We start from the raw sequence: 57,420 nt of genomic DNA on the forward strand, positions 1-57,420 counted from the left end.
CCTTATTTCAATTTGGTCAGCTAAAAGCGGGGCAAACGGCACTGATCCATGCGGGAGCCAGTGGTGTCGGTGGGGCGGCAATTCAAATGGCAAAACGCGCGGGTGCTCAAGTGGTGATCACTGCAGGCAGCGATGAAAAGTGCGAACATGCCAAGCAGCTTGGCGCAGACCATACCATTAATTATAAAACTACCGACTTTGTAGAGTATTTCAAAGCCAATAATTTACAGGCCAATACCATTGTTGATCCTGTCTCAGGACGCTATTTAAATAAAAATGCTGCCGTTGCAGCAATGGATTGTCAAATTGTGATGTTAGCCTTTTTAGATGCGCGCTTTGCTGAGGTTGACTTTGCAAGGCTGCTTAGCAAACGTATTTCCTTTCATGCATCAACCTTGCGTAACCGTTCAATTGAATTTAAACGTGATTTAAAAGAGCAGTTTATATCGCGCTTTTATGATGACTTGGTCAACGGGCTGTTCGATTGCAATATCTATAAAACCTTAAATTGGCAAGAGGCCAATGAGGCTCACCGTATTTTAGATAACAACGAAAACTCGGGAAAAGTGGTGATGTTAGTTGAATAACATCAATTTGCCCATATTATTGGTTTTATTAGTAGTTAAAAGTAAAGGTGAATATGAACCCTATTATTGCAATGCTCAAAGAGCACAATGTAAGTGACGAAAAAGTGCGTGAGCTGTTTCAAGCGTTTATGGAAAACCCAATGATGGCAATGGGTCTGGTTCAACAGTTAGGTATTCCACCAGAAAAGCTTCAACAGCTGATGGCATTAGTGATGACACAGCCACACCTTATTAAAGAAGCAGCTGAATCAGTAGGTATCAGTGATGATGAAGTTGAGCAGGCCAAAGCGCAGTTCAAAAATCAGCAGTCATAAAATTAAATGATACGAATATAAAAAAGGTTAGTTCTTTGGCTAACCTTTTTTGTTGGTCCTATTTATACGAAAACACATCGTCCAGTTTTTTATCAAACAATTGAGCAATCTTAAAAGCCACCTCGAGCGACGGTGAGTATTTACCTTTTTCAATTGCTACTATGGTTTGCCTTGAAACCCCAACAGCCTCTGCCAATGCTTGCTGCGTCATTTCATTATGATGAAATCGAAGTTCCCGAATGGTATTACTGAGCTGTTTTGTCATCTAGCTGTCTCTTCGATATAAATACGCTTTGCTGGCAATAGTAATAATTTCACTGACTAAAAAACCAATAATAAGAAAGTGCATAATATTATATAGATCTGAGACCTCAGGTAACAGCATGCGTCCAGATACGCGCTCAATTTGCGTCGCTAAAAATACACATATTAAGATAGTTGCAGAGCAGAACCAGTGACCAAGCTTGGTGCTTTTTAGGTCAATGAGCTTATCACGCTCATCATCCCCTAAGTCTGCTTCTTTGTGTTTAATACCAGCAAGTACAGATTGCATAATTATCTCTAGGATCACCGCAACTACGACAACCCTATAAAAATAAGACACCATGGTCTCTTGGCTAAGGGCACCCGCGGCTTGTAGTGAATTAATACCTAACAGGTAATAGCTTAACAGGCCTATGGTTACCACCAAGGTGCCCCAAATTGTCATTTCTTTGTAGCTCATTTTCTTCCACTCTATGTAAAAAATATTTGACTTGATGTTAAGTAAACTACTCATTGCTTGCTGTGTCAAATATTTTTAACATCATGTATGGTATTTTTATCATTGACGCATTTCGTTACATTTAGTTAAGAACTAATTTGTTCCGCTCAGACTCCTAATGACACAAACAATAAATAAGGAACGAACATGAACTGGCTTTTAAAAGTATGGAAAAATAACCGCTCATTGATTTTATTTATCTGCTTGATGAGTGTGTTTAGAAGTGCAGTGGCTGATTGGTATGAAGTGCCAACAGGTTCTATGAATCCGACCATCGTTGAAGGGGACCGTATTTTAACGGATAAAATGGCTTATGATCTGCGTGTACCATTTAGTCATATTTCGCTAATGCGTACTGATGAGCCAAAAGCCGGCGATATTATTGTATTTGATTCTAAGGCTGCAAATAATCGCTTAATAAAGCGTGTTATTGGCGTGCCGGGAGATACAGTGACTTTAGTCGATAATAAATTGATCATTAACGGTAAAGCGCTTGATTATTTATTAGCTGATGACAAGCAACAGCAGCAAACACTCATTGAAAATCTTGCCGGTGTTCAGCACGCTATTCAGGTATCAAAAACGCCCTCGGTGATGCAGCATTTTGCACCTGTCGTAATTCCAAAGGATATGTATCTAGCGATGGGTGATAACCGAGACCACAGTGCAGACTCGCGAGTGATTGGGCTAGTGCCTCGCAGTGAGTTATTAGGTAAAGCTAAAAGAGTTATAGTGTCACTCGATTATGATGACTATTACTTACCTCGAAAAGAACGGCTTTTACATGATTTATACTTAGCACCCTAGATAAAAATCGTACAAAAATTGGCAGTTTAGCGTTTTGTGTTTCAATATTAATGACATAAAAATAATAAGCCAAAAGGTAAAGTATGATAAATGATAAGTTTGCGAGATTAATTCGATCTTTTTTGTTACTCGTCTTTTCAATTAGCCTCATTGCATGTGGTTCGAGCTCAGAAAACGAATCTACAAAAGTTGATGACACTAACAGCTCAACACCGGGTACAGGTGTTGAGCTTGTCGATAATAGTGGTAGTGCTGACTATCATATTATTATTTATGGCAATAGCCATAGTGCTAGGATAGGGGATTTGCTTGAACAGCTTATTTCCAGTGAGTTAACCAACGCTCAAGTTTCAACGCTTACTGTCAGTGGTCGCTTTTTAGATGAAATAGTGAACACATCGGGCAATGTTGAAAAGCTACAACAAGCCAATTGGAGCCATGCTATTTTTCAAGGTCAAAAGTATTCTCAGTCTGGCTCTGTTAATTATTCTACAAATGAGGCTGAGCGATTAATTGCCAGTGCAAAAGAGCTGAAAATAACGCCTATTTTGTTTCCTGAGCATCCTCAGCAAGGCGACAGCAAAGAGGGGGAGCTTGTCTATCAATTGCATTTGTCGATTAGCGAAAAAGAGACAAGCTGTGTTGCACCAATCGGCTTAGTTTGGGACAAAGCAATCGCCGCATTACCGGAGCTTAATTTTTACAGTGCAGATGGTAATCATGCATCAAACGCAGGGCACTTACTGACCGCGATGACTTTTTATGAAGTTATAACAGGTGAGCTTGCAGATACCCTAGCTTACAATGCTGCTTTTGCGATTACCGAACAGCAACACCAGCAGTTTGGGCAAATAATTACACAAGTGCTTGCTGAATATCCTGCATGCCCCAGCTCTTAAGCTAACAACATTAATCTAAAGCATTCATTAAATACAAAAAAACCGTTGTGTCTGAAACACAACGGTTCTTTATATTAACTAGCAATTGTGTAATTACATTACACGCATGCCAGGCTCTGAGCCTTCATCAGGGTTAAGAATATAAATTTCTTTTCCGCCAGGGCCTGCTGCTAATACCATGCCTTCAGACATACCAAAACGCATCTTACGAGGCTTAAGGTTTGCTACCATTACCGTTAGCTTGCCTTCGATGTCTTCTGGTGCATACGCCGATTTAATACCTGCGAATACTTGGCGCGTTTCGCCACCTAAATCTAAAGTTAGTTTTAATAACTTATCTGCGCCTTCAACGTGTTCTGCTTTAGCAATTTTTGCTACGCGTAAATCAACTTTCGCAAAATCATCAAATTCGATTTCTGGGCTGATAGGTTCTTTTGCGAGTGGGCTGTTTGGATCAATCTTGTCTTTTTCAGCAACTAGACTTTCTTTTGACTCTTCAATCATTTTGTTTACTTTATCCATTTCAACACGTTGCATTAACGGTTTGAACTTATTAATTGCGTGACCAACCAGCGCTGTTTGCGCGCCTTGCCATGTTAAACCGTCGTTTAAGAAGGCTTCAACGTTTGCAGCCATACCAGGTAGAACAGGTTTTAAGTAGGTGATAAGTACACGGAACATATTTAAACCAAGTGAGCATACATCGTGTGCTTCTTGTTGTTTTGTTTCGTCTTTAATTAACACCCATGGCGCTTTAGCGTCGATGAATTGGTTTGCTTTATCAGCAAGGGCCATGATTTCACGAATTGCACGGCTGTAATCACGGTTTTCGTAGTGATTTGCAATGCTTGCAGCAGCTGCTTGGAACTCACCTAATAGCGCTTCGTCCATTACGGTGTCGCTAAGCTTGCCGTCAAACTTCTTGGTGATGAAGCTTGCACAACGACTTGCAATATTAACCACTTTACCTACTAAGTCTGAGTTTACACGTAGTGCAAAGTCTTCAAGGTTTAAATCAAGGTCAGTAATGCCGTTGTTTAGTTTTGCTGCGTAGTAATAACGAAGATACTCAGGATCTAGGTTATCAAGGTAAGTGCGCGCCTTAACAAAAGTGCCTTTTGATTTAGACATCTTCGCGCCATTCACAGTTACAAAACCATGGGCAAATACATTTGTTGGCTTTCTGAATTTTGCGCCATCTAACATTGCAGGCCAGAATAAGCTGTGGAAATAGATGATATCTTTACCAATAAAGTGGTAAAGCTCTGCATCTGAGTCTTCGCTCCAGAATGCATCAAAATCAATCCCTTTTTTATCACACAGGTTTTTAAAGCTTGCCATGTAGCCGATTGGTGCATCGAGCCACACGTAGAAATATTTACCCGGTGCACCAGGGATTTCAAAACCAAAGTAAGGTGCGTCACGGCTGATATCCCACTGCTGTAGGCCATCTGCAAACCATTCATCAAGCTTGTTCGCCATTTCTTGTTGAATCGTGCCTGAGTGTAACCACTCTTTAAGCATGTCTTCAAAAGCAGGTAGGTCGAAGAAGTAATGCTCAGAATCTTTTAAAATTGGCTCAGCACCCGACATTACAGAGCGTGGGTTAATAAGCTCAGTTGGGCTGTAAGTTGCACCACAAGAATCACAGCTGTCACCGTTTTGATCTTCTGACTTACACGTTGGGCAAGTACCTGTTACAAAGCGATCAGGCAAGAAGATACCTTTCTCTGGGTCGAAAAGTTGAGAAATAGTATGCTTTTTAATGTGACCTGCTTCATTTAAACGGTTGTAGATTAACTCGCTGAAATGACGGTTTTCTTCACTGTGCGTGCTGTGATAGTTATCAAACTCAATGTTGAAATCAGCAAAGTCACGTTGACGTTCAACACTCACGTTTATAACCATCTCTTCTGGCGAGATCCCTTGCTTTTGCGCATTAAGCATAATTGGTGTGCCGTGAGCATCATCCGCGCAAACGTAATAGGTTTCATGACCTTGTTGTTTTTGGAAACGCGCCCAAATATCAGTTTGGATATATTCTAGTAAATGACCTAAGTGAGTCGGGCCATTGGCATAAGGTAATGCGCTAGTAATCAGGATCTTTCGCTGTGCCATAATCATTCCGAGTTGAGATTAGTTCGATGCAAATATGCTCGAATATCATTATTTAATTCATTGTGAGTTGCTTATATGCAACCTAAAGCAATGATATTATCTAATTGTCTGGTTTTAATGCCTTGAATGTTACATAATTCCGCAGCACTTTTCATCAAAGAAACGCTAATTTATTGCTATGTTTGGACTGTCAAAACTATTCTCAAGTAAATCGGCTGAAAAAGCACCTATCATTGCTGCCTTAGCCGCTTATCGTAGTAGCGCATTTGCCATTGGTATTGAGCAAGATTGGCTCGAAGAGCTTAATCAAAACAGCGATAAAAGCTGGCAAGTAAAACTAAGCCTCCCTTTTGCAGGCTTGGGCGAAATCAACGACATTGAAAAATTTGTCGCCGATAAACTATCAGTGCCTGTGTCAATTAGCGCTAAAGTGAAATTACCAAGCACATTTAGTTTTAAGCAAATCAAACATATTGTGCTCGTTGCTTCAGGAAAGGGGGGCGTTGGAAAGTCAACCACAGCGGTGAATCTTGCCTCGGCTTTAGAGCAAGAGGGTGCCAAAGTGGGTATTCTCGATGCCGATATTTATGGCCCATCTATTCCACTGCTTCTTGGCCTACAAGGGGCTGAGCCGAAAACAGCCGATAATAAAAACTTACTTCCTTTTGAGGCGCATAACCTCAAAGCGCAATCGATTGGCTTTTTAGTACCAAGCGATGATGCAACCGTTTGGCGCGGACCAATGGCATCAGGTGCACTTAATCAATTAATGAACGAAACCGCTTGGGGAGAGCTTGATTATCTCATCGTTGATATGCCTCCAGGCACAGGTGATATTCAATTAACCATGAGCCAAAAAGTGCCAGCCAGTGGTGCGGTGATCATCACCACGCCTCAAGATTTAGCCCTAGCCGATGCACAAAAGGGCATTGCCATGTTCAATAAAGTGAACGTGCCTGTGCTTGGCTTAATTGAAAACATGAGCTACTTCTTATGTGGTCATTGTGGTGAGCCTAATCATGTATTTGGTAAAGATGGTGCCGTAAAATTAGCACATCGTCATGGTGTGCCTGTGCTGGCAAATATTCCGCTGGCCATTGAAATTCGCGAGAGCTCAGAGCAGGGCGATTTAATTGCCAAAGACAACGCTGCTCAAATAAGCGAAACCTACAAAACCGCTGCCCGTGTACTTGCCAGTAGCTTGTATTATCAACAGGCGCACACAAGCGCAGTTGAAATAGTCATTACTGAAGATTGATTGTTGCAAAGATTTTGTTAATAGGTTTTTCTTATTAACAAAATCTTGGATGGTTCTTTATCATTAACTTTGCTCTTAACCCCCTTTTTTAGCCGTATATAGCCTACATTTTCGTTAAACATGTCCAAAAAACAAAATCGCCACAAATGTTAATATTTTATTGACGTTTTAATAACCTTATCATAGTCTAATGAAAGCGCTTACATTTACGGGCTTTTTATTTACCTTTAAATGTAAGCGCTTACAATTGACTGGTTAGAATAATATTCATATAAATCAGTTGAGTACTAACAAACACATAATGTTAGGGTTCAATGCAATGAACAGATTTAAAACACACTTAACACAACTTACAATGGCGCTTTCAGTAGCGACATTAGCTGGCTGCGGCGGCTCTGCCACAGATACGAAAATTGATACTGTCAACCCAACTGAGCCTGTTTCAGACTGGGTGATGGTTTGGGAAGATAATTTTGATGGCGATGCTATCGATGACAAAAAATGGAGTTTCGAAATAAACTGTGCGGGTGGCGGTAATAACGAAAAACAATGTTATACCGACAGTGAAGAAAACGCCTTTATTGCAGACGGTATTCTTAATATCGTTGCGTTACCTGCGGAAGAAGGGGCTGATAAGCCTTATACCTCTGCGCGTATTAATACTCGTTACAAAGCTGATTTTAAATATGGTCGCTTTGAAGTACGCGCAAAGCTGCCTAGTGGGCAAGGTTCTTGGCCTGCGTTTTGGATGATGCCTACCGATGAAGTTTATGGTGGATGGCCTCGTTCTGGTGAAATTGACATTGTTGAGTCGGTTAACTTGAAAGTTCCAACCGAAGATGGTGTCGAGTCCAATATTTACGGCACGCTTCACTATGGTAAAGAGTGGCCAAATAATGATAGCAGTGGTAAAGCTTATGCATTTGACCAAGGGTCGAACCCTGCTGATGACTTTCATACTTATGCTATTGAGTGGCAAGAGGGTGAAATTCGCTGGTACGTTGATGACTACCTATACGCGACACAGCGCAAGTCAGAGCTACTTTACAATGCAAATGGTGAAGCGCTGGCTCTAAAACATAAAGGTTGGTATACAGAGTACTTTGACCAAACAACTGGTGAGTTAAAAACGTTTTGGGATGAATCTCCTTATGACCAAGAGTTTTATTTAATTCTTAACTTCGCAGTTGGCGGTGATTGGCCTGAAAACGTTAATGCAACCGGTATTGATGCTAGTGCATTCGAAAATGGTCAGGCATTTGAAGTTGACTATGTTCGTGTTTATGAATGTGCGCAAGACCCTGATACAGGTAAAGGTTGTGAAACAGTCCGCCCAGGTTATGACAACTTAGACGATGCACTTGTGCAAGGCAAAGCTCCAGCTCCAACACCACTAAGTGATGGCACTGTTACGCCGCTGACTATTTTTGATAGCAGCTTTAACCCTAACTGGCCTGCATGGGACTGTTGTGGTGGCACAACGCCAGGGTTAGTTGAAGATGCAGACCGTGGTAATGTAGTTGAATTTAGTGTGGGTGCAGAGCCTACAGTAAATGGCTTTATTAGCCGTGATGCCTTTATTACCGATGAAAATGGTGAAGCCTCTCCTTTTGATGCTAGTGCAATGCTAGAAGACGGCTATGTAACGTTTGATATGCAAGTGACTTCGCTGCCTGCCACACCAGATGCACCTTGGTTATTTAAAATCGAAAGTGACGAAGGCGCGACAGCCGTTGAGCTTAACCTAAGTGCTAGCACTGAAGGTGTTAGCCCAGTTGCTGGTGAATGGCAAACATATACCTTCCCACTGCAAACATTAGCTGACGCAGGTTTAAATGTATCGCTAATTGATGTAATCATGATTTTCCCTGCATGGGGTCAAGGTGAGGGTGCTGTTTACCGTGTTGATAATGTTGAAATTACCAATGGCGGCACAACAACATTACCTTCATTAACTTTATTCACTGATGAAACTAATCTTGATTGGCCGCTATGGGATTGTTGTGGTGGTTCAACACCTGTTGAAGTAGTCGACGACGAAGAACATGGTGTTACTGCTGAGTTCTCTATTGGTGCAACTCCTACGGTAATGGGCTTTATTAACCGTACTTCATCTGGTGGCAGTGGTACGCAGTTTGACGCATCAGCATTGGTTGATGACGGCATGCTGCAGTTTGAGATGAAGATCACCTCTTTATCATCAACACCAGATGCGCCTTGGCTATTAAAAGTTGAGTCTAATGAAGGTGCAACAGCAGTAGAAGTTAACCTTAACACAAGCTCAGAAGGTGTTGACCCTGTTGCTGGTGAATGGCAAACATACACGTTCCCAATCAGTACGTTATTAAACGCAGGTTTAGATGTAAGTGCTATTGATGTAATCATGATTTTCCCTGCATGGGGTCAAGGTGAAGGTGCAGTTTACCGTGTCGACAATGCTCGCATTTATGCACCAGAGCAAGAATCGGCAGCATCAGAGCTGACGCTGTTTGCCGAAAACGTGGCTGATCAGTGGAGCATTTGGGATTGTTGTGCTGGCAGCACGCCAACAGTCGAAACTGACGATGAAACTCATGGCTCTGTGGCAGAATTTCAAATTGGTTCTACCGCTACGGTAATGGGCTTTTTAGCTGATGATGGCGTGAGCTTTGATGCATCGCACTTATTATCTGAAGGTGTGGTTCGTTTTGAGATGAAAATTGTTTCAAATGCCAGTAACCAAGATGCACAGTGGTTATTCAAGATTGAATCAAACGATGCAGGTCAAGCTGTGGAGCTTGCATTAAGTGCAAGTCAAGAAGGTGTCGAGCCGGTGGTTGGTGAGTGGCAAACGTATACTTATACACTTGCTGACTTACTAAGTGCAGGTCTTGATATTAGTGCAATCGACGTTGTTATGGTGTTCCCGTCATGGGGGATGGGTGAAGGTGCGGTTTACCGTATTGATAATGCAGTTATTGCAAAGCCGTAATTAACATTGGCAACAAGTGATGGGTGCTGATTACAGCACCCAGTATCCATGACAACATATTGCAAAAGCAGGTATATCATGAAAAGCACAAAATTTATTAAAACACCTCTTGCAGCGTCAGTTGCGATGATTTTAACCGCAGGGCTAGGCACTATGTCGGCTTATGCACAGGATGAGCAAGAGAAAGCTGATAACGATATTGAAGTTATCGAAATTAAAGGTATTCGTGGCAGTATGATCCGCGCCATGGATATGAAACGTGATGCAACAGGTGTTGTAGATGCGATTTCAGCAGAAGAGATGGGTAAATTCCCAGATACTAACTTAGCTGAATCATTACAACGTATTACCGGTGTATCAGTGAGTCGTTCTAACGGCGAAGGTAGCGAAATTACGGTACGTGGTTTTGGTCCTGAGTTTAACCTCGTAATGCTGAATGGCCGTCAAATGCCAGGCACGGGTTATACGCGTTCATACGCCCTTGAGAATATTGCCGCTGATGGTGTCAGTGCACTTGAAGTAGCAAAATCAGGGCAAGCAGATGTACCCAGTGGTGGTCTCGGTGCTACGGTAAATATTATTACTACGCGCCCATTAAATAGCCCAGGCGAGAAATTTAGCTCGTCTATTAAGGCTATTCACGATTCATCTAATGAGGCCGGTGATGATGTAACGCCAGAGTTTTCTGCAATGTACAGCAATACTTATGCTGATAATACATTTGGTTTTGCGGCATCATTCTCACATCAAGAACGTGATTTTCAACAGCAAAACGCCAATATTCAAGGTTGGCAAGCCAATGTTGATTTACCGACCCTTGATGAAGCTGACTACATTGACTCTCGTGCAGTCGATAGCGAAGGCAACCGTGTCGGTAATCATTTCTTTCCGAAAGACATGAACTACAGCATTGCTGATGTTGAACGTGAGCGCACTAATGGCCAAGTAACTTTACAGTACTCGCCAATTGAAAGCTTCACTGCAACGGTTGATTACACGGCGAGTCGTGCAATCACCGGTGTGAATACCGTGGGTTGGGGTATTTGGAATGAGTTTGGCAGTAACATTAACAGCTATGAGCTTGATGAAAATGGTACAGCGATTTATGCCGATATCAGTGGTAATGATGGTTCATTTACAGCAAGCCGTGGCACCACAGAAGTAAAAGCACGTTCAATTGGTTTAAACCTAGAGTGGCAAATTAACGACCAGTGGGAAGTTGAGTTCGATTATCATGATTCGAAAAACGAAACAGATAACGGCGCAGATGATGGCTTAGGTTCTGATGGTCAAATCATTCTTGGCTCAGATCAGTTACAGAGCAAAGTATATGATTACCGCACTGGTGAAGTTCCGCATGCCTACGTTAATTGGAATAATGGTACGACGGTACTTGATCCAAGTGAGATTGATTCAAACTTCAGTCAGTTTATTTACTCGCCAGGTGAGTCTAATGTTGAGCAAGCTCAGCTTCATGCAACTTGGTTTAATGAAAGCTTTGAAATTCCACTTGTTAAAGTGAAATTCGGTGCTGCCAATACTAAGCAAACTATGGGCGGTTTTACTGCATGGAGTGGCTTACGTGGCGGCCCTGGTTTTAACCCATCATTCACCGAAATCTTCCCTGATGGCATGTTCACTTATAATGATACAGGCGACATGCTAGATCAATTCTCTGGTGGTGGTAGTGCCCTTGAACCAAATTACTATTACACCTATAGCTTTGAAGAAGCGTTAGCGCGTCAACTTGCTTATTTGAATGAAGACTTATTGGGCGATAATCAATACTCAATTGATCCATTCTTTGATGGTATCGACAGTGAAAGCTACGTAGAAGAGAAAACGCAAAGCTTCTATGTGAATAGCTTATGGGAATTTGAATTATCTGATTACTTTGTTCAAATCAACGCAGGTCTTCGTTATGAAGAAACGGATGTGACCAGTACGGTTCGTCAACGTGTTGAAAGCCAAGTTAACTGGGTGAGTGCATCTGAGTGGATCATGCAGTACGAAACTGGCGGTACAGATAACTTTTATCAAGAAGAAGGTAACTATGATATCTGGTTGCCGAACATCGACGTAAAAGTTGAAATTACAGACGAGCTTGTTGGTCGTGTTTCATGGGGTAAAACCATGGCACGTGCGCCGCTGGGTAATTTGGCTGGTGGCCGTAGCTTAACGGGTAGCCCGAAACCAGGTTCGCGTACAGGTAGCCAAGGTAATACTGATCTGTTGCCATTTGAATCAACTAACCTCGATTTATCACTTGAGTACTACTACGGCGAAGGTAGCTATGCTTCGGTTGGTTACTTCAAAAAAGACGTAGATAACTTTATTCAAACGCAAATAACTGAAACAACCATTGATGGTTTATACGATATCTTAAATGGTCCTCGTTACCTTGAAGCTGTGGCATCTGTAGAAGCTCGTGGTGAGCAAGCTACAAGTGACGCTGTGTTCAATGAAATGCTGGCATTAGGTTATGGTAATGCGGATGGTGCCATTGAACCAACGAGTTCAGATCCACTGATGGTATGGAATATTTCTCAACCACAAAACACGGATAGTAAATCAGTTGATGGCTTTGAACTTGCTGTTCAACACTTATTTGGTGAAAGCGGCTTTGGTTTAGGGGTTAATGCTACGTTTGTTGATGGTGATGTTGAATTTGATGTAGCAAGTTTGACTCAACAAGCTCCTTTATCTGGCTTAAGTGACTCAGCTAACTTCCAAGCTTTTTACGATAAAGATGGTTTATCTGTGAAAGTGACTTACGCATGGCGTGACTCTTACTTAATTGGTGTTGGTCAAGCACAAGGCTCATCTGATGCGCCGCCACAATTTGGCGATACATATGGTCAGTGGGACTTGAGTGTTAACTACGACATTAACGAAAACACGACTGTTTTCTTTGAAGGTATAAACCTTAACAACGAAACTGAGCGTGGCTATGGCCGTTACGAAGATCAGTTCTTATTTGCTCGTCAATATGGACCACGTTACACAATCGGTGCCCGTTATAGCTTTTAATATGTGATCTCAAAAGGAACAAAAGCCGCTCGTTGAGCGGCTTTTTATTATCTATTTTAATTAATTAATAATTATTGAAGCAACGCACAGTTGATTTGTGTAATATATGCCTCATTAAGTCCACTATAATTAGCTTTTCGTAGACGCAAAAGGTTTGTGTTTTTTGTTAAAGTTATCGTTTTTTCCAACTTTAAATCAAATGTTTAAGTTGTTTAGGTAGAATAATAAATGAGATTATCAGATACCCATATTCAGCAATATATTGACGAAGGCCGCATTGTTATAGAGCCAGCACCAAGTAATGAAATGATCTCGGGTGTCACGGTTGACCTGCGTTTGGGCAATAAGTTTCGTGTTTTCCAAGATCATACTGCTGCGTATGTTGATTTAAGTGGCCCTAAAGATCAGCTTAATAAGGCAATGGAATCAATCATGAGTGATGAAATTGTGCTTGATGAAGAAGAAGCTTTTTTCCTTCATCCAGGTGAATTAGCATTGGCTATTACTCATGAAAAAGTTACTTTACCAGCAGATATTGTTGGTTGGTTAGATGGTCGCTCGTCGTTAGCACGCCTTGGTTTGATGGTACATGTAACAGCGCATCGTATTGATCCAGGTTGGTCGGGTAATATCGTTTTAGAGTTTTATAACTCAGGCAAGCTGCCACTTGCGCTTCGTCCAATGATGAAAATTGGTGCCATGAGTTTTGAAACCATGACAAGCCCAGCACAGAACCCTTATAACACGCGTAAAGATGCTAAATATAAAGATCAAAATACGGCAGTAGCAAGCCGCATTAGTGACGATAATAAATAATCCTTCAACATGTGGTCTTTGGGCCACATATCATTATTTGTTAAACTTTTTACTTATTTGCATTCTCATAAATTGGCAATTTAAGCGTATTCATCCCATACTTTTAGCTGGTGTTTAAAGCACGGAGCTAAAATGCACTTTATTGGCAAGCTGATCCATCAGGTTATAAAAATTTTGCTCGTTTTACTGGGCTGCGTATTGCTTCATAGTGCCAGTATTAATGCTGCAAGCAATAACTTACCGGTATGGGTACTTGATTCAGAACAGCCTTTAGCCAAACTTAGTCAGACCCTCGAAGTATCACTGCAAAATGCTGAGCCTTTAAATGCTTCAGAAAACAATACGGTTCGCCTCGCAGCACAAACCTCTTATTGGTTAATTATCGATTTACAGCAATTGCCTGAAAATAAAAACTATGTTGTTTATCTTAGTGAGCCTAACTTAACGTGGGCAAAGTTTTATCTGTTAGATGAAAATTATCAGTTCACCAATGATCAGCGGCTTGCTTCTCTAGAAAGTTTATCGAATGTGAGACCTCATTGGTTAATAGAGCACAGCCAAGGAGCTCGCTGGGCGCTAGTTAACTTCGTCCACAAAAGATCGCTAACATTAGAATTAGGTGTCGAAACAGCAAAAAGTTTTGAAGTTGACTTACATCAAACTATTTTGAGTTACGGTGCGATTTTAGGGGTGCTGATTTTGTGTATGTTTGTTTGTGGTGTTTACTTTTTTGTATCGCATCGAACAAAATACTTAGTCCTAAATGCCTATTTTATATTGGTCACCATTGGATTTTTAATCGATAACGGATTAATAAATTATCTAATTGGTGGTTTTAATTGGGAATCTAAATGGCCTGTTAATGAGTTCGCATTATGTTTTGTGAGCTATTTTTTATATCATTTTTTAGCGATCCATACCTATACAGCAAAGTTTAAAAAGGTCTGGCAAGCAATGATGCTGTGTTTATTCAGTGCAGCTTTATTGTCATCACTATTGCCTCATTTTAATCGTCAGTGGTTATTTATAGTCAGCTGTTTGGGCTTTTTGTGCTTTGCCTCTGTAATATTTTATAGTTTGATTAAGCGTAAGGGTAATCGTACTCATCTGCGTATTTTTATGCTTCTAATTATTGTTATTCAGGTGTTAAGTCTGTTTTTATGGAATGGATTTGGTATTGGCTACCATGGAATTCATAACACCATTTTATTGCTCACATCATTGGCGATCTGCTCCGTACTGTTATTAAAAGACCGTCAGCAAATTTCAGCATTTAGTTATTCGATGCTGCACGATGCGGATACGAAGCTACCAAATAAACAATTTTTACTCGCGCAAATGATGAAAAAAGTGTCGCAAAAGCAACATTTTTCAGTTTTATTATTTAAACCTCATGTACTCTCAAATGCACGTTCTACCTTTGGGTTTGAGCAAGCTAATATTTGTATCAATGAAAAATTAAGTATATTAAACATTCAGATGCAGACCATGAATACATTAAAGTTGGAAGTTCAAGCCACCAGAAGCACATGGCTTGCTCATATTGACGATAGTACATTTGGGTGTTTGATCTTGGGCGAACTAGAATTAAGTCATATTGAGCAATTTGCCTGCATGATCCATGGTGTGTTTGAAGAGGGCTTTACTCATGAAGAAATTAACTTAGTCGATCGTGTTGATATTGGTGTTGCTTATTACCCGATGCATGGCAATACCGCGAAACAAATATTGCAATGTGCAATACAAGCAATGACTGAAAAGCGCCTACAAGGTGAACGTTGGCGTATGTTCGACTCAGAAAGTGCGCGGCTTTCTGAACAAAGGTTATCCATTGCGGCAGCACTTAAAATTGCGATTGATGAAAATCAGCTAAGTTTGCACTTTCAACCGCAGATATGTTTGAAAACGGGCAAAGTAGTTGGCGGTGAAGCATTACTGCGCTGGACACATCCAATTTTTGGTATTGTCAGTCCTGAGATATTTATTCCAATTGCAGAGTCAGCAGGGGTGATCAATCAGCTAACAGAGTGGGTCGTTGAAAAGGGGGTTGAATGGCAAGCGAAGTTTTGCAAACTGATACCCGATCATGTTATTTCCATCAATATTTCTGCAAAGGATTTATTAAATAAAAATTTACCTGTGCTGCTAATTACCATTTTAAATGAGCAAAATGTGGCGGCTGAATCAGTGATGTTAGAGCTCACTGAATCAGCGACCTTAGAAGAAAGTAAAAAAATTAAAGCCACGCTTGATGATTACCGTTTAATAGGTCTAAAACTCGCTATTGATGATTTCGGTACAGGCTACTCATCACTTGCCTATTTAAGCCAACTTGGTTTTGATGAAGTCAAAATAGATAAACAATTTGTGTTAAATCTGCCGTTTTCGGTTAATGATCAAAGTATCTGTAAGGCAACCTGTGATATCGCCACTACTTTAGGTGCACATGTTGTTGCTGAGGGTATTGAAGATGAGCAAAGCCTCGCTATGTTACAAAGCTATGGTTGCCAGTTTGGACAGGGATATTATTTTTCAAAACCCCTTGCTGCAGATGATTATTTAGACTGGATAAGCGAGGTACAAAAACTTGACCTTAATCTTGATGCAACAGCGAACCTAGCTGATTAAAATATTTAAGCAAGGCTTCAAAACAATTCATCGTATGCTGCTCATCCGGGTAGATTAAGCCACTTTTCGATAAGCCACTCACTAAAAAGCTATTTTTGATGTTAGGGTGGACGCTAATACACTTTTCAAAACAGCGGGCAGCTAGTTCCTCTGGCATACTCATATAAAGTTGCTTTACTTGCTTATCAAAAGCGATAGATTGTTTTACGAATTCATTTGGATTTTTACCAGAGTTATCTAAAAATACCTGATGATAAAACTCATTTAAGCGTTGATTAAGTGGATGACTCAAGTCTGGTGACTGTTCTAGCCACAGCGCCGAACAGAATTGCATGCTCTTTCTGCCGCTAAATAAATGCTGACAAATATGATGGTCAAAAGCATGAAACCATTCATGGGCGAGTGCGCCACCGCCTGCATTTTTAGCCAGCGCAAGGGTTTGGCTGTGAGCATTATAATGAGCCTGCACACTTTTTTGTCCGCCATGACCAAAAGCAAAATTGAGTTTCCCTCTAAGGCCAATTGCCGTTGGCGGTAAAGTCAGTATTTGCGCAAGATCGGCTAAAGCATCGTAAATTAAATTCGCCGCTAATAGCCGTTCTTGCTTATTAACCCAATTACCAACCACCATAGTGCGAAAACCAAAGGTGTCGCGAATATCGTCAAAATCGACCTGATCATCAAAGCGATAATCGGGTCCTTGGCGATGAAAACCTACGCTTAGTCGTTTTGATACACGCATTAGAGATAGCGTGCCTTAACATCATCCGGCATATGCTGGGTTTGCTTATCGACCAGTGCTGCTAATAATCTGTATAGTGGTGTTACATCAATGCCTTCAATTAATTTAAGGCTATGAGCTACAGCTTCTAAAGTTGATAAACTATCTGCTCGAGGTGCTTTACGGATGACGTATTTGTTTTGTGGTATGTGCTTAAAACTCACCGTTTGAAATGCGCGGAGGCTAGGGGTTAATTGCAGCATTTTGTAGGCTTTTTTCCATGTACCATCAATTACGATTAAATGGCTCAAGGACTGTTTGAAAGCATCTGTAGTGGCAGTGTGCTCATCTAGACTTAAGGCATCCTCAGTAGGGTAAAGAACCGCTGTTGTTGCTTTTGGCAATGTTGCAAGCTGTAAAAAGTCTTGCTCTGACTCACCAGCGATGATCTGGCAATTTTCTAAACCTAAATTCAGTAAATTGGCCGTATTTTTAGTGACTTTTTCCTCACTTGGGTGGCGTAATATAATGATTTTTAGTTTATTATTGATTATGCTTATTGAATCACATAAACAGGTTTTAATTGAAAAGCCACAATGTGAGCATAATTCTCTAGCCATAGATACTCTTGTATACATTTGAAGTCTCTTTAGTATACATGAGCTAGAGCTGTAATTTTGCATTTTTAAAGCAGACAGCTAAAATTGCGATTTAAATATTTGGTTTTATTAAGGGATAAAGATGACGACTATCACTATCGATGAAAGTGCGCTTGAAGGAATGGAGTCGCTACTGGGTGATCAATTTGCTGACACGCTTTCTTTTTGTTGCAGCGAGTTTCAAAGGTTAGGCTCTGAAGTGCACGCTAATCTTGGTTCAGACAACGAAGCTGCAGCGCGTCATGCCCATAGCTTAAAATCAAATGCTGCCCAATTTGGAGCCCAAAGTCTATCTGAGCTCGCTCAAACAATTGAGCATGCACTCAATGAAGGGAATGCTGATATAGCACAGCAAAATAGTGCAAGTATCGATCAGCAAGTTTCTGGCTCTGTAGAAAAATTACAAGCTTGGTTCGCTACTCGCTAAAAACTTGAATTTATTTCAGTTATAACCGCAAAAATCCTCTGGCGTGGTGGCCTCTTACTGGGTTAGTCTTAAGGCTAATTAGTAGAGGTAACCATGTCACAAATCAAAAAGAGTCACAAACTAGACGGTGTCTGTTATGACATACGTGGGCCTGTGCTTGCACAAGCTCGAAAAATGGAAGACGAAGGGCAAAAAGTATTAAAGCTAAACATTGGTAATCCAGCTGCCTTTGGCTTTGATATGCCTGAAGATATGCACAAAGATATCATTCGTAACTTATATTCAGCCCAAGGCTACTGTGACTCTAAAGGCCTCTACTCAGCCCGTGTGGCAGTCTATCAGCACTATCAGCAACGCGGCTTATATAACCTTGATGTCGATAATATTTATATCGGCAATGGTGTCAGCGAACTCATTCAAATGACCACGCAAGCACTACTTGATAATGACGATGAAGTGCTTATTCCTGCACCTGATTATCCGCTATGGACTGCATCGGTTAAATTAGCAGGGGGTAACCCTGTGCATTATCTATGTGATGAAGAACAAGATTGGTTTCCTGATATTGCTGATATTAAATCGAAGATCACCTCAAAGACCAAAGCATTGGTGCTTATTAACCCAAATAACCCAACCGGTGCGGTGTATAGCGATGATCTGTTGATGGAACTGATCAACATTGCTCGCGAGCATAAATTATTGTTATTGAGCGATGAAATTTACGAGAAAATCTTGTACGACGGTGTCAGCCACAGCTCAATTGGCGCACTGTGTGATGATGTACCAATTATCACTTTTAATGGCCTAGCAAAAACGTACCGCGCTGCGGGATTGCGAATGGGCTGGATGGTGCTAAGCGGTCGCACTAGCATGATGGACGATTTGAGCCGTGGCCTAGATATGCTGGCATCAATGCGCTTATGTGCCAATGTACCAGCACAATATGCTATTCAACAAGCTTTAGGTGGTGTGCAGTCAATCGATAACCTGATAAACCCAGGTGGTCGGCTTTACGTTCAGCGTGATATTGCATGGCGTGGTTTAAATGCCATTGATGGTATTAGCTGTAAAAAGCCTAAAGGGGCGCTTTACGCATTTGCGAAAGTAGATACCGCGCACTTTAATATTAAAGATGATGAACGCATGATTTTAGATTTACTCAAAGCGGAGAAAATCTTATTAGTGCATGGTCGCGCTTTTAACTGGCCTGATCCTGATCATTTTAGATTGGTGTTTTTACCAAACAAAGATGATTTAACAGAAGCCATGAGTAAGATGCAGCGATTTTTCGCTGATTATCGACAAAGCTAAAGAAAGCGAGCCGAGGCTCGCTTTCTTAATACGCTTTATCAACACGCACCGTGTTATCATTGAGGTACACCAAGCGTACTTTATCACCTTGGCTAAACAGCATTTGGTTGTCTTTATCTTGCACAACCATAAATTGTTCGCCGCTTTCTACTTTGATCATTAATTCAACAAGTTGATATTGTATTACGCGACTGTTTTGCTGACGGTTGTGAGCAACAGAGCCACCAATCATCGAACCTAAAATGGTTGCTACAGTACGGCCACTACCGCCACCAAACTGATTACCGATAACACCGCCAATAAGTGCACCGCCAAAGGTTTCCCAGCCATTGGTTCTGTCTTTGACCAGTTCTTGTTCAGTAATGGCTCGTACTGACTGTACTGAGCCAAACAACACCTGTTGTACTGGTACTGCTTTGTTACGCTGGTAGTCAGCATAACTAGGCGAGCTCAGTAATAAACAGCTTGCTAAGATTGCTACTAGGTATTTCATAAACCCTCCTGGCTACCAGCCAAAGGTTGATTTCTCACGTGTTTTACGGATTTCAGTTTCATCAGCCCACTCAACTAGGCCGCTTTTTAAATCCATTAAACGCATAGTGAATTTGTAATACACATCAGCCTTGTCAGCATTTGATTTAACAATGCTCGATAAGTTGCCGTATAACATATATTGCGCACCAACTTGCTGGCCAAAAGCAATAGCGGTATTTGGGTTTACAAGTGGGTCAACATTTTGGAAATTAAGTTGCTCACGCACAGCCTCAACACGGGTCATATCAACAAAGCGGAACTTACCACTGCGTAGTAACTGTGTTGAGATTGAATCGGTAATTGATTCAGTATCAATGTGCTCGCTCGTTTTGTTTTTAATACGCTCAACAAACACGACTGGGCGAGTATTTGCTGTCATGGTGCCAACCACAGGTGAAGCAAGTAACGAGTCTGTCATTTGGCTTGCTACTTTTTGTAGATCTGTTGAACCAAAATTGATGTCTGTGGTTTCAACAGCTTGCGCATCACCATAGCTAACAACGGCCTTATTAGCACAGCCAGATAGTAACAAAGCGCTTGTCATTGCAACGGCCGCAGCCGATTTAACAGAAAGTAATTTCATTGTAGTATCCTTAATCTTCAAATTCTTGTGCTTCTGTTGACACTTCACGCACTGCAAGCGAGAAGGTGACAGCATTTGCTGTCGGGGCTAGGCCCGGTAATTGAGTTTTAGCAAATCCAAATAAAGTAATGGGTTGCCAAGGTGAGTGGTTGCCGCGAATAACAAAGCCATCAGCGTCATACCAAGTAAATTGGTATTGTAAATATTGAGATTTTTTATACTGGCTTGCCAGTGTCACAACCACATCAGTTAAGCCGTTCGTTTGGCGTGTTTTTACATCTGTAATGGCTAATTTCTTGCCAAGTTCAGGGTTATTAACAATCAGTTGTTGGTTATACTGTTGTGATGCCTGCTCAACCCCAATGCCAGAAGTGGTAGGGCGTGAGGAGCAAGCCGCAACAAGTAAAATGGTTAATAGTGGCACTAAGTATTTCATCATTGCTCCTAGAGTTGTACAACGTGTGTGTCGTAGTAGTTATTTATGGAGGTTAGAAAAATCAAGGTTAACCCTTGCTTACCAACCGTAAAAGTTATTTTGCCATGCCCTGGCACAGTTAAAGTGTGCTGACCTGTGGGCATTGGGTGCTGAGCAATGCTAAGTTGGCTTGGTAAAGTCAACCAGCTTCGTGTATCAGCTTGCTCAGATGCAACGTTATAAATGTTGGCTAAAATGTTACCAACATCGCCGCCACTTCTTGCTAACTCTGCACGTACCTTTTCTTTTGCTACCAGACGCATTACTTGTCGGGTTATTCTGCCAGCACTTTGATCCTTTAATGTCTTCGCCGCTAGTGCTTCGAGCCTAACAATAGGGGTTAACATTATGCTTTCACCACCGATATTCACAGTGTTATCACCGCCAGCATAAGGTGTATCGCGATAAACTGGCATGGCAACACTATAAAAGCGTGCATCGCCACGCGAAGTATAAATAGGTAACCGTAAATTAAACTCTTGCCTTGCTGGTATTAAACCTTGCTCTGCAATTACAATTACTTGGCCTGTGTTTGCTTGAGCTTGCTTTAATTTGCCAAAGCGTTTGCTAAATTCTTCAAAGTCCTGATCAAAACCTTGTTTTTTGGCAAGGCGTAACACTGCTTGCTGTAAGTAGCTATTCTCACTGTTTATTTCGAGCGCTTTCTTATAGTCGATATAGGCATCATCAAATTGTTTATCTGCCTCATAAAGTACGGCCGATAAATAAAACGTAAAAGCATTTTGAAAGCCATTTTTGACATTACCAATTAACTCGGCCATATCAGGGTAGCCTTCGGCTGCCTTTTCTGCTTGTTCATCAAGTGCGGCTTGATTATCTTTTAGTGCATCTTCTTGCACTTTATTAGCGCGTCTGACTTCAACTAATGCAGATTCAATTTGCTTATCAAATACATAACTCAATGCTTTGTAGCTATGCAGCATGGTCATTTCATAGGCTGCCGGCTCATAACCAATTACAGAGTCATTGGTTAATAATGAGTTTGTTTGCTCAAGGCCTGCACTTAGCTGTACTTTGGCTGCTTGACGCTTTTTTTCCATACTTTGATATACAGCTTCAAAGGTCTCATTAGCCTGCAAATTTTGTTTTGCCAAAAACTCAAGACGGGCCGTTTCAAGCTGATTTAACAAATAGTTACTGTGAACACGGCTATTACTTGGCAAAAGTTGCTGAGCACTTGCAATGTTATTTTGAGAAACAGCTTGGCGCACAGGTCTTAGCTGCGTCGCATAATCTTGGAATAGATCAGTAATACCTATGGTACTGCAACCAGATAACAGTAAAGCAGCTCCAATAAATAAACGTCGATGCACTGAACACTCCTTTTAAACAATGTACTCAGATTAGCATACGCGGCTTAACCTTATATGATAAATTATGTAAAAAATCGTAAGTTAATAGACAAATTTCTGGTCTTTTTATTTTTTATGTTAAAGGAACACCGCATTTGTTAAGCACTGTACTTTATACCTTGATTGCACTTTGTGCGTTTGCAGCTAACTCTTTGCTGTGCCGGATGGCATTGCAAAGTGGTGATATTGATCCGTTAAGTTTTACCGTCATTCGCTTAGTGAGTGGGGCGTTTATGTTGCTTGGTATACTTTTATGGCAAACAACTTTATTGAGATCAAAATCACAATCAGCTAAATCTTTAACCGATAAAGGTAACAATATCAGTGCGCTTAGTTTATTTATTTACGCGCTGTGCTTTTCAGTTGCCTATGTTGATTTAAACACAGGCACAGGCGCACTTATCTTATTTTCGGCAGTACAGTTAACTATGATAGGTCATAGTGTTTTAAATAAAGAGCCACTCAGTAAAGTGCAGTGGGGGGCTTTGTTTGTTGCTTTTGCGGGTTTTATTTACTTAATGCTGCCCTCAGCCACCGTGCCTTCTTTCATGCCAGCAATGCTCATGGCGTTAAGTGGCGTAGCGTGGGGTGTTTACAGTATTCGCGGAAAATCATGCAGCTCACCTTTGCAAGCAACCAGCTTTAACTTTCTAAGAAGTTTAATACTTGTGCCAATTTTAGTCTTTCTAGCCGTGGTTGATTGGCAGGGTATCACAGCAACTGGCGTTTATTTGGCGATAGCTTCAGGAGCGCTTGCATCTGGGCTTGGTTATAGCATTTGGTACATTGCACTACCTAGGCTTAAAAGTAGCCAAGCAGGTGTGGTACAGCTAACCGTGCCCGTGCTTGCCACATTAGCTGGGGTGGTGGTCTTAGATGAGCAATTAACAGCGCGTTTAGTTGTAGCCAGCGCCTTAATTCTTGGCGCTGTACTGGTGTTTTTAATGGCTAAAAAGCGCAGTGTCTAGATTAGGGCTTATTAACATTTAATACGTAGCGTTCATACAGGGTGTTTAGTTCGGCTAGTATCGCTTGTTTGCCGCTAAGCTCACTTTGTTCAATACATTGCTGTAATGTTGCAACTGACAAATACTGCATCATCTTAGCAGCTGCACCAATATGACTAATATGCCAAGGCTCAGGGGCAACTCCACCTTTGTATTCTTGGTAAGGGCGATAAAAACCATACTTTTCTAGGTTATCGTCAAGCCATGCAGCAAGCTTGGCAAAGGGCCCTGTGGGCGAATACTCATCAGGGGTTAATTGCAGCTGATAATCATCGTCAATAGGGCGGGTATCGTAAATGTCGAGGTCGGTACCAAAGTGGTGCCTACTTGCCCCAGGGAGTGCTGAGTAAAGCATAATAGCGTGGCACTTTTCAGTATCACTTAGGCTTTTTAAATCTACCGCTTGTTGCTCAAGGGTGTAAACTGGCCGAAGGCCCTGAAATTTAGCATTCCAAATTGCACTTTGACGATAAAAATCACGAAAGCTCGAGGCAATTGTCAGATCAATACCTGCTTGTTTTGCCCCTTGCTGCAGAGCTAAAAAATCATCGACAATATCACGATGCAAGCGATGATTTTGTAGCTCAACTAAATGTGAGCTACTCAACCCAGTGGCGCATTGCTTAAGCTCTGTTTGGTTCATGTAAGCAGCTGCTCTAAAATCACTTCGTAAATATCAGCAAGTTGAATTAAATCATCGGTGCTAACACATTCATCTACTTTATGAATGGTTTCATTACGCGGACCAAGCTCAATGACTTTGGCACCCGTTTGTGCGATAAAGCGACCATCAGAAGTACCGCCGGTGGTTTCAAGTGCGGTGTCGCGTCCAGTTACCTGCTTAATAGCATGCACGGTGGCATCAACTAACGGACCATGGTCGGTTAAAAACGGTAGTCCATTAACAATCCAATTTAGCTCGTAATTGAGGTTGTGTTTCTCAACAATATCAACCACTCGTTGCTGTAGCTGTTGGTGAGTTACTTCGGTGCTAAAACGAAAGTTAAATTGAATCTCAAGTTCACCTGGGATCACATTACCAGCACCGGTGCCACCGTTAATATTCGAAACCTGAAAGCTGGTTGCAGGGAAAAATTCGTTACCTTGATCCCACTCAGTTTGACTCAGCTCAGTTAACGCAGGAGCAGCTAAATGAATCGGGTTTTGCGCTAAATGCGGGTAAGCAACATGGCCTTGCACACCTTTCACAGTTAAAAAGCCAGTTAATGAACCACGACGACCATTTTTTACTACATCGCCAAGTACATCACGTGAAGATGGTTCGCCGACAAGGCATAAATCAATCTTCTCACCACGTGCTTCGAGGGTATCGATAACACGGGTTGTGCCGTTGATAAACGGGCCTTCTTCATCAGAAGTAATTAAAAACGAAATTGACCCTTTATGATCTGGGTGATTAGCCACAAAACGCTCTGTGGCAACCACCATGGCAGCTAAAGAGCCTTTCATATCGGCTGCACCGCGGCCATGTAACATACCGTCTTTTACCAGTGCAGAAAAAGGCGGGTGCTGCCAATTTTTTTCAGGACCTGTTGGTACAACATCTGTGTGACCAGCAAAACAAAAATGCGGTGACGCATCGCCCTTACGAGCCCAAGTATTTAGCGTATCAGTGAAAAACAGTGATTCAATATTAAAGCCTAGTTTTTCAAGGCGTTCGTTCATTAACGCTTGGCAACCAGCATCTTCAGGCGTTACTGATTCACGCTGAATAAGCGCTTGAGCAAGTTCAATAACAGGGTGAGTCATTAGGCAAAAATCTCATCGTATTGAGCGGCTTTAAAACCTAAGTGGTATTGGCCGTTATGCACAAGTACCGGGCGCTTGATCATCGCAGGTTGCTCAACCAGCAATGCTAATGCAGATTCTTTATCTAGGTTTTGCTTTTGCTCATCAGATAATTGACGGTAAGTTGTGCCGCGTTTATTAACTAAATCTTGCCAATCAATGTGCGCTGCAAACTCATTAACTAGCTCAGCACTAATGCCGTCTTTACGGTAATCATGGAAAGTAAATTCTTGATTGTTATCAGTTAAATATTTTTTGGCTTTTTTAATTGTATCGCAGTTGCTGATACCGTACATGATAGTCATAAATTCTACTTTTTAGTTACAGTGAGTAATGTGTCTACCCCAGCAGTGACCTGAGATAGTGAATAATAAAGGGGTCCAAGGTGTTGGCTATTGAGAACACATAGTGTGCCAAGCATAGGGCTGCTCAGCTCGCGTAAATCAAAATAGGCCAATCGTTCACCTTGGCTAATTTTACTGCCGTTTAATTTAGCAATATTGGTGTGGTTGATATGTTCTTCAACCGATGAAAACGATAAGTTTAATAAAACTTTTAAACCGTTTTTTGCTTGTAAAATGTATTCTTTACCAGCATTTTTAACTTGTAATAGGGTGCCATCGAATGGCGCGATGATGTTGTGGCTGGTTAGTTCAACACTAATGCCTGGGCCAAGGGTGGCAAAACGAAAAAATGGCTCAGGGTGCTCGCTAATGCTTTTTACACGCCCAGTAAATGGGCTTTTAATGGCCATGCAGCGCGCTTTTCTGAGACTGCGTTCGGGTAAGTATTGAACTTCGTTAGTCATGGCTTATTTAACATCACCTAGCACATGGTAACCGTCTTTTTTCAGAGCTGTAATGGCTTTGGCCATATTTTGCTTTTTCACCAAAACATAATCGGTATCGTAAGTTGATAAAGCAAAAATCGAAATTGACGCTTTTGCTAGCACGCCAGAAATGTTCGCCATAATACCTGTTAATGAAAAACCAAGTGGGCCAATGACTTCCAGTGCTTGCCAGTCGGTTTCTTGGTCCAGACTGTCGAGCTGGAAACTACTTGGGCAGACAATAGACAGCTCATCAGCCGTTTTTGCAATAAAGAAAATAGCTTGTTGGAGTAAGGCAGGGTCAATCGTTGCATCGACATCTAAACTATGAATGGTAAGTTCTTCACTATGAAGTTGTAACGTTTGTTTTGACATCTGCGATCCTATCTCTGAAGCCTTTGAATTTATAGTATAGGTAAACAAAGTTAAGATAAAGCGCAATAATTTTGATTGCTGAGGTTTTGCCCAATATCGCTGTTGAGGTTGTCCACAGATTCTGTGGATAAATATGGGAATAGGTCAGTATAAAGAAGGTAATAGGCTAATTTATAAAGGGTTTATAAATTAGCCTAAATTTTGAAGGGTTAATTTTCTAAGCTTTCAACTTGCTTAGCTTGAATCGCTGTAAGGGCAATGGTGTAAACAATATCGTCTACTAATGCACCACGGCTCAAGTCATTTACCGGCTTACGCATACCTTGCAGCATTGGGCCAATACTAATTAAATCGGCACTCCGTTGAACGGCTTTATAGGTTGTATTACCGGTATTTAAATCAGGGAATACAAACACCGTTGCTTTACCTGCAACGGGGCTGTCTGGTGCTTTCTTAATTGCTACGTTTTCCATAATTGCAGCATCATACTGAAGCGGGCCATCAATCACTAAATCAGGGCGCTTTTGCTGGGCAAGTATAGTGGCTTCACGCACTTTTTCTACATCAGCACCTGAACCCGAAGTACCCGTACTGTAGCTGATCATTGCAACACGCGGTTCAATACCAAACGCAGCCGCTGAGTCTGCTGATTGAATTGCAATATCGGCCAGTTGCTCTGCTGTTGGATCAGGGTTGATTGCACAGTCACCATAAACCAGAACTTGATCAGGTAACAACATAAAGAATACTGACGATACCAACGATGAACCCGGTGCAGTTTTAATTAACTGTAGCGGTGGGCGAATCGTATTCGCTGTAGTGTTAACCGCACCCGACACTAGACCATCTACTTTACCTTGTTCAAGCATCATAGTACCAAGCACCACGTTATCCAGTAATTGCTCTTGAGCAACCACTTCTGTTAAGCCTTTGTTTTTACGAATTTCTACCATAGGCGCAACGTAATCGTTGATCACATCACTTGGCTCAACAATAGTTACGTTATCGTTAAGCTCAACACCTTGTTGCTCAGCGATACGTAAAATCTCTTCTTTGTCACCAAGTAAAATTGTTTTTGCAATGCCACGTTGACCACAAATTGCCGCAGCTTTAATTGTGCGCGGCTCATTACCTTCTGGTAAAACAACTGTTTTATTCGCTTGACGAGCTTTATCTGTCAGTAAGAAGCGAAACGCTGGTGGAGACATTTTACGAGTACGACCAACACTTTGTGCCAGGCTGTCTAACCAATCAGAGTCAATGTGGCTGGCGTTGTGATCTTTTACTTTATCGATACGTTGGTCATCATCGCACGGTACTTCCATATTGAAGTTGTGCAGTAATAAAGATGTGCGCCATGTATCTTCTTCTGTAGCAAGAATTGGCAGGCCAGTATCCATCGCTTGTTCGCATAATTTCATGATGCGATCTTCAGGTTTAAAGCCACCAGTTAATAAAATAGCCCCAAGCTTGGTACCATTCATAGCCGATAAACAAGCGGCAACAAGTACATCAGAGCGATCGCCCGGAGTTACCAGTAATGCACCCGGGGTAAAGTGGCTTAAAATATTCGATACAGTACGAGCACAGAAAGTAACGCGACGTAAACGACGGTGAGCCATGTCGCCTTCGTTAATAACTTCAGCCTTTAGGTATTCACATAAATCACGCACACGCGGCGCCACTAGGTCGAAATCCCACGGGATTGAACCTAATAACTTAAATGGGTGTTTTCTGAAAATAGGCAGTGATGCTAAACGGTTTAATTCGTTTTCAAGTTGCTCAGGCTCATGGGCCTCAACAAGGTCTGCACGGGCACGACCTTCGTCATCTAGAGGTGCATTAACTTTATTGAAAATACAGCCTAACACGCGAGGGTGGTTAACACCGCCATAGTTGCCTGAGGCGATTTCTAAACGGTCTTCAATTTGGTCATTGCTGTCGTTACTAGGTGTTAAAACAAAAACTATATCAGCACCCAGTGTTTGCGCGATTTCACGGTTTACACGACCAGCATATGGCTGACGACGTGTTGGCACCATACCTTCGATAATAGCAATTTCGTCTTCTTTAATAGTGCTTTCAAAGCGCTCTACGATTTCTTCTAGTAAATCGTCGCCTTTACCATCACCAATCATTTGCTCTGCATAGCTAAGCTCAAATGGTGTCGGTGGATTAATTGGCGAGCCATGGGTGACGATTTGCGTCGACTTTTCAGGTCCTGTATCGCCAGAGCGTGGCTGCGCAATGGGTTTGAAAAAGTTCACTTTAAGTGCTTTTTGCTCAAGCGCACGCACTAAACCAACAGAAACAGATGTTAAACCAACCCCAGTCGAAATAGGGATCAACATAATTCTACGTGCCATTTACTTAACCCTCCTTTGCAATGCGGGCTGCATCGTTAGCAATAACCCATTCTTCGTTGGTCGGGATCACAAACGCTTTAGCATGCGCTTGGCCTTTTGAAATTAAGCCTTCTTTACCAAAACGTGCCGCTAAGTTTGCAGCTTCGTCACACTCAAGGCCTAAAAAGCCTAATTGGGTGATCACTTTGTCGCGAATGATATCTGAGTTTTCACCAATACCACCGGTGAAAATAAGCGCATCAAGGCGTTGCACAGGCACTAAGAATGCAGCGATTTGTTTTGCTAAACGGTAGCAAAAAATATCGAGAGCAAGGTTCGCTTGCGGGTGGCCTTCAACAGCGGCTTCTTCAATAGTGCGACAGTCATTTGATAATTCACTAATACCTAACAAGCCACTTTGCTTATTAAGTAGGTCATCAATTTCTTGCACTGAATAATTAAGTTGCTGAGTTAAAAACGTAAATAAACCCGGGTCGATACTACCACTGCGCGTGCCCATCACTAAGCCTTCAAGCGGTGTAAGGCCCATACTGGTATCAACGCTCTTACCATCTTTAATCGCACACACTGAACAACCATTACCTAAATGCGCACTGATCACATTGGTTTGCTCGCGCTCTTTACCTAGCAATTTAGCCGCTTCACCTGCAACATAATAATGGCTTGTACCATGGAAACCATAACGTCTTACGCCGTGCTCTTTATAAAGCGAGTAAGGCAGGGCGTATAAGTAAGCAATATTTGGCATGCTTTGATGAAATGCTGTATCAAATACAGCAATTTGCGGCAGCGCTGAGAACGCTTGCTGTGCAGTACGAATGCCTAATAAGTTTGCAGGATTATGAAGTGGTGCAAGTGCGGCTGTTTTTTCGATAGCTGCAAGTACATCATCGTCGATAAGCACAGATTCAGTGAAATGCTCACCACCGTGTACAACACGATGACCCACAGCAATTAAATTATCCGCAAGGCCTAACTCATTAACTAGCTTCACAAGCTCAGCAATGGCTGCATCGTGGGCTTGGTCCTTTGCAAGCTCAATAAGTTGTTTTTCACCATTATATTTATATTTGATTGAAGGCGTGTCTGAGCCAAGGCGCTCAGCTAAACCAGAAATAACTTCGTCAGAAGTGGCGGCATCTAAAATGGCAAATTTTAAACTTGAACTACCACAGTTCAGTACTAAAACATGTTGTGGTGAGCAAAGGGGCGTCGACATAGCTAGGTCCTAAAAGTACGATATCAGTCAGTGTATATTAAGGCTTGATAATTAGAATTCTTTGCCAGTATAGTAAATAAGTATTTTGTTGCTACACTTAACAAAGCTAGGCTGTAATTATACTAAAGTCTGGTTGACTTAAGCCGATAACATTTTATCTCATTTAGACTTTAAACGTTAGTCTCCTAACCATTAATTTGGTATTAAAACTAGGACAGGTTTTGCAGGGATTGTATCCGGGAGTGTGTTACACTCGGTTGTGAAACAAGTTGAAAACCCTAGGAGTGATGATGCAAAAAGGTGTCATGTCACAAGTGCAAACAGGTCGTCAGTACGCTAAAAAATGGCCGATGCGACAAGAGCTCGCTCCATTGTTTGCCGAATTTAGAGTGATCAAGGCCACTGATCTGGCAATTACAGTGATGCCAATATTGGCAATGCTGACCGTATTTATGCAAGTGAATTACTTAGGTAGTGATTATTTTCCACAAGCTATCACTATCGCGCTTTTCTTTTTATCACTACCGCTGCAAGGTTTGTTGTGGCTAGGCCGCCGTGCAGAAACGCGTTTAGAGCCAGCAATGCTAAGTTGGTACACCGAGCTGCACAGTAAAATGAAGGCGCATGGTTATCAGTCACAGTTAACGACTGAAAAACCACGCTATACTGATTTAGCTCAATTATTAAAAGATATGTTCGAAAAAATGGATAAAGCCTTCACTAAAGAACACTTCTAATCGCGAACAAACTGGCTCACATAAAACGATAACGTTACTTTTTGTGGGCCTTGCTGCTCAATCTGCTGCCAATGCTCCGGGCGGAATTTCCATGCAAAAGGCGTCATCATAATTAAATGTTTAATCTCTTCGACAGACAACAGCACCTGCTGTTCTAACAAGTTTATCGACTCTTTGCTGAAGCCTGCTGGTGGTTCTATCTCTGTATGCGGTTTTACATCAGCATAAATAAACGCTTTTAACTCTTTAAGGTGCCAAGGGCCAGGACTTGCAACAATTAAACTAGCTTGCGGCTTGGCAAGGCGGGCAAGTTCTTGTGCAAATAAAGGGGCAAACACACTAACAAGCACATCAGCCTGCGCATCTGCAAAAGGGGCTTGGCTAATCGACGCGACACTAAAATGCGCATTTTCGTAACGCTTAGCGGCGTATTTGACCGCGGGCTTAGATATATCAACACCATATACATCGGCACTCGACTGTGCAGCTATAGCTTGAGTATAAAAACCTTCACCACAGCCTAAATCAATCACTGAACTTGGTTCGAGAGATGCCACTAACTCAGCTAAAGACTGCTGTAAAAACAAATAGTGTCCGGCACTTAAAAAAGCGCGGCGAGCCTGCACCATTTCAAGGTTATCGCCCGGTTGTTTCGACTTTTTATTTTGCACGGGAAGTAAATTGACATAACCCTCTTTGGCGATATCAAAACTGTGGTTATTGTCACAACGGTAAGTTTTGTCGTTTAGAGTAAGTTCAAGTTTGCAAAGCGGGCAGTGATAGTGAAGACTCATGAGTCTAAATAGTCCTTATCATAAAAGGTTTTAACCCAATGAGGGCGATAGGTGATCATCAAGGTAATGGCCATGCCATTGAGCATTGCTTCAGGAAACCAAATTATGGTACACAGAATCAGATAATTTTCTGAAATCTCAATAAAACTGTAATCACCAAGCAAGTAATAAAACACACCGCTGGTAAGTATTTTAATACAGGCGATAACAGCAGCGGTTAAAAACGCGCATAAAAAGATATAAATAAAAAAGTGTCTAGGCAGGTAGCTATAGCAAACTACAAAACACAAATAGCTCAATGTAATAGGTAAAAAAGCAGTAAACAATAAATGCACTGGCAGTATTGATACTGGCAACTGAGCGACTAATACCAAGAGTAAACTTGCAAGAAGGCTTGCAAAAATAGCCAGCCGCCAACCTAAAATTAGGGTCACTGCAGTAACCCCTAAAATATGCAATTCGAGGCCTGGCAATATCCCCGCTTTAATGCGCCACAGTACCGCAAGTACTAAAGCACATGTGAGCACACCCACTTGTCTTATCGGTGTTGCCAGCAAATGTGACAGGCTTTGTTTATCAAAGCTGAGCCAAATTATTATAGCCACACAGCTCCACAATGGGAGCTGCCATTGCAGTGTGTCTATCATGCGTTAAATGTTGACCAAATTGGCGCATGATCAGATGGTTTTTCGATACCGCGCAACTCGTAATCAATACCAGACTCAACACAACGCTCAGCAAGAGCAGGGGTTGCTAAGATCACATCAATACGTAGACCGCGGTTGTCATCAAAACCTTTTGAGCGGTAATCAAACCACGAATATTGCTCTGTTTCTTCTGGGTAAAGTTCGCGGAAGGTATCTTTAAAGCCCCAGTTTAATAACGTGCTTAACCATTCACGCTCTTCAGGTTGGAACGAACACTTACCTGTTTTTAACCAGCGCTTACGGTTTGGTTCACCAATACCAATGTCGAGATCGGTCGGTGAAATATTAATGTCGCCCATCACAATAACATCTTGCTCTGGCGTGTGGTTATCTTCTAAGTGAGTCATTAAATCTTTATAGAACTGACGCTTATAAGGGAATTTAGTTTCGTGGGCAATATTATCGCCTTGTGGGAAGTAGCCATTCATCACCGTTAGGTCACGACCATTTTCTTGTGTCACGGTAACACTGATCATACGACGTTGTGATTCGTCGGTATCGGTTGCAAAGCCTTTAACAACTGATTTTGGCTCTTGTTTACATAACATTGCCACGCCGTAATGTGCTTTTTGACCGTGAAAATAAACGTGATAACCCATTTTTTGTACGTCTTCGAGAGGGAAGGCCTCATCATGTACTTTGATTTCTTGTAAGCCAATAATATCTGGTTGATGTTTATCAATTACGGCTTGCAATTGGTGTAAACGAGCGCGCAGGCCGTTAATGTTAAATGAGATTACCTTCATGGTGCACCTATTATTTTTGTTTCAGTGTTTAGCGCAATTCTATCATCAAACTAGGGCTTATTCATGAGCTAATTACGAAAATCAAATTGGGTAAATGTTGATCAATTGCTGCTTAATTTAAAAACATTGTTAACTCACTATTAATTATTAAATTAAATAAATAATTCAGTTGATCTGCTTATTTTTGTTTATATAATGCGCGAAAACCATCCGTTCATATTATGTACTATTTAAAGGTAAACCATGAAAAAACAATTAGTGATGCTTTCTCTTGCATGTATCTCATTTGGCTCATTAGCAAGCAACCCGCACTACTTTTCAGCTGATAACAGTCTTGAATCGAAGTTATGTAGCTTAAGTGCAAACGAAGGGTTTACCGCTGCACGTAAAGAAGCAGCAAAGCATGGCATTTCAATGTCACGTTTTTCAAAAAGCATTTTATGTAACGGTACTGACATCCGTGAAATTGCAAAAAAAGCACAATCACAAGAAGTAGCAAAAGCAGCGATTGAAGTGTTTGCTAAAAATGAGCAAAAAGAAACTCAACTTTGCATCACTGCACTTAAAAAAGGTTTAACACCTGTGCGTGAAAAAATTGGTAACTTAGACACGTTAAAATGTAATGGCGAAGCAGTAACAGACTTCGTTAAGCGTTACCAAAACGCAGCTATCTAATAGCGACAGTATAGTTATTTGTAAAAAGCGCTCTTCGGAGCGCTTTTTTTATGAAAAAATTACAGTAACCTATGAAAAGCTTGCTAAATCATAGGCTTAACAGTAACTTAACTAGATTGTAAGTGCTTGATTTTAGTCAATAAGGCATTTTGGCATTCAACTTGAAATAGTCTAACTGAATCTAATCGACTACAAGGAAATGTCTTATGAAAAAGTTAACTTTAGCATCTACAATTTTAGCAGCACTAAGTCTTTCAGCATGTTCTGCAAGTAACTCTTTAGCAAAAATCGACAGCGATTTTGGCAGTCTAGATAATGACAATGACGGCTATATCTCTAAGGTAGAAGCTGACGATGATGCAATTTGGGAGCATTTTTCAAACATTGATACCAATATGGATGAGCAAATCAGCCGTACTGAATTTAATGCCTACATGCAATTAAATACAGGCAAGGTGGCAGCTGATAGTGAGGTATCTGAATCAGCATTTAAAGCTGAAATCGCTAAATTTGACCCAATCGAAAATGACTTTAAATCGTTAGATAACGACAAAAATGGTTATGTTTCAATTGAAGAAGCCGATGACGACGATATCGCAAATCACTTTGGCTATATGGATAGCAACAAAGATAAGCGTATAAGCCGCACTGAGTTTGTTAATTACATTAGCAAATATGGCAGCGACGTTGCCGAAGATGATGCCCTTGAAATGGTTAAAAATAGCTAATTTCAATATTCATTCGTAAATATCCCCCAAAGCCAGTGTTTTACACTGGCTTTTTTACAATAATTTTTCCAACCTTGGCCGACTTCTGTCATAATAGAGCGTTAGTGATTTAAAATGACCTTTAGTAGCGATGGCCACAAAACGTATCAGTGATGAACAGTTAGTCGAAATCATAGAAGCCGCGATTTTTGTTGCTGGAAAACCTGTGTCTAAACGTCATTTAAAAGAGACAGTATTAGCTGATTTAAGCGTATCTATGCCGCGCATTAATAATGCAATTGAACAAATTCAAACGCATTATCAAACCCGAGGCATTAAGCTTGTTGCAGTAGGCAGCGGTTACAGGTTTCAAGCCTGCGCTAGTTTAGCGCCTTGGCTGGCAAACTTATGGCAAGAGCGCGCACCTAAATACTCACGAGCACTACTAGAAACGTTATCCTTGATTGCCTATAGACAACCTATTACCCGTGGTGAAATTGAACAAGTACGGGGGGTTGCTGTTGGCTCAGGAATAATTAAAACCTTATTAGAAAGAGAGTGGGTTAGGGTTGTTGGCCATAAGGAGGTGCCTGGACGCCCAGCGTTGTATGCCACAACATCCGCTTTCTTAGATTATTTTTCATTAGCTGGTTTAGATGAATTACCGCCGTTACCTGAACTTCAGGAGAGTAAAATCAACCAGTTATTGAGCGATCCTTCTGTGAGAGAACTATCTGAATGAGTAATGTAGAAACTGAAAAGTTACAAAAAGTATTAGCCCGTGCTGGCGTGGGTTCACGTCGTGAAATGGAAAAATACATCGATGCCAACCGCGTGAGCGTGAATGGTAAAGTGGCCCGTTTAGGCGACCGCGTAGAAGCAACCGATGTAATTCGCGTTGACGGTCACGTGGTGAAAATCGAAGACAAAGCCGACCGAATTTGTCGTGTGCTTATGTATAACAAACCTGAAGGCGAGTTATGTACGCGTAAAGACCCAGAAGGTCGTCGTACGGTATTTGACCGTTTACCACGTGTTGATGGCGAACGCTGGATTGCAGTGGGCCGACTAGATATCAATACCGCAGGTTTAATGCTGTTTACTAACGATGGTGAGCTTGCTAACCGTTTAATGCACCCAAGCTACGAAGTAGAGCGTGAATACTCAGCTCGTGTTTTTGGTGAAGTGACTAATGAAACGCTACGAACTTTAACAAAAGGTGTTGAGCTTGAAGATGGCCCTGCAAAATTTTTAAACATCAAACCTATGGGTGGTGAAGGTATCAACCGTTGGTTCAATGTAACTTTAACAGAAGGTCGTAACCGCGAAGTACGTCGTTTATGGCAATCACAAGATGTTGAAGTATCGCGTCTTATCCGTATTCGTTACGGTAAGTTAGAGCTTGATAAGCGTTTGCCACAAGGTGGTTGGGCTGAACTTGATTTAGACACGGTTAACTATTTACGTAAAACAGTACAACTAGGCCGCGAAACGCAAACTAAGCTGTCGGTTATTCCTGAAAAGCGTAAAGACAAGCGTGCTAAAATTAACCAAATCCGTAAGGCGGTTAAAAAGCACAATCAACGCGCTAAACAAACTAAGCGTCGTTAAAAACTATTTTCAAGCTTGTTTGCAAGTAGCACTTCTCTTGCAAACAGGCATAAAAAAAGCAGCGATTTCGCTGCTTTTTTTGTTTCACAATGCTAATTAAGCATTTTCAACTGCTGTACGTGGGTCAACATATTCCATGTTGAAAGCTTCAGCTACTTCTTTATAAGTAACTTGGCCTTTGATCACGTTTAAGCCTTTTAAGAAGTTAGCATCGTCAAGAAGCGCTTTCTTATAACCTTTGTTAGCAAGGTTGATGATGAATGGTAATGTTGCGTTGTTAAGTGCGAACGTAGAAGTACGTGGAACAGCACCTGGCATGTTTGCAACACAGTAGTGAACAACGTCATCAACGATGTAAGTAGGATCAGCGTGAGTTGTCGCTTTAGAAGTTGCGATACAACCACCTTGGTCGATTGCAACGTCAACGATTGCAGAACCAGGCTTCATTGCTTTGATGTGCTCAGCTGTTACTAGTTTAGGCGCTGCTGCACCTGGGATTAGTACGCCACCGATCACAAGGTCAGCTTCTAGTACGTGTTTTTCTAGTGCGTCAGCAGTAGAGTAGATAGCTTTAACTTTATTACCGAACTGTGCGTCTAATGCACGTAGTACGTCGATGTTACGGTCAAGAACAACAACATCAGCACCTAGGCCAACAGCCATTTGCGCTGCGCTACGACCAACCATGCCGCCGCCGATAACAACAACTTTAGCTGGCTCAACACCTGGTACACCACCAAGTAACATACCACGGCCGTGGTTTGATTTTTCAAGCGCTTGTGCACCAGCTTGGATAGACATACGACCAGCGACTTCACTCATAGGAGCTAGAAGAGGTAAACCGCCACGTGAATCAGTTACTGTTTCGTAAGCGATACACACTGCGCCACTTTTAACTAGGTCTTCAGTTTGTGGAAGATCCGGTGCTAAGTGAAGGTAAGTAAATAGAATTTGATCTTCGCGTAACATTGCACGCTCAACAGCTTGTGGCTCTTTTACTTTAACGATCATTTCAGCTTTAGCAAAAACGTCTGCTGCTGTTGGTAAAATTTCAGCACCAGCTGCAACATAATCTTCGTTAGTGAAGCCAATGCCCATACCAGCATCAGTTTCAACAAACACTTGGTGGCCATGGTTTACTAGTTCACGAACACTCGCAGGAACCATACCTACACGGTATTCATGGTTTTTGATTTCTTTAGGTACACCAATAATCATAGTTTTTCGCCTTAATAGAACGGGATAAAATTTTTGACTATTATATTCATGACCAGCCAGTGTGTCTCACCTTTTTTAAGTGTTATTCTAGTGATATAATCTAAAAATATATTTTAAACAGTGCAAAACTCTGGTTTGGCTTATGCATCAATTACTCGACAGAATAGACCGTAAAATTTTAATGGAATTACAGCACGATGGTCGGATCTCTAACGTAGAGCTGGCAAGGCGTGTAGGGCTAAGTGCCACCCCTTGTTTGGAACGGGTAAAAAAGCTCGAAAGAGAGGGGTATATACTTGGATATAAAGCAGTAGTGGATCCTGCTAAGCTTGGCCAAGGTTTGTCGGTTTATGTAGAAGTAACCATCACTAAAACCTCACCAGATGTTTTCGAAGAATTTAACGCTGCAGTTAAAAAGCACGACGAAATAATCGAATGCCACTTAGTGTCGGGTAATTTCGACTTTCTATTAAAAACACGGGTAAATGATATGTCGGAATATCGAAATGTACTGGGTGATATTCTACTAAAACTACCAAATGTCAGTGAAAGCCGAACTTATGTGGTAATGGAAGAAGTAAAAGGTGAAGAAGGGGTCATTATTCGCCCATATATTGCCTAAACTGTTAAAATACACATTGAGTAACAAAAACTTGTTCATTATCAGTCCATCAAGGCTAAGATAAAGTGCATCAAACGGCATTTCCTGCTAAGGTATTTCACTGCTAATCGATCAGTAAAGAATAATAAGGAATAGGGAGCTATGCGCCTAAATGGTGTTCAAAGACTGTTAGAAACAGGGCTAATCATCAGCACCTTCGCTGCAATATTTATTTTATGTGCATTAATCACTTTTGATCCTGCGGACCCTTCATGGTCGCAAACCGGTGAATTTGTTAATGTTAAGAATATTACTGGCACAGCGGGAGCTTGGGTTGCAGATATCTTATTACTCACTTTTGGCTGGCTTGCTTATTTTGTGCCTGTTGCTATTCAGTTGTTTGGTTATTTATTGTTTAAACAACCACACCGTATTTTTCAGCTTGATTACACCACACTTGCCTTACGTGTAATTGGCTTTGCGCTGTTTATTACTTCAGCGACAGCCATCAGCAGCATTAATTTTGATGATATTTATAACTTTTCATCTGGTGGGGTAGTGGGGGATGTTATTGCTACAGCAATGATGCCGACCTTTAATTTTACCGGCACCTCCATTTTACTACTGTGTTTTTTCTCTGCTGGTTTAACCCTATTAACCGGTATTTCGTGGGTGCAATTTGTCGATTTTGTCGGCAAGTGGGTAATGAAAGCATTCTACTTTTTACGTGAGCAATTTTCTGCTTGGTTACATCGTGAAAAAGAAGCCGTTAAAGATATCGCCACTACTGAGCCAGACGCTAACTTTGTAGAACCAGAAAACGAGCCAGCAATTAGCTTTAATAGCGCTGATGAAGAAGAGCCAAAGCCTACTAAGCCTAAGCAAAAGCCTGCTGAAAAAGCCGATGATGACTTTAAAGGCTTTGATGAACTAGACGATATTCTTGACCAAGAAATTGGCTTTAGTGCCCTTGATGATGAATCATTCGATACCGTATCGGCACTGAATGCGCTTGATCAGAGCCCAGTTGTTGAGCCAGAAAAACCTGTTACAACGGTTGTTTCGCCTGCGCGCCCTATGCCTAAACCAAAACCTGCGTACCAGCCACCGCCAACGGCAAAAGAAAAGTTTGAAGCACTGCTTGAAGAGCAGCCGCCTGCAAACCCGTTACCATCACTTGATTTATTAGACCGCCCAGATAAAGCGAAAAACCCATTATCTCAAGAAGAGCTTGATGGTATTTCGCGTTTAGTTGAAACCAAATTACTTGATTTTAACATTCAAGCTGCGGTTGTGGGTGTGTACCCAGGCCCGGTTGTAACGCGTTTTGAGCTTGATTTAGCGCCGGGTATTAAAGTAGCTAAAATCACTGGCTTAGCGAAAGATTTAGCGCGTTCACTGTCTGCTGTAAGCGTTCGTGTAGTAGAAGTTATTCCGGGTAAAACCTATGTTGGTTTAGAGCTGCCAAACAAACACCGTGAAATAGTGCGTTTAAGCGAAGTTATTAACGCGCCTAAGTTCGAATCAAACCCATCACCACTGACTATGGTGTTAGGTAAAGACATTGCTGGCGAGCCGGTATGCGCTGACCTTGGCAAAATGCCACATTTACTTGTTGCGGGTACCACAGGTTCAGGTAAGTCAGTGGGCGTTAATGTAATGATATTAAGCTTACTGTACAAATCGGGCCCTGATGATGTTCGTATGATCATGATCGACCCGAAAATGCTTGAACTTTCTGTGTACGAAGGCATCCCACATTTATTATGTGAAGTTGTTACCGACATGAAAGAAGCAGCCAATGCATTGCGTTGGTGTGTAGGCGAAATGGAACGTCGTTATAAGCTAATGTCGGCACTTGGGGTGCGTAACTTAAAAGGTTACAACCAAAAAGTGTTGGATGCCAAAGAAGCGGGTCAACCGATTCTAGATCCACTGTTTAAAGACACTGACGGCATGGCCGATGGCCCTGAAGAGCTAGATAAACTACCAAGTATTGTGGTGGTCATTGACGAATTTGCCGACATGATGATGATCGTGGGTAAAAAAGTGGAAGAGCTGATTGCACGTATCGCGCAAAAAGCCCGTGCTGCGGGTATTCACTTAGTGCTAGCAACACAGCGCCCATCGGTTGACGTAATTACCGGTTTGATTAAAGCGAATATTCCAACCCGTATGGCGTTCCAAGTTTCAAGTAAAATTGACTCGCGTACCATTTTAGATCAGCAAGGCGCTGAAAACTTACTTGGTATGGGTGACATGCTTTACTTACCGCCGGGTACCAGTGTGCCAGTGCGTGTGCATGGTGCGTTTGTTGACGACCACGAAGTACATGCGGTCGTAGATGATTGGAAAAAACGTGGCAAACCAAATTATATTGATGAAATTTTAAGTGGCGATGCCACAGAAGAAATTTTACTACCAGGAGAAACCAGTGAAGACGGTGATGAAGAGTCAGATCCGCTTTACGATGAAGCAGTATCATTTGTAATTGAAACTGGCAAAGTGTCGGTATCGAGTGTACAGCGTAAGCTTCGTGTAGGTTATAACCGCGCAGCACGCTTAGTTGAACAAATGGAAACATCAGGCATTGTTAGCGCACCAGGACACAACGGTGCCCGCGAAGTCTTAGTGCCAAATGGTGGAGCAAATTAATGAAAAAAATTAAGTACCTAGCCCTAATTATGGGTTGTTTATTAAGCGGTCAAAGTTTTGCAGACGACAGCGAAGCGTTGCAACAGCAACTGGCTGCGATTAAAAGTTTTAAAGCAGAGTTTTCACAGCAAGTGACCGATTCGCAAGGCGAAGCTATCATGCAAGGTGAGGGGAATATTGCCCTTCAGCAGCCTATGATGATCCGCTGGCAACAGCAAAGCCCAGACGATACTTTATTTGTATCAAATGGCGACAAAACGTATTACTTCGACAGCTTTGCAGAGCAAGTAACGATTATGAATACTCACAGCCTGATTGATTCAACACCGTTTGTATTGTTGACCTCAAAAGATCCAGAGCAGTGGGCTAAATACCAAGTTGTGGCAACGGATGCAGGCTTTAGTGTCACACCAAACAAAGGCGTTGAGAGCCAAGTTGAAAAGTTAGACATTCGCTTTAACGCTCAAGAGCAAGGCCTAGCATCACTTACTGTATTAGATACCTCTGGTCAGCAGTCTTTATTTACCTTTAAAGATGCCAAGGTAAACGAAGCACTTGCAACTCAAACCTTTGAATTTACCATTCCAGAAGGCGTTGAAGTTGACGACCAAAGCCAAGGTGATTAAGGCTTGAGTAATCTCGGATTTAATTTTGGTCCTGATGTGCGCCCACTTGCGGCGCGCATGCGACCCGAAACACTCAATGACTACATAGGTCAGCAGCACCTTTTAAGCCCCGATAAACCTCTTTACCAAGCCATTCTTGCAGGCAGATGCCACAGCCTCATTTTGTGGGGGCCGCCAGGCGTTGGTAAAACCACCTTAGCGCAGATTATTGCAAACCATGCTGATGCCAGCCTTATTCAAATGTCGGCGGTTACAGCGGGTGTTAAAGACATTCGTGAGGCAGTAAGCGAAGCCAAAGCAAACCTTGCCGGGCGAGGGCAACGCACCTTATTGTTTGTCGACGAAGTGCATCGCTTTAATAAATCTCAGCAAGATGCATTTTTACCACATATTGAAGACGGTACTTTTATTTTTGTTGGCGCAACTACCGAAAATCCATCATTCGCACTTAATAATGCGATACTGTCTCGTGCTCGTGTGTATGTTTTAAAAGCGCTTGAACAAGCCGACTTATTTACCGTGATTGAGCGCGCCTTACGTGAAGACGTAGAGCTCAGCCAAAAACATATAGACATTGCTGAAAACGCTAAGCAAGCGCTTTGCCAAGCAAGTGATGGCGATGCACGTAAAGTACTTAACCTGTTAGAACAAGCTGTTGACTTAACCACGGAGCAGCAGGGTAAATACCTTGTTGATCAACATGTTCTAAGTCAAGTTCTACCAACTCACTTAGCCAAGTATGACAAAGGCGGTGATGAGTTTTACGACTTGATTTCAGCGTTTCATAAGTCAGTGCGAGGTAGTTCACCTGATGGTGCTTTATATTGGTATTGCCGTATTTTAGCTGGCGGCGGTGACCCACTTTATGTGGCTCGGCGTTTATTAGCGATTGCTACAGAAGATATCGGTAATGCCGACCCGCGAGCAATGGAAGTCGCACTCAATGCGTGGGATATTTTTCAACGCGTTGGCCCAAGTGAAGGTGAGCGCGCTATTGCACAAGCCACTATTTATTTAGCCAGTGCCCCGAAAAGTAATGCCGTGTATATGGCGTTTAATCAAGCTATGCAAGATGCTAAAAATGAGCCGAGCCATCCGGTGCCAGAGCATCTACGCAATGCACCAACTAGCTTAATGAAAGACTTAGGTTATGGCGCTGAATATCGGTATGCACACAATGAGGAAGGTGCGTTTGCAGCAGGCGAAAAGTATTTCCCTGAGGTAATTAATGATCGCCAGTATTACTTCCCAACCGACCGCGGGCTTGAACAAAAAATAAAACAAAAGCTGGACTATTTAACTCAGCGCAACGAGCAAAGTGATATTAAACGTTATGAATAGTTTGAAACTTTACATGATGATTGCAATGGGTGGTGCTTCTGGGGCATGTTTACGCTATTTTCTTAGCGAAACCATGCTAAAACTGCTCGGTAGGGGATTCCCTTTTGGCACGTTGACAGTTAATATTCTTGGTTCATTGTTAATGGGCATTTTATACGGCTTGATTGAAAAAGAAATAATCGCTGTTAGCCCCGCTAAAACCTTAATTGGTATTGGCTTTTTAGGTGCATTGACCACCTTTTCAACATTCTCAATGGATTCGTTGTTGCTCTTGCAACAAGGTCACTTTTTTAAAATGGCCCTCAATATCACCTTAAACGTGGTGGTGTGTATATTTATGGCTTGGCTGGGCCTTCAGCTGGTAATGCAAAAAGGTTAAAAATCGAACATGTTAGATTCTAAATATTTACGTCAAGATATCGAACAAGCGGCTGCACGTTTAGCATCACGCGGTTACGAACTTGATACTGCAGCGGTAACTGCACTTGAAGAAAAACGCAAAACATTACAAGTAAAAACGCAAGAACTTCAAAGCGAGCGTAATGCAAGTTCCAAAGCTATCGGCCAAGCAAAAGCGAAAGGCGAGCACGAAAAAGCACAACAGCTGCTTGATTCAGTTAGTAATCTTGGCGATCAACTAGACAGCGTTAAAGCAGAGCAAGACGCAGTACTTGAAGAGCTTAAGCAAATTGCACTTGCTATTCCGAACCTACCTGATGAGTCTGTTCCAGTAGGTGAAGACGAAGATCAAAACGTTGAAATCTCAACCTGGGGTACGCCTAAGTCATACGACTTTGAAGTAAAAGATCACGTTGATGTTGGTCAAGACGTAAACGGCCTAGACTTTGAAATGGGCGTTAAAATCAGTGGCGCGCGTTTCACTGTTATGCGTGGTCAAGTTGCACGTATGCACCGTGCTCTTACGCAGTTCATGCTCGATACGCACACAGAGCAAAACGGCTATACAGAAATGTATGTGCCTTACCTTGTTAATAGCGCAAGCTTATACGGCACAAGCCAATTACCTAAGTTTGCTGGTGACTTATTCCACACCTTAGGTTTAGTGGATGACGACGGTCAGCAACAACCTGGTTTTAGCTTAATTCCTACAGCTGAAGTACCGCTTACGAACAGTGCTCGTGACGAAATTTACGACGAAAGCGACTTACCAATTCGTTTAACCGCACATACACCTTGTTTCCGTAGTGAAGCGGGTAGCTATGGCCGTGATACACGTGGTCTTATTCGTCAGCACCAATTCGACAAAGTTGAATTAGTACAACTAGTAAAACCAGAAGATTCAATGCAAGCGCTAGAAGAGCTAACAGGTCACGCTGAGCAAATCTTACAAGCATTAGAACTTCCATACCGTAAAGTGATTTTATGTACGGGTGATATGGGCTTTGGCGCTGCTAAAACTTACGATTTAGAAGTATGGTTACCTGCACAAAACACTTATCGTGAAATCTCATCATGTTCAAACATGGTTGATTTCCAAGCGCGTCGTATGCAAGCGCGTTTCCGTCGTCAAGGTGAGAAAAAGCCAGAGCTACTTCATACATTAAATGGTTCAGGTTTAGCAGTTGGTCGTACACTGGTAGCAATCTTAGAGAACTATCAACAAGCAGACGGCTCGATTGTTGTACCAGAAGTGTTACGCCCTTACATGGGTGGTTTAGAAGTTATTAAATAACGTTTAAGTTCATAACGTTTTAAAAACCGTATTTTGATCAGAAAATACGGTTTTTTTATGCCTAGCATTAATAATAATTGCGGTACACAGTATTTTTAGTAGACTTAAAAAAGCACTATAAGTTTAAAAACTAAACGACATAGTATTTTACCAAAATACACGAAGGACTGCTGTTATGAAAAAACTACTCGCTGTAGCATCTGCCGCTTTGTGTTTAGCAAGCTCTGTTGCTTTTGCTAAAGACAAACCCAATATTCTAATCATATTCCCCGATGATGTTGGCTGGCAAAATGTAAGTGCTTATGGACTTGGTACCATGGGTTATAAAACGCCAAACATCGATAAACTCGCCCACGAAGGCGCAATGTTTACCGATCATTACGCGCAACCATCGTGTACTGCAGGGCGCGCTGCACTTATTACAGGTCAATATCCAATTCGTAGTGGCATGACTACAGTGGGACGACCTGGCGCTGAGCTTGGTTTAAAAGCTGGTTCTTATACCCTTGCTGAGGTTTTAAAAGAGCAGGGTTATGCAACAGGGCAATTTGGTAAAAACCACTTAGGTGATCGCAACGAGCACTTACCAACCGTGCATGGCTTTGATGAGTTTTTCGGGAATTTATATCACTTAAATACTCAAGAAGAATTCGAGCAACGTGATTATCCAAAAGACCCTGAATTTTTCAAAAAGTATGGTACCCGTGGTGTTTTACACACTTACGCAACTAATGTAGATGATAAAACTGTTGACCCACGTTTTGGTAAAGTAGGTAAACAAAAAATTGAAGATACTGGTCAGCTTTCTCGTGAGCGTATGAAAACCGTTGATAAAGAGTTTATGGACGCAAGCATAGACTTTATTAAACGAGCGAAAAAAGCAGATAAACCTTTCTTTGTTTGGTTTAACCCAAGCCGAATGCATATGTATACGCGTCTAAGCGATAAGAGTCGTTATTTAGCAGAAGAATACACCACTGAGCATGATTTATATGGTAGTGGCTTGATTGAACATGATCAACAAGTGGGCGAGTTAATGGCTGCACTAGATGATATGGGTGTGCTTGATAACACTATTGTTGTTTATTCTACAGATAATGGCCCAGAGCACAGTGCTCGATTACATGGCGGTACAACACCGTTCCGTGGTGAGAAAATGACGACCTATGAAGGCGGTGTACGTGTGCCTATGATTGTTCGCTGGCCAGGTAAAGTACCTGCAAATACGGTATTAAATGGTATTCAATCACATATGGATATTTACACAACGCTAGCTGCAGCAGCGGGTGAACCTAATGTCGCGAAAAAAGCGCTGAAAGAGCATAAGCAACCGATTGACGGCGTAAATAACTTGAATTACTGGCTTGGCAAAACTGACCAAAGCGCCCGTGATCACTTTTTCTACTATTACGAATCAAGTATAAAAGCGATTCGCTACAAGCAATGGAAGTTGCACTTTGAAACGAGCGAGAATTATTATGCTCCTTATGAAAAGCAAAAGTTCCCAATTTTCTATAACATACGTATGGATCCGTTTGAAAGCTTTGATGGTTTAACCGATCGCTCAGACATAGTGCAAGCTAAGCAATGGCTGAATGAGCCTGTGCAACATCTACTTGGTGAGCACATTAAGACACTATCAGAATATCCACCGCTGCAAAAAGCGACGAGTTTCGACTTTAGCCAGCTAATGGAACAATTGATGTCTGGAAAGCAGTAACAATAAATAAAACGATTTATTGGCTTGTTAATTAAATAAATAGCCGCATCGGGAAGCAAATAAGCTAACCATGCGGCTTTTTGCTTTTCGGCTAGAAGACAAGTGCTAGTAAAGCTAAAGTCGATCTAAACTCGAACAACCTACGTATTCAAAGCATTAAGTTAATAGTGTGAAGCAATATGAGTAATAAACAAAAGTCAGTGCCAACATCACGCTTTTCACGCGCTGTTCGGCTTGGCTCTTTAGCTAGTAAAGTCGCGGGTAATATGTTGTTTGAAGGCACAAAAGCATGGGCAACGGGCAAGCAAACATCACGACAAGAGTTATTGTTACAGCCAAAAAATATTCAGCGCTTTGCTGAGCAGCTTGCAAATCTGCGTGGGGCTGCAATGAAATTGGGGCAGCTGTTATCCATGGATAGCGGTGAATTACTCACTCCTGAGCTATCTGCAATTTTAGCAAGGCTGCGTGCAGAAGCGACAGCTATGCCGCAAAAGCAACTAGTTAAAGTGATGCGAGAGCACTGGGGCGATGCGTGGTTAGAGCAATTATCGCATTTTGAACTAAGACCATTTGCTGCGGCATCAATAGGGCAAGTGCATATTGCTTATCGAGAATCGGGCGAAAAGTTAGCAGTTAAAGTGCAATACCCAGGTATTGCAAAAGGCATTGCCAGTGATGTTGATAACTTAGCTTACCTTCTCAAGCTCAGTGGCTTATTACCCAAAGAGGTAGAAATACAGCCTCTTATCGATGAAGCAAAACAACAGCTTATAAACGAAGCTGACTACGAATTAGAAGCGAGTTTTTTAAAACGCTACAGCGAGTGTTTAAAAGGTGATGATAATTACCTTATTCCAAATGTGGTTGATTCGCTTAGTTCTTCTCAAGTTTTAGTCATGAGTTTTGTTGAAGGGCAAGAGCTAGATGAACTGGCAAGCACACAGCAAGCGCTGCGTAATAAAGCGGTTGAACAGCTACTCAGCCTATTTTTACGTGAATTATTTAGCTTTAAACTAGTTCAAACAGATCCAAACTTTGCTAATTATCAATATCAAGTCGACAATCAACGCTTAATACTTTTAGACTTTGGCGCCACCCGAGAACTACCTCAGCATATTAGTGATGGCTACTTAAAGTTATTATCTGCTGCGATTAGTAACGATAGAGTAGATGTGGCTACAGCTGCACAGCAAATTGGCTATTTTCAACAAGGGCTCGCTCAAGAATATATAGATAATGTGGTCGATATATTTCTACTCGCCTGCGAGCCACTGCGCTACCAAGGTGAGTATGATTTTGCGAATAGCGACTTACCAAAACGCATTAAAGAACTCGGCCTAAAAATGAGCACCGCCTCAGAACATTGGCACGCACCACCCGTAGATGCCTTGTTCGTTCACAGAAAACTAGCAGGCCTCTTTTTAATCGCTGCAAAGCTAGGCGCAAAAGTGAATGTGAACAGTATTTTTAATGAGTTTAAAATACAGAGTGATAAATAATTGAACGGGAGTTTAGGGTAACTTATTTCTGCCCCAAAATCAGTCAACATAAATACTCTAAAATCTGTTCTGAGCTAGTACATTCATTTTTACTTTGACCCACTCATAAGCGAGAGCTTACGAAGCTCACGCTTAATTAAATTGAAAAATCTAGTTTTTGTATTTTATTAGTTGCCAATAGCTTAATACTGTTAATACCGTGAAGAAAGCAGGATCGCTCCAACCAAACCCAACGAATATCCCTGTTATTCCTGCGTAGCTTGTAATTATGATTCCAAATAAGTTAGTGATTATCAGGGCTTTAAGTATTTGTTTAACGGCTTCACCATCCTTAATACTTCTAAAGAGTAAACTAACCACACCTAAGCCACCTAAAAATATACTTGTATGTTGTGATAAAAAGTATGCGTACTTATCGTTTATCTCAACGCCATACATAGGCCAAACCTGTGTCGGTAAAAAGAACAAGGCCAAAGCAAAAGCGAAGTAAATACCACCGTGTAATGTTAAAAATACTTTATTATTCATACGACTTATCCTTTAAATAGCGGACCTTGATTAATTTTAGTCAATGGTAAATTTATATCAAAGATTATTCCCCTAACATTTGCAACTCCCATGCTCTTTAGGCGAGCTGTATGCATTTCTAGGTATGCCTTTGCACTGGCTTCATCTGCAAAGAGGTATATACCTCCTCCAAGCTTATCTGATTCATTTTCAGTCCAAATTTTCCATATTAAGCCTTCTTCCTGATTAATTGACTCTGCTAAGCCAACAAGGACCTTCGACATTTCATCACCCATTGCACCTTGATATTCAAAATCAACTTGTAATAGTTTCATCTTGTAGTCTCCAAATATAACGCTTTAAGCGCTGTGTTATTCATTAAACTTATTATTCACTACAAAATTTGCACAATAAAGTTCATAATATTGTCAGTAACTGTAGAGAAAACTGACAGGTAATAATGCATTGAGATTAAAAAGTACTCTGGAGCAATGGATTACACTACAAGAAGTAGATAAATCTGGCAGCATCCAAGCAGCCGCTGCTTCTCTGAATAAAAGCCACACGACTTTAATCTACTCAATAAAAAAGCTAGAGGCTCAATTGGGCATAAAGCTGCTGGAAATAAGTGGACGTAGAGCAATACTTACCAAACACGCTAAGTCCTTACTCAGAAGGGCTGAAAGCATGATAGAACAAGCTAGAGATTTAGAGGAGATGAGCCAACAACTGTCCGTTGGTGTCGAATCAGAAATAACCATAGCTATGGATCATTTATGTGACCCTACTTTACTTTATAAACCAATGAAAGAGTTTTTAAAAGTTAACACAACGACATCTATTCAGATTATAGAAACATCGTTGTCGAAAACCTCTGAAATGGTTATTGATGAGGAGGCTGACATAGCTATTATTACTTTGCCAGTGACTAATTATCCCGCACAAGTTTTCTCTCTTACCACAATGATTCCTGTAGTATCAATCACCCACCCACTTGCCGCTCAAGATTATGTATGTATTCAAGATTTGGCAATTCACAGTCAAATCGTTATCAGAGATTTAGGTAGGTTTTCATCTACTTTCGATGGCAAAAATGTAGGCTGGTTAAAAGCAAATCAAAGAATTACTGTAGATAACTTTGATCATGCATTTAGAGCCACTGAACAAGGGTTAGGATTCTGTCGTCTGCCTGAACATATAATAAGGAAAAGATATACTGAGAAGCTGAAAATAATCAAGGTAGAGCATAACGAAAAATACCAAGTACCTTTACATATTACTTTACCTAAACGGAGTAAAACAGGACTCGCTGCCAGGACTTTTTATGAAATATTATTACGTGAAACCTATGCCTTTGAACATAAATAGCTAAAAATTTAATATGATTCTAAAATCTTATGTCCGTTTTTTCACAGAGCAAACCTTCGGCTCTAATACGAAATTGTCCAGAGGCGGGTTATGTATATAACTCGTCTTTGTCCAGAAATGAGTTAACTCAAATACCCTAAATATTAATTCTCAGGGATAGCTAGACATTGATATTGGCTTAAAATAAGAGTTAATTGATTTCCATACTCTGTAGTACGCGCATATATTCAAGAAAATGTGCGACGAGCGCATTTTCTTTTTCTGAATATCTTTAGTACTAATAGAAAAATTAGAGTTGGCGATGCATTACGTTATTTGTTACTAATAGACTTATTTATACGTGCACGTAACATCGGCAGAAAGATACGGGACGAGCGCACTATAAAATTGTTATATACCAAGGGAAATATGGTTCAACATTCTAACTCTGTTCAAATAATGGCTTATATTTGTGGAGTCATACTTTTGCCTGTTTATGCGCTAGGTCCTCTATCTATGATTTACTTATCAAGCAATAGAATTGCGGATGGTGATTGGCAAACTTTAATTTTTTTATTTTTCTTATGTAGCGCTCTGGTTTATTTTTGTGGCAAATATTTCTTTCTATTGGTTCGTTTCCTTCGGAGTTTAAAGTTTAGTTTTACCTTCGATTCTAAAGGAATTGTTCTATGTAAAAACGGGCAATCATCATTCCATGCTTGGAGTGATTTAAAAAACTCGAAAGAATATGCTAATTGCCAAATGTATTGTTTAGTCGACTCAAATGGAGAGCACTTATTTTCAATTTGGGAGTATGCTGACAACTATCAAGAATTCCGAGATGCGGCTCTGGTACATATTGGTATATAACTGGCGCCTGTTCCTTGCTAATTTTAGCCAAGCTTAATCCGCTTATTGTGTGGGCGTTATGTGCTCTAACAGGTCAGTAATGAATATACCAATTGAAGATGAATTAAAATCTATTTGTATTGAGATAGTTGACCAAGACTACTCAACTCATCAATGGCTTGAAATAGAGTCGAGCGATATGTTTCAGTCTCCATCGTTTGTTGGTGGCTTTGACGCTGATGAAGTGGAGTTTTGTTTTAGTTATTTCGATGAGAATCGCACTGAATTTTGGTTTCAGTTTACTTTAAACCAAGCAAAGTCAATTTCAAAAGGTGAAAGCGTTAAGTTGTCTGGCTTAAAATCTGAATAAAAGTACATAACAAGTGCCCAAACCAAAGGACGCAAAACAGAAGACTTGTGCTCCTTCGTCGCCAATTTTAGCCTGCTATTTTGTGCCGTTTACGGCAAGCGTTATATTGCAAGGGGAGCTATGCGTAATCTAATCATTATTTTAGTCGCTTCGGCACTAATATCTTGCGTTGGAATTCCTGCTGAAATTTTAAAATCCAAATCAGCTGAATATCAATTTCCTATTCTGCCTACTACCGAAAGTACAATCGTGTATCTAATATCTCCGGTTGCATACCAAGAACCGAGTGCGTACCAACAAGTAAAAGTTAACGGCATTAATAGTAAGCTATATTTTGGAGCCTACAGTTCAATTACATTAGCCGAAGATGCAAATATACAATATCGCTTCAATCACCATTCAAACTTGGTTGATGCTGGTCAATGGAATCAACTTAAAGTAGCAGCTAATAAAAATGAGCTATTTTATGTATTAAAGAATGGTTTATTTATTCAAGTACCTAAAGATCAAGCTGTCGCTGAAATTGTAACCATTGAATATCGGTATTGTGAATATAAACCAAAGCCTTGCGAGCCCATGGTTCACAATGCAATATAACAATCGCATTTAGGGTGGACGCAAAACGCTTGGCTTGCGCTCCTTCGTCGATAATTTTAGCCAAGCTTTATCCGCCTTCTATGCGGCGTTAGGGTTACAATCAGGCAATGAAGTGGACTGAACCTTGGGTTAAATCAATCCAAAATCAAGAAAGATATAGCCTCATTTCAAAAGGGGTGTTAATCAGCTGCCTTATTTGGACGTTGTTTTTTGTTATTTTGGCAGTTGTAAGTCTGTTGACTAAAGATGACTTTATCAATCATCTGGTTAAAACAATTTGGATTGCGCCTGCAGGAGGTTTCATTTTAGCTTGGGGCTTGTATACGATCAGGTGGCTGTCACCAGTAAAATTGATTCCGGCCCCAAAGGTATTATTAGAATCAAAGCAGATAATATAACTTCGATACCTTGGGAGCTGATATCTTCGTATACGTTTATTGTTGACGGCATAGTTTTTAAGTTTACGGATGATAGTGAAATTACATTTTTATTACCGAAAGATATAGATCGAGATTTAATAGCAAAAGAACTTGAAGCACACTCAATCAAAAAAGGTGTTTTATAACCTTAACAAGGTAATTAAATCGAACACAAAAGATAAGGCAGTGTCCGCTCCAAATTGTAGCCTGCCATTTTGTTCAGTTTATCAAGGCGTTAGGCATCAAGGATAGTATGGACGATAATATTAAGGTCGGAGATTGGGTCAGAAGCTATGGTTCAGGGATATGGAGAGTTCATCGAATTCTAGAACTCAGTGATTTTGATATTCAAAGTCAAACTAACAAACCTAGAACTGTTATTTTCTCTTCACGCTTTGTAAACGACTCTTATAAGTTATCCTTTGCAACAGAATGCTGTGATTCAATATTTGTTTATCATTTGCAACAAGCCGAGCGAGATGAACTCGATTCATTTATCAATCAAAATCCTGATTTATATACTAAATTCAATGCTTATAAACCAAAACCTATTAACGCTATCTACAACGCAAAAATAAATATTCCGGTTTCAAAAAGTGAATCTGATTTGGAAGAGCTCTTAATTAGTTACCAATCATTATTTTTAGAGCAACTCTTTTGTCAGTTGCATTCTTCAGGTTTAGCATCAAGTGATAACAAAGGTTGGACGGCACAATTTGTAGCTAAAGATCATGAGGCTGTTGATGGTAAATTAGTGTATTGCTTTTCAACGTTATTGACGTTTTAGATTTTATAGAAACTAAGAATAGTATGTAAGTTTTTGATAGGGATAAGGAAAAGATGGTCGGCATAGCAGGATTTGAACCTGCGACCCCTGACACCCCATGACAGTGCGCTACCAAGCTGCGCTATATGCCGACGTTGCAAGCCATAGTACGGCTTTTTTTATAAAAATCAATATCCCCGCAGTTCGATTGCCTGTTAATTGTTCAGGCAATCGATATTAAATCAATGGACTAGAGGTTAATCTAGCCAATCGTTGATCGTATTGTACATAAAGTCGCGTATTAATGGTTGAGCATCGGCATTAGGGTGCAAGTTATCGTTTTGCATAAGTTCTGGACGGCCTGCAATGCTAAGCATGAAAAAGGGCATGAGCTCAGAATCTGTTTCATCGGCAATGGTTTTAAAGCTATCGGTGAAAAGTTTGGTATAACGCGGGCCATAGTTTGGTGGAATTTGTACTTCCATTACGGCGGTTTTCGCCCCAATTTTTTGGCTTTTTGCAATTAAATCACGTAAGTTAGCTTGCAGGCGTTTAATAGGGAAACCTCGTAAACCATCGTTTCCGCCAAGCTCAATGAGTACATGAGTGGGTTCAAATTCGCTCAGTAACGCGTCGAGTCGCCTTAGAGCACCGCCTGTGGTTTCACCGCTAATACTGGCGTTTACTAAGTATATAGATTGGTCTTTTTCATCGTACTTATCTTGTAACAATTTAACCCAGCCTTGCTCTTGTTTAAGACCGTAAGCGGCGCTTAAACTGTCACCTAGAATTAAAATTGTGTTGTCAGCTGCTGCCGTAAGTGGTTTGATTACTAACAGTAAAACGAATATAAAACGTAGGATTGGATGCATCATATGTCAGCGCTTTCTCAATTAAATATCATTCAAGTTAAAGGACTTTCTAAAACGGTCACCACGGTTGAGGGCGACCTGACCATCCTCAGTGACATCAGCTTTAATGTCAAGTCGGGCGACTCAGTTGCTGTAGTAGGCACCTCAGGTTCGGGTAAGTCTACTTTATTAAGTTTATTGGCCGGCCTTGATCAATCAACGGGCGGTAGTATTCATTTAGATGGAGCCGCATTACACGAATTAGATGAAGAAGCACGCGCAGCACTTCGCGCCGAAAAAGTGGGTTTTGTGTTTCAGTCTTTCATGCTTGTACAAAGCTTAACAGCCCTTGAAAACGTCATGCTTCCCGCTGAACTTGCGGGTAGCAAAGATGCTAAACAACAAGCCCTTGAGCTACTTGAAAAAGTAGGCTTAAGCCATCGTGTTGGTCATTACCCATCGCAATTATCTGGCGGTGAGCAGCAACGTGTAGCAATTGCGCGTGCATTTATTGGCACACCGAAAATTTTATTTGCAGATGAACCATCAGCAAACCTTGATAGTAAAAACGGTAAGTTAATTGAGTCTTTATTATTTGAACTAAATAAAGAGCACGGCACAACACTCATTTTAGTAACCCATGATGAGCAGCTTGCACAAAAGTGTCAGCAAATTTTACATATTGAAGCGGGGCAGTTAGTAACAGTAAAAGAAAGCGAAGGAGTGCAAGCGAATGTGGGCTAAATTAGCACTAAAACTGTTTTCACGTGAGTTTAAGCGTGGCGAATTAACAGTGATCAGTGCAGCAATAGCCTTAGCTGTTCTCACTGTTTTAACACTGTCTATGGTTACCGACCGCATTGGTCAAAGTATTGAAGAAAAAAGCAGTGCCTTTATTGCCGCTGATCGCGTTTTAGCAAGTAACCATGCTTTACCTGCTGAGTTTTTAGAACAAGCCAACCAAGAAAACTTACGCACCGCAAAAATAACTTACTTCGACACCATGTTATTTGCCGGTGACGAAATGCAACTTGGCTCGGTTAAAGCGGTATCAAATACCTATCCATTAAAAGGTGAGTTAAAAGTAAAAACTAGCCTGACTGACCAACCACAAGTAACTTCTGATATCCCAAGTCGTGGTGAAGTGTGGTTAAGTGAATCTGTGTTTTATGCGCTAAATATTAAAGTGGGCGATAAAGTAGAGCTTGGTGCTGCTACGTTTACGGCTAGTCATGTTGTAGCCGAAGAGCCTGATGCACCGTTTAATGTGTTCTCGAGCAGCCAGCGAATCTTAATCAATGAAGCAGATATTGCTGTAACTGAGGTAATTCAGCCCGGCAGCCGAGTGTTTTACCGCCAACTTTATGCTGGCGACAAAGACAATTTAGATAGCTTTTATGCGTGGTTAAAACCACAAATGAAAGAAAACCAGCGTTGGTATGGTGTTAAAGACCGCCAGTCACCTATTTCTAATAGTTTAAATCGTGCCGAAAGCTATTTATTGCTAGCTGGTTTGCTAGGCATTATTTTAGCAGCCGTTGCTATTGCGGTGTCGGCAAAACGGTATTGTGAGCGTCAGTACGACCCAGTTGCTATGATGAAAACGCTGGGCGGTAGCCGCGCTATGATCCGTAAAATCTATTTATTACATTTGAGCCTTGTATGTTCAATGTCGGTGATTGTCGGTTTACTGATTGGTTATGGTTTACAAGCGGTTGCCACTGATTATTTATCACAAACCATGGGCACAGCACTGCCGAGCGCATCGGCTAAACCTTGGATCATTGCGATCAGCACGGGTGTGATTTGTGCGGTTATGTTTTCAATTAAACCGCTACTCGATTTATTTGATATTCCGCCGCTACGTGTACTTCGCCGTAACTTAGGCGACCGTTTATTAGTAAGTAAAGTGCACCTTACTATGTCGGCGCTTACGGTGTTTTTACTGATGTGGTTATTTAGTAACAACATCAAAATTAGTGCAATTTTGTTCCTTTCGACGGCAGTTCTAATTGCGGTGTTATTTGGTTTATCAAAGGTTATTTTTGGTGGTGGCCGCAAACTTGGCTTGAGTCCGGGCAACAGTTGGTCATTGGCGATTGCGTCAATTCAAAAGCGTGCCAATGTGAATGCGGTGCAATTAATTAGCTTTGCTTTGGCAATCAAGTTATTACTGTTTTTAATTGTACTTAAGAATGACATGATTTCGGATTGGCAGTCTCAGCTTCCTGAAAATGCCCCTAATTCATTTTTAGTGAACATTACTGAGCAAGAGTTAGAGCCTATTACTAGCTTCTTAGCGCAAAACGATATGCCCACGTCTGATTTCTATCCGGTAGTCCGTGGTCGCGTAAACGCCGTTAATGGCGAACTGGTTGCCCGCGAAGTATCGCAAGAAGACAACGAAAAGAAAGACGAAGAAGCCCGCTCTGGTATTGGCCGTGAGTTAAACCTAACTTGGCGTAAAGACTTACCAAATCAAAACGAGCTTATCGACGGTGCATGGTTTAGTGAAGACTCAGTAGCTGAGGCATCGGTAGAAGAGTCGATGCTTGAACGCCTTGATGTACAAATTGGCGATACGCTTACTTTCTTAATTGGTGCGCAGTCGTTTGACGCAAAAATTACCAGTGTGCGTAAGGTTAATTGGACCACGCTTAAACCTAACTTCTTTATTATTTTAAGCCCTGATGTGCTAGCGAGTTTCCCGGCTACTTATATTTCTTCAGTGAATGTAAAAGCAGAGAAAAAACGTGAGTTTAATGAGCTAATGCGTCAATACCCAACGGTTAACGTGATAGATGTTGAAAGCTTTATTAAACAAATTCGCTCAACCATAGAGCAAGTATCGTTAGCGATTGGGTTTGTTCTAGCGATTGTGGTTGCCTGTGGCGCTTTAGTACTTATTTCACAAGTACAAGCAAGTTTGGGTGAGCGAATGCAAGAGATTGTTATTTTGCGAACTTTAGGTGCGAAAGGGCGCTTAATTAAAAATGCTACCTTATATGAGTTTTTACTATTAGGCGTAACTGCAGGCTTAGTGGCTGCCATAGTTAGTGACATCGCTCTGTTAATAGTGCAAAAACAAATGTTCGATTTAGCAGGTAAGTTCCACCCTCATATTTGGGTTATTGGCCCTGCAGTCGGGGGCTTATTTGTGGCATGTTTAGGTTATTTGATGATAGCCCGCACAATGCGAAAAAATACCCAAGGCTTATTACGCTCGCTCGCGTAAATGTCTTAATTAAAGGTTGACTATAAAATGCTCGCAATTGCGGGCATTTTTTATGAATTGCAATTGGTTACTGGTAATTTATACAGTGCTCTGGCATTATTAACCGCAGATAATAATGATAATAGACGAGTCAGTTAGTTGGCGATTATTTTAGGGATTGATCCTGGTTCACGATTAACAGGGTACGGCGTGATTGCTCACCAAGGTGCTAAGTTCACTTATTTAGGCAGTGGCTGCATTAAATTGGCCGATCACGATTTTCCGATACGCTTAAAAATGATTTACCAAGGGATCAGTCAATTGGTAGAGCAATTCTCCCCAGACAGTTTTGCTATCGAAAAAGTGTTTATGGCACACAACCCAGACTCAGCGCTTAAACTCGGTCAAGCACGTGGCGCTGCTATCGTTGGTGCTTCAATGGCAGAGCTGCCAGTTTATGAATATTCAGCTCGGCAAATTAAGCAGGCCGTTGTAGGTAATGGCGGAGCCGATAAGTCTCAAGTACAGCATATGGTTAAAAACATTTTAAAGCTGCCAGGTACCCCTCAAGCCGATGCCGCAGATGCTTTAGCAATTGCTATTTGTCATGCACACTCAGAACAAAATTTAATAAAACTTGCGGGCAGTGCGAGCAAAACCGTAAGAGGACGATTAAGGAAGTAATATGATTGGTCGATTAAATGGCTTACTTGTTGAAAAGCAGCCACCAGAAATTCTTATCGAAGTAAGTGGTGTAGGCTACGAAGTACAAATGCCGATGACTTGCTTTTATGATTTACCGGCAGTGGGTGAGCAAGCGATTATTTATACCCATTTTGTGGTACGTGAAGATGCCCAGCTATTATTTGGCTTTAACAACAAAACTGAACGCGCTTTATTTAGAGAGCTTTTAAAAGCCAATGGTGTAGGGCCAAAGCTTGGTCTAGCTATTTTATCGGGTATGTCGGCGCAGCAATTTGTAAGTTGTGTTAATAATGAAGATGCGACCACACTGGTTAAACTACCGGGCGTTGGTAAAAAAACGGCTGAGCGTTTAGTGCTCGAAATGAAAGACCGGCTTAAAAATTGGGGTAATGACTTATTTACACCATTTAGCGATAATGCCGTCATTGAGCCATCAAGTGATGATACCCTAGTGGCAAATAATGCTGCTGATGATGCTGTATCAGCACTTGTGGCATTAGGCTATAAGCTACCGCAAGCACAAAAAGCGGTTAAAACAGTTAACAAACCAGATATGACGACCGAGGTTCTAATTAAAGAAGCT

At 41.3% G+C, this 57,420-nt stretch carries 58 protein-coding genes and 1 tRNA gene (2 of these 59 running past the window's edge); 35 read left to right on the top strand and 24 right to left on the bottom strand.

Annotated features, from left to right (window positions below; translation table 11 throughout):
* A protein-coding gene (locus ISP07_RS15635; RefSeq protein ID WP_209328157.1) for a zinc-binding dehydrogenase crosses the window boundary here: on the top strand, positions 1-587 show its 3' portion. 376 nt of this gene lie to the left of the window's left edge; only the last 587 of its 963 coding nucleotides appear in the window; its start codon lies beyond the left edge, outside the window; it ends in the stop codon at positions 585-587.
* 53 nt (positions 588-640) lie between these two features.
* The gene (locus tag ISP07_RS15640; RefSeq protein WP_054561248.1) at positions 641-901 is read left to right on the top strand and encodes a DUF2999 family protein; all 261 of its coding nucleotides are present in this window, start codon (positions 641-643) and stop codon (positions 899-901) included.
* A 58-nt stretch (positions 902-959) separates the two neighbouring features.
* On the opposite strand, the gene ISP07_RS15645 is transcribed toward ISP07_RS15640, so the two are convergent.
* Positions 960-1,166 (bottom strand): helix-turn-helix transcriptional regulator, encoded by a 207-nt coding sequence (locus ISP07_RS15645; protein ID WP_209328158.1) that lies wholly within the window; start codon positions 1,164-1,166, stop codon positions 960-962.
* Positions 1,167-1,625, bottom strand: a complete 459-nt coding sequence (locus tag ISP07_RS15650; RefSeq protein ID WP_209328159.1) for a hypothetical protein — start codon at positions 1,623-1,625, stop codon at positions 1,167-1,169.
* Between the two features lie 186 nt (positions 1,626-1,811).
* Here ISP07_RS15650 and lepB point away from each other — a divergent pair, with 186 nt between their 5' ends.
* Positions 1,812-2,471 (top strand): signal peptidase I, encoded by a 660-nt coding sequence (gene lepB, locus ISP07_RS15655; RefSeq protein WP_054552940.1) that lies wholly within the window; start codon positions 1,812-1,814, stop codon positions 2,469-2,471.
* A gap of 83 nt (positions 2,472-2,554) precedes the next feature.
* Positions 2,555-3,370, top strand: a complete 816-nt coding sequence (locus ISP07_RS15660; protein WP_228290647.1) for a hypothetical protein — start codon at positions 2,555-2,557, stop codon at positions 3,368-3,370.
* Positions 3,371-3,463: 93 nt separating this feature from the next.
* On the opposite strand, the gene metG is transcribed toward ISP07_RS15660, so the two are convergent.
* The gene (metG, locus tag ISP07_RS15665; protein ID WP_209328160.1) at positions 3,464-5,488 is read right to left on the bottom strand and encodes a methionine--tRNA ligase; all 2,025 of its coding nucleotides are present in this window, start codon (positions 5,486-5,488) and stop codon (positions 3,464-3,466) included.
* Positions 5,489-5,666: 178 nt separating this feature from the next.
* Here metG and apbC point away from each other — a divergent pair, with 178 nt between their 5' ends.
* The 5 genes from apbC to ISP07_RS15690 all read left to right on the top strand — a co-directional run bounded on the left by apbC (position 5,667) and on the right by ISP07_RS15690 (position 16,191).
* A complete protein-coding gene (apbC, locus tag ISP07_RS15670) occupies positions 5,667-6,746 on the top strand; it encodes an iron-sulfur cluster carrier protein ApbC (RefSeq protein WP_209328161.1) in 1,080 nt (359 codons plus the stop codon).
* A gap of 319 nt (positions 6,747-7,065) precedes the next feature.
* Positions 7,066-9,717, top strand: a complete 2,652-nt coding sequence (locus ISP07_RS15675) for a glycoside hydrolase family 16 protein (protein WP_209328162.1) — start codon at positions 7,066-7,068, stop codon at positions 9,715-9,717.
* Positions 9,718-9,795: 78 nt separating this feature from the next.
* On the top strand, positions 9,796-12,747 hold the full coding sequence (locus ISP07_RS15680; RefSeq protein ID WP_209328163.1) for a TonB-dependent receptor: 2,952 nt from the start codon (positions 9,796-9,798) through the stop codon (positions 12,745-12,747).
* Positions 12,748-12,975: 228 nt separating this feature from the next.
* Positions 12,976-13,563 carry a dCTP deaminase gene (gene dcd / locus ISP07_RS15685; RefSeq protein ID WP_138615771.1) on the top strand — a complete coding sequence of 196 codons (588 nt, stop codon included), beginning with the start codon at positions 12,976-12,978 and terminating at the stop codon, positions 13,561-13,563.
* A 132-nt stretch (positions 13,564-13,695) separates the two neighbouring features.
* On the top strand, positions 13,696-16,191 hold the full coding sequence (locus ISP07_RS15690) for an EAL domain-containing protein (RefSeq protein ID WP_209328164.1): 2,496 nt from the start codon (positions 13,696-13,698) through the stop codon (positions 16,189-16,191).
* Here the strand turns inward: ISP07_RS15690 and ISP07_RS15695 are convergent.
* Positions 16,157-16,933 (bottom strand): CLCA_X family protein, encoded by a 777-nt coding sequence (locus tag ISP07_RS15695; protein ID WP_209328165.1) that lies wholly within the window; start codon positions 16,931-16,933, stop codon positions 16,157-16,159. The two genes, ISP07_RS15690 and ISP07_RS15695, sit on opposite strands and share 35 nt — an antisense overlap.
* Positions 16,933-17,532, bottom strand: a complete 600-nt coding sequence (locus tag ISP07_RS15700; protein WP_209328166.1) for a tRNA-uridine aminocarboxypropyltransferase — start codon at positions 17,530-17,532, stop codon at positions 16,933-16,935. The genes ISP07_RS15695 and ISP07_RS15700 overlap by 1 nt, the downstream gene beginning before the upstream one ends.
* Before the next feature lie 121 nt (positions 17,533-17,653).
* Here ISP07_RS15700 and ISP07_RS15705 point away from each other — a divergent pair, with 121 nt between their 5' ends.
* Together ISP07_RS15705 and ISP07_RS15710 are read left to right on the top strand one after the other, a co-directional pair.
* Positions 17,654-17,998 (top strand): Hpt domain-containing protein, encoded by a 345-nt coding sequence (locus tag ISP07_RS15705; RefSeq protein WP_209328167.1) that lies wholly within the window; start codon positions 17,654-17,656, stop codon positions 17,996-17,998.
* 93 nt (positions 17,999-18,091) lie between these two features.
* On the top strand, positions 18,092-19,309 hold the full coding sequence (locus tag ISP07_RS15710; RefSeq protein ID WP_138600096.1) for a pyridoxal phosphate-dependent aminotransferase: 1,218 nt from the start codon (positions 18,092-18,094) through the stop codon (positions 19,307-19,309).
* A gap of 25 nt (positions 19,310-19,334) precedes the next feature.
* On the opposite strand, the gene ISP07_RS15715 is transcribed toward ISP07_RS15710, so the two are convergent.
* Genes ISP07_RS15715 through ISP07_RS15730 form a run of 4 tightly spaced genes read right to left on the bottom strand, consistent with a single transcriptional unit; the run spans position 19,335 to position 22,235 of the window.
* Positions 19,335-19,802, bottom strand: coding sequence for a glycine zipper 2TM domain-containing protein (locus ISP07_RS15715; RefSeq protein ID WP_138615765.1), 468 nt, complete (start codon positions 19,800-19,802; stop codon positions 19,335-19,337).
* Between the two features lie 12 nt (positions 19,803-19,814).
* Positions 19,815-20,426: a penicillin-binding protein activator LpoB gene (gene lpoB / locus ISP07_RS15720; RefSeq protein ID WP_199529918.1), complete on the bottom strand. Its 612-nt coding sequence runs from the start codon at positions 20,424-20,426 to the stop codon at positions 19,815-19,817.
* 10 nt (positions 20,427-20,436) lie between these two features.
* Positions 20,437-20,862, bottom strand: coding sequence for a YcfL family protein (locus ISP07_RS15725; RefSeq protein WP_054552954.1), 426 nt, complete (start codon positions 20,860-20,862; stop codon positions 20,437-20,439).
* Between the two features lie 8 nt (positions 20,863-20,870).
* Positions 20,871-22,235, bottom strand: a complete 1,365-nt coding sequence (locus tag ISP07_RS15730) for a COG3014 family protein (protein ID WP_209328168.1) — start codon at positions 22,233-22,235, stop codon at positions 20,871-20,873.
* Positions 22,236-22,369: 134 nt separating this feature from the next.
* On the opposite strand from ISP07_RS15730, the gene ISP07_RS15735 reads away from it, so the two are divergent.
* Positions 22,370-23,242 carry a DMT family transporter gene (locus tag ISP07_RS15735; protein WP_228290648.1) on the top strand — a complete coding sequence of 291 codons (873 nt, stop codon included), beginning with the start codon at positions 22,370-22,372 and terminating at the stop codon, positions 23,240-23,242.
* Position 23,243: 1 nt separating this feature from the next.
* On the opposite strand, the gene ISP07_RS15740 is transcribed toward ISP07_RS15735, so the two are convergent.
* The 7 genes from ISP07_RS15740 to ISP07_RS15770 all read right to left on the bottom strand — a co-directional run bounded on the left by ISP07_RS15740 (position 23,244) and on the right by ISP07_RS15770 (position 29,879).
* On the bottom strand, positions 23,244-23,924 hold the full coding sequence (locus tag ISP07_RS15740; RefSeq protein WP_209328169.1) for a M15 family metallopeptidase: 681 nt from the start codon (positions 23,922-23,924) through the stop codon (positions 23,244-23,246).
* Positions 23,921-25,051, bottom strand: coding sequence for a succinyl-diaminopimelate desuccinylase (gene dapE / locus ISP07_RS15745; RefSeq protein ID WP_209328170.1), 1,131 nt, complete (start codon positions 25,049-25,051; stop codon positions 23,921-23,923). Before dapE ends, ISP07_RS15740 begins: the two co-directional genes overlap by 4 nt.
* Positions 25,051-25,395, bottom strand: a complete 345-nt coding sequence (locus tag ISP07_RS15750; RefSeq protein WP_054561266.1) for an ArsC family reductase — start codon at positions 25,393-25,395, stop codon at positions 25,051-25,053. Before ISP07_RS15750 ends, dapE begins: the two co-directional genes overlap by 1 nt.
* A gap of 5 nt (positions 25,396-25,400) precedes the next feature.
* Positions 25,401-25,898: a PTS glucose transporter subunit IIA gene (locus tag ISP07_RS15755; RefSeq protein ID WP_188730213.1), complete on the bottom strand. Its 498-nt coding sequence runs from the start codon at positions 25,896-25,898 to the stop codon at positions 25,401-25,403.
* Positions 25,899-25,901: 3 nt separating this feature from the next.
* Positions 25,902-26,294, bottom strand: a complete 393-nt coding sequence (locus ISP07_RS15760; RefSeq protein ID WP_209328171.1) for an ACT domain-containing protein — start codon at positions 26,292-26,294, stop codon at positions 25,902-25,904.
* 209 nt (positions 26,295-26,503) lie between these two features.
* Positions 26,504-28,660, bottom strand: coding sequence for a phosphate acetyltransferase (gene pta / locus ISP07_RS15765; RefSeq protein ID WP_209328172.1), 2,157 nt, complete (start codon positions 28,658-28,660; stop codon positions 26,504-26,506).
* Positions 28,661-28,664: 4 nt separating this feature from the next.
* Complete coding sequence (locus tag ISP07_RS15770) at positions 28,665-29,879, bottom strand: acetate kinase (protein ID WP_209328173.1); 1,215 nt, start codon at positions 29,877-29,879, stop codon at positions 28,665-28,667.
* Between the two features lie 290 nt (positions 29,880-30,169).
* Between ISP07_RS15770 and yfbV the strand changes: the two genes are divergently transcribed.
* Entirely contained in the window at positions 30,170-30,616 is a 447-nt protein-coding gene (gene yfbV / locus ISP07_RS15775) for a terminus macrodomain insulation protein YfbV (protein WP_054552963.1), read from the top strand.
* On the opposite strand, the gene ISP07_RS15780 is transcribed toward yfbV, so the two are convergent.
* From ISP07_RS15780 to xthA, 3 genes are read right to left on the bottom strand one after another with little or no spacing between them, the layout of a single operon-like run.
* Positions 30,613-31,410 carry a putative RNA methyltransferase gene (locus ISP07_RS15780; protein ID WP_209328174.1) on the bottom strand — a complete coding sequence of 266 codons (798 nt, stop codon included), beginning with the start codon at positions 31,408-31,410 and terminating at the stop codon, positions 30,613-30,615. The two genes, yfbV and ISP07_RS15780, sit on opposite strands and share 4 nt — an antisense overlap.
* Positions 31,407-32,057 (bottom strand): energy-coupling factor ABC transporter permease, encoded by a 651-nt coding sequence (locus ISP07_RS15785; RefSeq protein WP_209328175.1) that lies wholly within the window; start codon positions 32,055-32,057, stop codon positions 31,407-31,409. Before ISP07_RS15785 ends, ISP07_RS15780 begins: the two co-directional genes overlap by 4 nt.
* Positions 32,054-32,863, bottom strand: a complete 810-nt coding sequence (gene xthA / locus ISP07_RS15790; RefSeq protein ID WP_209328176.1) for an exodeoxyribonuclease III — start codon at positions 32,861-32,863, stop codon at positions 32,054-32,056. The genes ISP07_RS15785 and xthA overlap by 4 nt, the downstream gene beginning before the upstream one ends.
* 243 nt (positions 32,864-33,106) lie before the next feature.
* Between xthA and ISP07_RS15795 the strand changes: the two genes are divergently transcribed.
* The 4 genes from ISP07_RS15795 to rluB all read left to right on the top strand — a co-directional run bounded on the left by ISP07_RS15795 (position 33,107) and on the right by rluB (position 35,856).
* Entirely contained in the window at positions 33,107-33,538 is a 432-nt protein-coding gene (locus ISP07_RS15795) for an exonuclease III (RefSeq protein ID WP_209328177.1), read from the top strand.
* A 206-nt stretch (positions 33,539-33,744) separates the two neighbouring features.
* A complete protein-coding gene (locus tag ISP07_RS15800; RefSeq protein WP_138600085.1) occupies positions 33,745-34,266 on the top strand; it encodes an EF-hand domain-containing protein in 522 nt (173 codons plus the stop codon).
* Between the two features lie 130 nt (positions 34,267-34,396).
* On the top strand, positions 34,397-34,987 hold the full coding sequence (scpB, locus tag ISP07_RS15805) for an SMC-Scp complex subunit ScpB (RefSeq protein ID WP_054552968.1): 591 nt from the start codon (positions 34,397-34,399) through the stop codon (positions 34,985-34,987).
* On the top strand, positions 34,984-35,856 hold the full coding sequence (gene rluB, locus ISP07_RS15810) for a 23S rRNA pseudouridine(2605) synthase RluB (protein WP_055198703.1): 873 nt from the start codon (positions 34,984-34,986) through the stop codon (positions 35,854-35,856). Before scpB ends, rluB begins: the two co-directional genes overlap by 4 nt.
* 96 nt (positions 35,857-35,952) lie before the next feature.
* Here rluB and ald read toward each other — a convergent pair whose 3' ends face one another.
* Positions 35,953-37,074, bottom strand: a complete 1,122-nt coding sequence (gene ald, locus ISP07_RS15815; RefSeq protein WP_054552970.1) for an alanine dehydrogenase — start codon at positions 37,072-37,074, stop codon at positions 35,953-35,955.
* A 142-nt stretch (positions 37,075-37,216) separates the two neighbouring features.
* Between ald and lrp the strand changes: the two genes are divergently transcribed.
* The 8 genes from lrp (at position 37,217) to ISP07_RS15855 (ending at position 47,212) form a co-directional block, all read left to right on the top strand.
* Entirely contained in the window at positions 37,217-37,696 is a 480-nt protein-coding gene (lrp, locus tag ISP07_RS15820) for a leucine-responsive transcriptional regulator Lrp (protein WP_130051721.1), read from the top strand.
* A 141-nt stretch (positions 37,697-37,837) separates the two neighbouring features.
* Entirely contained in the window at positions 37,838-40,330 is a 2,493-nt protein-coding gene (locus ISP07_RS15825; protein WP_209328178.1) for a DNA translocase FtsK, read from the top strand.
* Positions 40,330-40,956 carry an outer membrane lipoprotein chaperone LolA gene (lolA, locus tag ISP07_RS15830; RefSeq protein ID WP_054561276.1) on the top strand — a complete coding sequence of 209 codons (627 nt, stop codon included), beginning with the start codon at positions 40,330-40,332 and terminating at the stop codon, positions 40,954-40,956. The genes ISP07_RS15825 and lolA overlap by 1 nt, the downstream gene beginning before the upstream one ends.
* A gap of 3 nt (positions 40,957-40,959) precedes the next feature.
* Positions 40,960-42,297, top strand: coding sequence for a replication-associated recombination protein A (locus ISP07_RS15835; RefSeq protein ID WP_209328179.1), 1,338 nt, complete (start codon positions 40,960-40,962; stop codon positions 42,295-42,297).
* Entirely contained in the window at positions 42,290-42,676 is a 387-nt protein-coding gene (crcB, locus tag ISP07_RS15840; protein ID WP_082389253.1) for a fluoride efflux transporter CrcB, read from the top strand. Before ISP07_RS15835 ends, crcB begins: the two co-directional genes overlap by 8 nt.
* Before the next feature lie 9 nt (positions 42,677-42,685).
* Positions 42,686-43,990: a serine--tRNA ligase gene (serS, locus tag ISP07_RS15845; RefSeq protein WP_054552975.1), complete on the top strand. Its 1,305-nt coding sequence runs from the start codon at positions 42,686-42,688 to the stop codon at positions 43,988-43,990.
* 175 nt (positions 43,991-44,165) lie between these two features.
* A complete protein-coding gene (locus tag ISP07_RS15850; protein ID WP_209328180.1) occupies positions 44,166-45,710 on the top strand; it encodes an arylsulfatase in 1,545 nt (514 codons plus the stop codon).
* Positions 45,711-45,889: 179 nt separating this feature from the next.
* Positions 45,890-47,212 carry an ABC1 kinase family protein gene (locus ISP07_RS15855; protein WP_209328181.1) on the top strand — a complete coding sequence of 441 codons (1,323 nt, stop codon included), beginning with the start codon at positions 45,890-45,892 and terminating at the stop codon, positions 47,210-47,212.
* 150 nt (positions 47,213-47,362) lie between these two features.
* Here ISP07_RS15855 and ISP07_RS15860 read toward each other — a convergent pair whose 3' ends face one another.
* Complete coding sequence (locus ISP07_RS15860; protein ID WP_209328182.1) at positions 47,363-47,740, bottom strand: hypothetical protein; 378 nt, start codon at positions 47,738-47,740, stop codon at positions 47,363-47,365.
* 5 nt (positions 47,741-47,745) lie between these two features.
* Positions 47,746-48,054 (bottom strand): monooxygenase, encoded by a 309-nt coding sequence (locus ISP07_RS15865; RefSeq protein ID WP_209328183.1) that lies wholly within the window; start codon positions 48,052-48,054, stop codon positions 47,746-47,748.
* Between the two features lie 130 nt (positions 48,055-48,184).
* On the opposite strand from ISP07_RS15865, the gene ISP07_RS15870 reads away from it, so the two are divergent.
* The 6 genes from ISP07_RS15870 (at position 48,185) to ISP07_RS15895 (ending at position 52,088) form a co-directional block, all read left to right on the top strand.
* Positions 48,185-49,087, top strand: coding sequence for a LysR family transcriptional regulator (locus ISP07_RS15870; protein ID WP_209328184.1), 903 nt, complete (start codon positions 48,185-48,187; stop codon positions 49,085-49,087).
* 408 nt (positions 49,088-49,495) lie between these two features.
* The gene (locus ISP07_RS15875) at positions 49,496-49,936 is read left to right on the top strand and encodes a hypothetical protein (RefSeq protein WP_209328185.1); all 441 of its coding nucleotides are present in this window, start codon (positions 49,496-49,498) and stop codon (positions 49,934-49,936) included.
* Positions 49,937-50,015: 79 nt separating this feature from the next.
* Positions 50,016-50,285 (top strand): hypothetical protein, encoded by a 270-nt coding sequence (locus ISP07_RS15880; RefSeq protein ID WP_209328186.1) that lies wholly within the window; start codon positions 50,016-50,018, stop codon positions 50,283-50,285.
* 120 nt (positions 50,286-50,405) lie between these two features.
* Positions 50,406-50,882 carry a hypothetical protein gene (locus tag ISP07_RS15885; RefSeq protein WP_209328187.1) on the top strand — a complete coding sequence of 159 codons (477 nt, stop codon included), beginning with the start codon at positions 50,406-50,408 and terminating at the stop codon, positions 50,880-50,882.
* Positions 50,883-51,213: 331 nt separating this feature from the next.
* Entirely contained in the window at positions 51,214-51,447 is a 234-nt protein-coding gene (locus tag ISP07_RS15890; RefSeq protein WP_209328188.1) for a hypothetical protein, read from the top strand.
* A gap of 107 nt (positions 51,448-51,554) precedes the next feature.
* Positions 51,555-52,088: a hypothetical protein gene (locus ISP07_RS15895; protein ID WP_209328189.1), complete on the top strand. Its 534-nt coding sequence runs from the start codon at positions 51,555-51,557 to the stop codon at positions 52,086-52,088.
* A gap of 54 nt (positions 52,089-52,142) precedes the next feature.
* On the opposite strand, the gene ISP07_RS15900 is transcribed toward ISP07_RS15895, so the two are convergent.
* Positions 52,143-52,219, bottom strand: a tRNA-Pro gene (locus ISP07_RS15900).
* A 105-nt stretch (positions 52,220-52,324) separates the two neighbouring features.
* Entirely contained in the window at positions 52,325-52,942 is a 618-nt protein-coding gene (locus ISP07_RS15905) for an arylesterase (protein ID WP_209328190.1), read from the bottom strand.
* On the opposite strand from ISP07_RS15905, the gene ISP07_RS15910 reads away from it, so the two are divergent.
* The 4 genes from ISP07_RS15910 to ruvA form a co-directional block, all read left to right on the top strand.
* Positions 52,943-53,662, top strand: coding sequence for an ABC transporter ATP-binding protein (locus ISP07_RS15910; RefSeq protein ID WP_054561283.1), 720 nt, complete (start codon positions 52,943-52,945; stop codon positions 53,660-53,662).
* The gene (locus ISP07_RS15915; protein WP_209328191.1) at positions 53,652-56,153 is read left to right on the top strand and encodes an ABC transporter permease; all 2,502 of its coding nucleotides are present in this window, start codon (positions 53,652-53,654) and stop codon (positions 56,151-56,153) included. The genes ISP07_RS15910 and ISP07_RS15915 overlap by 11 nt, the downstream gene beginning before the upstream one ends.
* A 138-nt stretch (positions 56,154-56,291) precedes the next feature.
* The gene (ruvC, locus tag ISP07_RS15920) at positions 56,292-56,816 is read left to right on the top strand and encodes a crossover junction endodeoxyribonuclease RuvC (protein WP_054553009.1); all 525 of its coding nucleotides are present in this window, start codon (positions 56,292-56,294) and stop codon (positions 56,814-56,816) included.
* 1 nt (position 56,817) lies between these two features.
* On the top strand, positions 56,818-57,420 hold the 5' portion of the coding sequence (gene ruvA, locus ISP07_RS15925) for a Holliday junction branch migration protein RuvA (protein ID WP_054553010.1). 18 nt of this gene lie beyond the right edge of the window; the window shows 603 of its 621 coding nt (coding positions 1-603); the start codon lies at positions 56,818-56,820; its stop codon lies off the right edge, out of view.

Source organism: Pseudoalteromonas sp. PA2MD11 (assembly GCF_017808125.1).
Taxonomy (GTDB): Bacteria; Pseudomonadota; Gammaproteobacteria; order Enterobacterales; family Alteromonadaceae; genus Pseudoalteromonas; species Pseudoalteromonas simplex.

What these genes read in the sequence shown, in the direction of transcription:
- ISP07_RS15640 (WP_054561248.1), top strand. Translation starts at nt 641, where the DNA reads ATGAACCCTATTATTGCAATGCTCAAAGAGCACAATGTAAGTGACGAA.
- ISP07_RS15645 (WP_209328158.1), bottom strand. Translation starts at nt 1,166, where the DNA reads ATGACAAAACAGCTCAGTAATACCATTCGGGAACTTCGATTTCATCAT.
- ISP07_RS15650 (WP_209328159.1), bottom strand. Translation starts at nt 1,625, where the DNA reads ATGAGCTACAAAGAAATGACAATTTGGGGCACCTTGGTGGTAACCATA.
- lepB (WP_054552940.1), top strand. Translation starts at nt 1,812, where the DNA reads ATGAACTGGCTTTTAAAAGTATGGAAAAATAACCGCTCATTGATTTTA.
- ISP07_RS15660 (WP_228290647.1), top strand. Translation starts at nt 2,555, where the DNA reads ATGATAAATGATAAGTTTGCGAGATTAATTCGATCTTTTTTGTTACTC.
- metG (WP_209328160.1), bottom strand. Translation starts at nt 5,488, where the DNA reads ATGGCACAGCGAAAGATCCTGATTACTAGCGCATTACCTTATGCCAAT.
- apbC (WP_209328161.1), top strand. Translation starts at nt 5,667, where the DNA reads ATGTTTGGACTGTCAAAACTATTCTCAAGTAAATCGGCTGAAAAAGCA.
- ISP07_RS15675 (WP_209328162.1), top strand. Translation starts at nt 7,066, where the DNA reads ATGAACAGATTTAAAACACACTTAACACAACTTACAATGGCGCTTTCA.
- ISP07_RS15680 (WP_209328163.1), top strand. Translation starts at nt 9,796, where the DNA reads ATGAAAAGCACAAAATTTATTAAAACACCTCTTGCAGCGTCAGTTGCG.
- dcd (WP_138615771.1), top strand. Translation starts at nt 12,976, where the DNA reads ATGAGATTATCAGATACCCATATTCAGCAATATATTGACGAAGGCCGC.
- ISP07_RS15690 (WP_209328164.1), top strand. Translation starts at nt 13,696, where the DNA reads ATGCACTTTATTGGCAAGCTGATCCATCAGGTTATAAAAATTTTGCTC.
- ISP07_RS15695 (WP_209328165.1), bottom strand. Translation starts at nt 16,933, where the DNA reads ATGCGTGTATCAAAACGACTAAGCGTAGGTTTTCATCGCCAAGGACCC.
- ISP07_RS15700 (WP_209328166.1), bottom strand. Translation starts at nt 17,532, where the DNA reads ATGGCTAGAGAATTATGCTCACATTGTGGCTTTTCAATTAAAACCTGT.
- ISP07_RS15705 (WP_209328167.1), top strand. Translation starts at nt 17,654, where the DNA reads ATGACGACTATCACTATCGATGAAAGTGCGCTTGAAGGAATGGAGTCG.
- ISP07_RS15710 (WP_138600096.1), top strand. Translation starts at nt 18,092, where the DNA reads ATGTCACAAATCAAAAAGAGTCACAAACTAGACGGTGTCTGTTATGAC.
- ISP07_RS15715 (WP_138615765.1), bottom strand. Translation starts at nt 19,802, where the DNA reads ATGAAATACCTAGTAGCAATCTTAGCAAGCTGTTTATTACTGAGCTCG.
- lpoB (WP_199529918.1), bottom strand. Translation starts at nt 20,426, where the DNA reads ATGAAATTACTTTCTGTTAAATCGGCTGCGGCCGTTGCAATGACAAGC.
- ISP07_RS15725 (WP_054552954.1), bottom strand. Translation starts at nt 20,862, where the DNA reads ATGAAATACTTAGTGCCACTATTAACCATTTTACTTGTTGCGGCTTGC.
- ISP07_RS15740 (WP_209328169.1), bottom strand. Translation starts at nt 23,924, where the DNA reads ATGAACCAAACAGAGCTTAAGCAATGCGCCACTGGGTTGAGTAGCTCA.
- dapE (WP_209328170.1), bottom strand. Translation starts at nt 25,051, where the DNA reads ATGACTCACCCTGTTATTGAACTTGCTCAAGCGCTTATTCAGCGTGAA.
- ISP07_RS15750 (WP_054561266.1), bottom strand. Translation starts at nt 25,395, where the DNA reads ATGACTATCATGTACGGTATCAGCAACTGCGATACAATTAAAAAAGCC.
- ISP07_RS15755 (WP_188730213.1), bottom strand. Translation starts at nt 25,898, where the DNA reads ATGACTAACGAAGTTCAATACTTACCCGAACGCAGTCTCAGAAAAGCG.
- ISP07_RS15760 (WP_209328171.1), bottom strand. Translation starts at nt 26,294, where the DNA reads ATGTCAAAACAAACGTTACAACTTCATAGTGAAGAACTTACCATTCAT.
- pta (WP_209328172.1), bottom strand. Translation starts at nt 28,660, where the DNA reads ATGGCACGTAGAATTATGTTGATCCCTATTTCGACTGGGGTTGGTTTA.
- ISP07_RS15770 (WP_209328173.1), bottom strand. Translation starts at nt 29,879, where the DNA reads ATGTCGACGCCCCTTTGCTCACCACAACATGTTTTAGTACTGAACTGT.
- yfbV (WP_054552963.1), top strand. Translation starts at nt 30,170, where the DNA reads ATGCAAAAAGGTGTCATGTCACAAGTGCAAACAGGTCGTCAGTACGCT.
- ISP07_RS15780 (WP_209328174.1), bottom strand. Translation starts at nt 31,410, where the DNA reads ATGAGTCTTCACTATCACTGCCCGCTTTGCAAACTTGAACTTACTCTA.
- ISP07_RS15785 (WP_209328175.1), bottom strand. Translation starts at nt 32,057, where the DNA reads ATGATAGACACACTGCAATGGCAGCTCCCATTGTGGAGCTGTGTGGCT.
- xthA (WP_209328176.1), bottom strand. Translation starts at nt 32,863, where the DNA reads ATGAAGGTAATCTCATTTAACATTAACGGCCTGCGCGCTCGTTTACAC.
- ISP07_RS15795 (WP_209328177.1), top strand. Translation starts at nt 33,107, where the DNA reads ATGAAAAAACAATTAGTGATGCTTTCTCTTGCATGTATCTCATTTGGC.
- ISP07_RS15800 (WP_138600085.1), top strand. Translation starts at nt 33,745, where the DNA reads ATGAAAAAGTTAACTTTAGCATCTACAATTTTAGCAGCACTAAGTCTT.
- scpB (WP_054552968.1), top strand. Translation starts at nt 34,397, where the DNA reads ATGGCCACAAAACGTATCAGTGATGAACAGTTAGTCGAAATCATAGAA.
- rluB (WP_055198703.1), top strand. Translation starts at nt 34,984, where the DNA reads ATGAGTAATGTAGAAACTGAAAAGTTACAAAAAGTATTAGCCCGTGCT.
- ald (WP_054552970.1), bottom strand. Translation starts at nt 37,074, where the DNA reads ATGATTATTGGTGTACCTAAAGAAATCAAAAACCATGAATACCGTGTA.
- lrp (WP_130051721.1), top strand. Translation starts at nt 37,217, where the DNA reads ATGCATCAATTACTCGACAGAATAGACCGTAAAATTTTAATGGAATTA.
- ISP07_RS15825 (WP_209328178.1), top strand. Translation starts at nt 37,838, where the DNA reads ATGCGCCTAAATGGTGTTCAAAGACTGTTAGAAACAGGGCTAATCATC.
- lolA (WP_054561276.1), top strand. Translation starts at nt 40,330, where the DNA reads ATGAAAAAAATTAAGTACCTAGCCCTAATTATGGGTTGTTTATTAAGC.
- crcB (WP_082389253.1), top strand. Translation starts at nt 42,290, where the DNA reads ATGAATAGTTTGAAACTTTACATGATGATTGCAATGGGTGGTGCTTCT.
- serS (WP_054552975.1), top strand. Translation starts at nt 42,686, where the DNA reads ATGTTAGATTCTAAATATTTACGTCAAGATATCGAACAAGCGGCTGCA.
- ISP07_RS15850 (WP_209328180.1), top strand. Translation starts at nt 44,166, where the DNA reads ATGAAAAAACTACTCGCTGTAGCATCTGCCGCTTTGTGTTTAGCAAGC.
- ISP07_RS15855 (WP_209328181.1), top strand. Translation starts at nt 45,890, where the DNA reads ATGAGTAATAAACAAAAGTCAGTGCCAACATCACGCTTTTCACGCGCT.
- ISP07_RS15860 (WP_209328182.1), bottom strand. Translation starts at nt 47,740, where the DNA reads ATGAATAATAAAGTATTTTTAACATTACACGGTGGTATTTACTTCGCT.
- ISP07_RS15865 (WP_209328183.1), bottom strand. Translation starts at nt 48,054, where the DNA reads ATGAAACTATTACAAGTTGATTTTGAATATCAAGGTGCAATGGGTGAT.
- ISP07_RS15875 (WP_209328185.1), top strand. Translation starts at nt 49,496, where the DNA reads ATGGTTCAACATTCTAACTCTGTTCAAATAATGGCTTATATTTGTGGA.
- ISP07_RS15880 (WP_209328186.1), top strand. Translation starts at nt 50,016, where the DNA reads ATGAATATACCAATTGAAGATGAATTAAAATCTATTTGTATTGAGATA.
- ISP07_RS15885 (WP_209328187.1), top strand. Translation starts at nt 50,406, where the DNA reads ATGCGTAATCTAATCATTATTTTAGTCGCTTCGGCACTAATATCTTGC.
- ISP07_RS15895 (WP_209328189.1), top strand. Translation starts at nt 51,555, where the DNA reads ATGGACGATAATATTAAGGTCGGAGATTGGGTCAGAAGCTATGGTTCA.
- ISP07_RS15905 (WP_209328190.1), bottom strand. Translation starts at nt 52,942, where the DNA reads ATGATGCATCCAATCCTACGTTTTATATTCGTTTTACTGTTAGTAATC.
- ISP07_RS15910 (WP_054561283.1), top strand. Translation starts at nt 52,943, where the DNA reads ATGTCAGCGCTTTCTCAATTAAATATCATTCAAGTTAAAGGACTTTCT.
- ISP07_RS15915 (WP_209328191.1), top strand. Translation starts at nt 53,652, where the DNA reads ATGTGGGCTAAATTAGCACTAAAACTGTTTTCACGTGAGTTTAAGCGT.